The 44,555-nt window shown below is 67.3% G+C and carries 38 protein-coding genes, 1 tRNA gene and 2 pseudogenes; 28 read left to right on the top strand and 13 right to left on the bottom strand.

Annotated features, from left to right (window positions below; translation table 11 throughout):
- The 8 genes and pseudogenes from K9U41_RS05125 to K9U41_RS05160 all read left to right on the top strand — a co-directional run.
- The coding region (locus K9U41_RS05125; RefSeq protein ID WP_282639782.1) for a transposase at window positions 1–350 on the top strand (350 nt) is incomplete at its 5' end.
- Between the two features lie 472 nt (window positions 351–822).
- Window positions 823–2,754, top strand: a complete 1,932-nt coding sequence (locus K9U41_RS05130; protein ID WP_282639783.1) for a hydantoinase/oxoprolinase family protein — start codon at window positions 823–825, stop codon at window positions 2,752–2,754.
- Window positions 2,755–2,771: 17 nt separating this feature from the next.
- Window positions 2,772–3,158, top strand: coding sequence for an acetone carboxylase subunit gamma (locus K9U41_RS05135; RefSeq protein WP_282639784.1), 387 nt, complete (start codon window positions 2,772–2,774; stop codon window positions 3,156–3,158).
- Between the two features lie 99 nt (window positions 3,159–3,257).
- Window positions 3,258–5,414 (top strand): hydantoinase/oxoprolinase family protein, encoded by a 2,157-nt coding sequence (locus K9U41_RS05140; protein ID WP_282639785.1) that lies wholly within the window; start codon window positions 3,258–3,260, stop codon window positions 5,412–5,414.
- Window positions 5,415–5,498: 84 nt separating this feature from the next.
- The gene (locus K9U41_RS05145) at window positions 5,499–7,775 is read left to right on the top strand and encodes a hydantoinase B/oxoprolinase family protein (RefSeq protein WP_282639786.1); all 2,277 of its coding nucleotides are present in this window, start codon (window positions 5,499–5,501) and stop codon (window positions 7,773–7,775) included.
- The gene (locus K9U41_RS05150; RefSeq protein WP_282639787.1) at window positions 7,772–8,614 is read left to right on the top strand and encodes a hypothetical protein; all 843 of its coding nucleotides are present in this window, start codon (window positions 7,772–7,774) and stop codon (window positions 8,612–8,614) included. Before K9U41_RS05145 ends, K9U41_RS05150 begins: the two co-directional genes overlap by 4 nt.
- A gap of 143 nt (window positions 8,615–8,757) precedes the next feature.
- Complete coding sequence (locus K9U41_RS05155) at window positions 8,758–9,642, top strand: transporter (protein ID WP_282639788.1); 885 nt, start codon at window positions 8,758–8,760, stop codon at window positions 9,640–9,642.
- 67 nt (window positions 9,643–9,709) lie between these two features.
- Window positions 9,710–9,828 (top strand): annotated as a pseudogene (locus K9U41_RS05160) (enoyl-CoA hydratase); the annotation flags it as partial.
- A 73-nt stretch (window positions 9,829–9,901) separates the two neighbouring features.
- On the opposite strand, the gene K9U41_RS05165 reads toward K9U41_RS05160, so the two are convergent.
- Window positions 9,902–10,780 carry a LysR substrate-binding domain-containing protein gene (locus K9U41_RS05165; RefSeq protein ID WP_282639789.1) on the bottom strand — a complete coding sequence of 293 codons (879 nt, stop codon included), beginning with the start codon at window positions 10,778–10,780 and terminating at the stop codon, window positions 9,902–9,904.
- A 152-nt stretch (window positions 10,781–10,932) separates the two neighbouring features.
- Here K9U41_RS05165 and K9U41_RS05170 point away from each other — a divergent pair, with 152 nt between their 5' ends.
- Window positions 10,933–11,946, top strand: coding sequence for a zinc-binding alcohol dehydrogenase family protein (locus K9U41_RS05170; protein WP_282639790.1), 1,014 nt, complete (start codon window positions 10,933–10,935; stop codon window positions 11,944–11,946).
- A gap of 337 nt (window positions 11,947–12,283) precedes the next feature.
- Here the strand turns inward: K9U41_RS05170 and K9U41_RS05175 are convergent, their stop codons facing one another.
- Together K9U41_RS05175 and K9U41_RS05180 are read right to left on the bottom strand one after the other, a co-directional pair.
- On the bottom strand, window positions 12,284–14,509 hold the full coding sequence (locus K9U41_RS05175) for a xanthine dehydrogenase family protein molybdopterin-binding subunit (RefSeq protein ID WP_282639791.1): 2,226 nt from the start codon (window positions 14,507–14,509) through the stop codon (window positions 12,284–12,286).
- A gap of 3 nt (window positions 14,510–14,512) precedes the next feature.
- On the bottom strand, window positions 14,513–14,974 hold the full coding sequence (locus K9U41_RS05180; RefSeq protein ID WP_282639792.1) for a (2Fe-2S)-binding protein: 462 nt from the start codon (window positions 14,972–14,974) through the stop codon (window positions 14,513–14,515).
- Between the two features lie 427 nt (window positions 14,975–15,401).
- Here K9U41_RS05180 and K9U41_RS05185 point away from each other — a divergent pair, with 427 nt between their 5' ends.
- The 4 genes from K9U41_RS05185 to K9U41_RS05200 all read left to right on the top strand — a co-directional run bounded on the left by K9U41_RS05185 (window position 15,402) and on the right by K9U41_RS05200 (window position 19,536).
- Window positions 15,402–16,583 (top strand): 8-amino-7-oxononanoate synthase, encoded by a 1,182-nt coding sequence (locus tag K9U41_RS05185; RefSeq protein WP_282639793.1) that lies wholly within the window; start codon window positions 15,402–15,404, stop codon window positions 16,581–16,583.
- On the top strand, window positions 16,580–17,206 hold the full coding sequence (bioD, locus tag K9U41_RS05190; RefSeq protein ID WP_282639794.1) for a dethiobiotin synthase: 627 nt from the start codon (window positions 16,580–16,582) through the stop codon (window positions 17,204–17,206). Before K9U41_RS05185 ends, bioD begins: the two co-directional genes overlap by 4 nt.
- 72 nt (window positions 17,207–17,278) lie before the next feature.
- Window positions 17,279–18,544, top strand: coding sequence for an adenosylmethionine--8-amino-7-oxononanoate transaminase (locus K9U41_RS05195; protein ID WP_282639795.1), 1,266 nt, complete (start codon window positions 17,279–17,281; stop codon window positions 18,542–18,544).
- A gap of 2 nt (window positions 18,545–18,546) precedes the next feature.
- Complete coding sequence (locus K9U41_RS05200; RefSeq protein WP_282639796.1) at window positions 18,547–19,536, top strand: beta-ketoacyl-ACP synthase III; 990 nt, start codon at window positions 18,547–18,549, stop codon at window positions 19,534–19,536.
- A 22-nt stretch (window positions 19,537–19,558) separates the two neighbouring features.
- Here K9U41_RS05200 and K9U41_RS05205 read toward each other — a convergent pair whose 3' ends face one another.
- Both K9U41_RS05205 and K9U41_RS05210 read right to left on the bottom strand, forming a co-directional pair.
- Window positions 19,559–20,107 (bottom strand): superoxide dismutase family protein, encoded by a 549-nt coding sequence (locus tag K9U41_RS05205; RefSeq protein WP_282639797.1) that lies wholly within the window; start codon window positions 20,105–20,107, stop codon window positions 19,559–19,561.
- Between the two features lie 220 nt (window positions 20,108–20,327).
- The gene (locus K9U41_RS05210) at window positions 20,328–21,110 is read right to left on the bottom strand and encodes a DUF4394 domain-containing protein (protein ID WP_282639798.1); all 783 of its coding nucleotides are present in this window, start codon (window positions 21,108–21,110) and stop codon (window positions 20,328–20,330) included.
- Between the two features lie 168 nt (window positions 21,111–21,278).
- Here K9U41_RS05210 and K9U41_RS05215 point away from each other — a divergent pair, with 168 nt between their 5' ends.
- From K9U41_RS05215 to K9U41_RS05225, 3 genes are all read left to right on the top strand, one after another.
- Complete coding sequence (locus tag K9U41_RS05215; RefSeq protein ID WP_282639799.1) at window positions 21,279–21,848, top strand: sigma-70 family RNA polymerase sigma factor; 570 nt, start codon at window positions 21,279–21,281, stop codon at window positions 21,846–21,848.
- Complete coding sequence (locus K9U41_RS05220) at window positions 21,845–22,573, top strand: anti-sigma factor (RefSeq protein ID WP_282639800.1); 729 nt, start codon at window positions 21,845–21,847, stop codon at window positions 22,571–22,573. The genes K9U41_RS05215 and K9U41_RS05220 overlap by 4 nt, the downstream gene beginning before the upstream one ends.
- A 267-nt stretch (window positions 22,574–22,840) precedes the next feature.
- Window positions 22,841–24,151, top strand: coding sequence for an RsmB/NOP family class I SAM-dependent RNA methyltransferase (locus K9U41_RS05225; protein ID WP_282639801.1), 1,311 nt, complete (start codon window positions 22,841–22,843; stop codon window positions 24,149–24,151).
- A gap of 63 nt (window positions 24,152–24,214) precedes the next feature.
- Here K9U41_RS05225 and K9U41_RS05230 read toward each other — a convergent pair whose 3' ends face one another.
- A complete protein-coding gene (locus K9U41_RS05230; RefSeq protein ID WP_282639818.1) occupies window positions 24,215–26,245 on the bottom strand; it encodes a YgiQ family radical SAM protein in 2,031 nt (676 codons plus the stop codon).
- 200 nt (window positions 26,246–26,445) lie between these two features.
- Window positions 26,446–27,156 carry a L,D-transpeptidase gene (locus K9U41_RS05235; protein ID WP_282639802.1) on the bottom strand — a complete coding sequence of 237 codons (711 nt, stop codon included), beginning with the start codon at window positions 27,154–27,156 and terminating at the stop codon, window positions 26,446–26,448.
- Between the two features lie 385 nt (window positions 27,157–27,541).
- On the opposite strand from K9U41_RS05235, the gene K9U41_RS05240 reads away from it, so the two are divergent.
- Window positions 27,542–27,721 carry a hypothetical protein gene (locus tag K9U41_RS05240; RefSeq protein ID WP_282639803.1) on the top strand — a complete coding sequence of 60 codons (180 nt, stop codon included), beginning with the start codon at window positions 27,542–27,544 and terminating at the stop codon, window positions 27,719–27,721.
- Between the two features lie 69 nt (window positions 27,722–27,790).
- On the opposite strand, the gene K9U41_RS05245 is transcribed toward K9U41_RS05240, so the two are convergent.
- Window positions 27,791–28,117, bottom strand: coding sequence for a hypothetical protein (locus tag K9U41_RS05245; protein WP_282639804.1), 327 nt, complete (start codon window positions 28,115–28,117; stop codon window positions 27,791–27,793).
- 151 nt (window positions 28,118–28,268) lie between these two features.
- Between K9U41_RS05245 and K9U41_RS05250 the strand changes: the two genes are divergently transcribed.
- From K9U41_RS05250 to greA, 8 genes and pseudogenes are all read left to right on the top strand, one after another.
- On the top strand, window positions 28,269–28,553 hold the full coding sequence (locus K9U41_RS05250; protein WP_282639805.1) for a hypothetical protein: 285 nt from the start codon (window positions 28,269–28,271) through the stop codon (window positions 28,551–28,553).
- Between the two features lie 285 nt (window positions 28,554–28,838).
- Window positions 28,839–29,990, top strand: a complete 1,152-nt coding sequence (locus K9U41_RS05255; RefSeq protein ID WP_282639806.1) for an FIST signal transduction protein — start codon at window positions 28,839–28,841, stop codon at window positions 29,988–29,990.
- 19 nt (window positions 29,991–30,009) lie between these two features.
- Window positions 30,010–30,903 (top strand): aldo/keto reductase family protein, encoded by an 894-nt coding sequence (locus K9U41_RS05260; protein ID WP_282639807.1) that lies wholly within the window; start codon window positions 30,010–30,012, stop codon window positions 30,901–30,903.
- Window positions 30,904–31,221: 318 nt separating this feature from the next.
- Window positions 31,222–31,470 (top strand): annotated as a pseudogene (locus K9U41_RS05265) (response regulator); the annotation flags it as partial.
- Between the two features lie 76 nt (window positions 31,471–31,546).
- Window positions 31,547–33,280 carry an arylsulfatase gene (locus K9U41_RS05270; protein WP_282639808.1) on the top strand — a complete coding sequence of 578 codons (1,734 nt, stop codon included), beginning with the start codon at window positions 31,547–31,549 and terminating at the stop codon, window positions 33,278–33,280.
- A gap of 59 nt (window positions 33,281–33,339) precedes the next feature.
- Window positions 33,340–34,389 (top strand): HAD family hydrolase, encoded by a 1,050-nt coding sequence (locus K9U41_RS05275; protein WP_282639809.1) that lies wholly within the window; start codon window positions 33,340–33,342, stop codon window positions 34,387–34,389.
- Between the two features lie 75 nt (window positions 34,390–34,464).
- On the top strand, window positions 34,465–35,415 hold the full coding sequence (locus K9U41_RS05280) for a formylglycine-generating enzyme family protein (RefSeq protein ID WP_282639810.1): 951 nt from the start codon (window positions 34,465–34,467) through the stop codon (window positions 35,413–35,415).
- A 424-nt stretch (window positions 35,416–35,839) separates the two neighbouring features.
- Window positions 35,840–36,316, top strand: coding sequence for a transcription elongation factor GreA (greA, locus tag K9U41_RS05285; protein WP_282639811.1), 477 nt, complete (start codon window positions 35,840–35,842; stop codon window positions 36,314–36,316).
- Between the two features lie 62 nt (window positions 36,317–36,378).
- On the opposite strand, the gene K9U41_RS05290 is transcribed toward greA, so the two are convergent.
- Window positions 36,379–36,678 carry a hypothetical protein gene (locus K9U41_RS05290; RefSeq protein ID WP_282639812.1) on the bottom strand — a complete coding sequence of 100 codons (300 nt, stop codon included), beginning with the start codon at window positions 36,676–36,678 and terminating at the stop codon, window positions 36,379–36,381.
- A 118-nt stretch (window positions 36,679–36,796) separates the two neighbouring features.
- A tRNA-Thr gene (locus tag K9U41_RS05295) sits at window positions 36,797–36,871 on the bottom strand.
- 274 nt (window positions 36,872–37,145) lie between these two features.
- Here K9U41_RS05295 and K9U41_RS05300 point away from each other — a divergent pair.
- The 3 genes from K9U41_RS05300 to K9U41_RS05310 all read left to right on the top strand — a co-directional run bounded on the left by K9U41_RS05300 (window position 37,146) and on the right by K9U41_RS05310 (window position 40,150).
- On the top strand, window positions 37,146–38,309 hold the full coding sequence (locus K9U41_RS05300; RefSeq protein ID WP_282639819.1) for an ABC transporter ATP-binding protein: 1,164 nt from the start codon (window positions 37,146–37,148) through the stop codon (window positions 38,307–38,309).
- Between the two features lie 85 nt (window positions 38,310–38,394).
- A complete protein-coding gene (locus K9U41_RS05305; RefSeq protein WP_282639813.1) occupies window positions 38,395–39,312 on the top strand; it encodes an ABC transporter permease subunit in 918 nt (305 codons plus the stop codon).
- Between the two features lie 22 nt (window positions 39,313–39,334).
- A complete protein-coding gene (locus K9U41_RS05310) occupies window positions 39,335–40,150 on the top strand; it encodes an ABC transporter permease (RefSeq protein WP_282639814.1) in 816 nt (271 codons plus the stop codon).
- Between the two features lie 131 nt (window positions 40,151–40,281).
- Here the strand turns inward: K9U41_RS05310 and K9U41_RS05315 are convergent, their stop codons facing one another.
- From K9U41_RS05315 to K9U41_RS05325, 3 genes are all read right to left on the bottom strand, one after another.
- Entirely contained in the window at window positions 40,282–40,623 is a 342-nt protein-coding gene (locus tag K9U41_RS05315) for an META domain-containing protein (protein WP_282639815.1), read from the bottom strand.
- Window positions 40,624–40,772: 149 nt separating this feature from the next.
- Window positions 40,773–42,839: a hypothetical protein gene (locus tag K9U41_RS05320; RefSeq protein ID WP_282639816.1), complete on the bottom strand. Its 2,067-nt coding sequence runs from the start codon at window positions 42,837–42,839 to the stop codon at window positions 40,773–40,775.
- A 31-nt stretch (window positions 42,840–42,870) separates the two neighbouring features.
- On the bottom strand, window positions 42,871–44,555 hold a 1,685-nt coding region (locus K9U41_RS05325; RefSeq protein ID WP_282639817.1), incomplete at its 5' end, for a DUF4159 domain-containing protein.

The following is a 44,555-nucleotide window of genomic DNA, read 5'->3' on the forward strand; positions in this document are numbered from 1 at the left end:
GTGGTGAGACCGGCGACAGCCCACTCTTCAAGCTGCTGCTGGATCTTGGTCCCGATGTGAAGCCGCGCGCCGCCCTCGCCGACAAGGGCTATGACGCCAAGGCCAACCGGGCCTTGGCCCGGGCTCGGGGCATCGCGCCCGCCATCCCGTTCAAATCCAATGCGAAAGACCGCCCGGCCTTCTTCCCGAAGGCGCTCTACCGGGGCCGTGCCCGCATCGAGCAGTGCTTCGGAAAGCTGAAGCGATTCAAGCGCGTCGCCCTGCGCTGCGAGAAGACCGAAACCGGCTTCGCCGCCATCGTCGCCCTCGCCCTGAGCTTCATCCTCATCAAATCCGTCCACACCGCCTAGGCTGTTTTCGAGCGAAGTGGATTGCGCTTCGCATAAAGAAAAAACTCTGGACGTCCATGCCTCCCGCCTCTTCGGCACGCCGATTGCTAGAAAACGGCGGCTTTCGCATCCCTCCCGAAAGCTTCCTCTACACCGCCGGTCTCGATCGGCGGTGTTTTTTTGTCTGCGCGGGCATGGTGCGGCGCACGCCCCGCACTCGTCGCGTCGCACAATAAAGACCGATTTTCGAACAGGCATTCGTAAAGAAGTCGATGGTTCATCGACCAGATAAAGCTCGGCGGTCAAAAGCCAACGCAAATAAACAATAGTCGAGACCCCGCCTGCCTTCCTCCCCTTGGCACGGCCCTTGCGATCCGGTTCGGGAGCCTCGCGGACCGTGTGTCGAGCTGGCCGCGAGCGCTGCCACGCCGCGGTCCAGGCTGGCCGACGCATGCGGCCGCGGCCGGAAAAGAAGTGGGAGGAGAAAGAGCGTATGTCCCTGCAGATCAACATCGACAACGGCGGCACGCTGACGGACATCTGCATTCTGTCAGACGACGCGGTGAGAAAGACCAAGGTCCTCACCACGCCGTATGATCTCAGCAAGTGCTTCTTCGAGGGCCTGACCAAGGCTTCCGGCGTGCTCTACGGCGCTCCGGATGTGAAGCGGCTGCTGGAGGAGGTGGACCTCATCCGCTATTCCACCACCCAGGGCACCAACGCCATCTGCGAGCGCAAGGGCCCGCGTCTCGGCCTCATCCTCGACGCCTCCGCGCACGACCTGCCGAGCCGCCTTGCGGCCCACGACCAGGATGTGTTCGAGGCCCTGGTGGGCGACCGCATCGCCTTCCTCGCTGCCGCCACCATCAGCGGCGACGAAGCGGACGTGGAGGTGGCGAAGGCCATCAACAAGCTCACCGCCGCCGGTGCCAACCGGCTGGTGGTGAGCTTCGGCGGCGCCGATTTCCAGGCGCTGGAGGACCGCTTCCGACTCGTCGCCCTGCGCAAGTATCCGCGCCACCTGCTCGGCGCCGTGCCGATCCTCTACGGCTCCGACCTCACCACCGACGCGGACGGCGAGCGGCGCACCTGGACGGCGCTCATCAACTCGTTCCTCCACCCCTCCATGGAGGCGTTCCTCTACAATGCGGAGAACCGGCTGCGGGCCTATCGCACCAAGAACCCGCTGCTCATCTTCCGCAATGACGGCGACGCCTCGCGCGTGGCCAAGACCATCGCCATCAAGACCTATTCGTCCGGCCCGCGCGGCGGCATGGAGGGCGTGAAATCCTTCTCGCGCCGCTATGGCTTCGCCGACACCGTCTCCATCGACGTGGGCGGCACCACCACGGATATCGGCCAGTACATCGACGGCACCGTGGCCGAGGTGCGGCGCGGCCACGTGGAAGGCATCTCCGTCTCCTTCCCCCTGTGCGAAATCCTGAGCGCGGGGGCGGGCGGCTCCTCCATCTTCAAGGTGGTGGACGGGCGCATCGTCATCGGGCCGGAGAGCGTCGGCGCGGTGCCGGGGCCGGCCTGCTTCGGGCGCGGCGGGCGCGAGGCCACCATCACCGACGCCAGCCTGCTCATCGGCCTGTTCGATCCCACCTCCTATTTCGGCGGCGGCATGGGGCTCGACGCGGACCGCGCGGCGGCGGCGGTGACCGCCAATGTGGCCACCCGACTGGGGCTCGGCCTCGACGATGCGCTGCTGCGCATGGAATTCGCCTACGAGGAGAAGATCGCGGCGGAGATTCACCGCTTCACCCGGATCTCCGACGAGACGGTGATGCTCGCCTTTGGCGGCGCAGGCCCCCTCAACGCCTGCGGCGTCGCCGAGAAGGCGGGCATTCGCCGGGTGGCGATCCCGCAGATGGCGGCGGTGTTCTCGGCCTACGGCATCGGCTCCTGCGACATCTCCCAGCGCTACGCGGTGACGCTCTCCGATGCCTCGGAGCTGGCCGCCACCATGGCGTCGCTGAAGGTGAAGGCGGCGCGCGACATGTTCGCGGAAGGCTGCGCCGAAGGCACCTATACGCTCGAGGCACGCCTCGTCGCCGACTTCGGTGACGGGCGCACGCTGGTCCACGTGCTGGGTGACCAGCTGGAGGTCCCCGCTGCCTTCGCGGGGGCCCGCGCGGTGGAGGTGGAGCTGAAGGCGCTCCGGAGCCTGCGCGAAGGCGCGGAGCGGTCGGCCCGCTTCGACCCGCGCTCGTCGGCCGCGGCCCATGGCAAGCGCAACGTGCTGATCCGCGATCGCGGGCGCATCGACGTGCCGGTCTACCGCCTCGCCGACCTCGCGGACGGCGCTTTCGCGTCCGGCCCCGCCATTCTCGAGGAAGATTATTTCACCTGCCGGGTCCCTGAAGGCTGGCAGTTCGTCATCAGCGACGCAGGCGACATCCTGCTGAGCCGGGAGGATTGAAAAAGATGAAAGTCGCAATGACCGAATATCTCCGCATCGACCTGAAGTCGGAGAAGTGGGAATGCCGCGTGTGCGATCACGAGATCGCGCCGGCGCGGGGCAACTACAAGGAAGGTCTTCTGGTCCACGATCGTGACCCGCGCGAGATCCATCCGCCGATCATCGATCCGGACAAGTATCGCTTCACCTTCAGTCCCGACCCGGAATGGGTGCGCATCCTCGAATATTGCTGCCCCAGCTGCGGCACGCAGGTCGAGACCGAATATGCCGTGCCCGGCCATCCGCCGCTCTACGACATGGAAGTCGATCTCGAGGCGCTCAAGGCCCAATGGGCCGCCCGCGGCGAGGCGGCGGCCCCCTATGCCGGCCCGGCCGTGGTGCGTGACGAAGGTCACGGACACTGAAACCCTGACGGTGCCGCCCATCCCCCCGCGGAACGCGGCGGCACCCCCAGCATACCGAATGCGGCGCCGTGCGCCTGCCAGCATCCTCAGGGAGGGGACATGAAACGCGTTTCCGTGGACATCGGTGGCACCTTCACCGACTGCTTCGTGGTCTGGGACAAGCAGTATATCGAGGCCAAGGCCCTCACCACCCACCACAACCTCGCCATGGGTTTCAACGAGGCCCTGGGCAAGGCCTGCAACGTGCTGGGGCTCCAGCTTGAGGAGATCCTGAGCGCCGTGGACAGCGTGCGCTATGCCACCACGCTTGGCACCAATGCCCTCATCGAGCACAAGGGCCCCCGGATCGGCATGCTGGTGACCGCCGGCTACGAGGCCACCGTGCCGCTCAGCCGCGCCCGCGGCTATGGCGAGGGGCTCGACAATCTCGGCCAGCAGGACATGCCCAACGCCCAGCGCCCAAACCCGCTGGTGGAGGCGCACATGATCCGCGGCGTGCGCGAGCGGCTCGATTTCCAGGGCAAGCGCGTCATGCCCCTCGACGAGGAGGACGTGCGCACCCAGATCCGCGAACTGGTGAACCGCGGCGCCCAGATCATCGTGGTGGCGCTGGTGAATGCGGTGGTGAACCCCGCCCACGAGCAGCGCATCGAGGAGATCATCCTCGAGGAGTATCCCTCCCACCTGCTCGGCGCCATCCCGGTCATCCTGTCCCACCAGGTGGCGGGGCGCAAAGGCGAATATGTCCGCGCCACCTCGGCCATCGTGGACGGCTATCTGCACTCCACCATGTACCACGCGCTCTCGGCGCTGGAGCAGAACCTGCGGGCCCATCGCTACGAGAAGCCCATGCTGGTGATCCACAATTCCGGCGGCATGGCGCAGCTCAACTCCACCGATGCGCTGCAGACCATCCATTCCGGCCCGGTCTCCGGCATTGGCGCCTCCGAGCACCTCGCCATGCTCACCGGGCTCGGCAATGTGGTGGCCACCGACATGGGCGGCACCAGCTACGACATCGGCATCGTGGTGGACGGCGGCGTGAAGCACTACGACTTCAACCCGGTCATCGACCGCTGGCTGGTCTCGGTGCCCATGGTGCACCTGGTGACGCTGGGCGCCGGCGGCGGCTCCATCGCCTCCTATGACCGCATGTACAAGACCGTGAAGTGCGGCCCCGAGAGCGCCGGTTCGGACCCCGGCCCCGCCTGCTACGACCGGGGCGGCATGCGGCCCACCGTGACCGACGCCGACCTCTTGCTCGGCTATCTCGACCCGTCGAACTATGCGGGCGGCTCCATTCCGCTCAACCCGCGCCGGGCCAAGTCGGCCATCGAGGATAGCCTGTGCGACGAGCTTGACTGCTCGGTGGTCGAGGCGGCGCTGCTGATCCGCGAGAAGGTGGACGACAACATGGCCAACGGCCTGTTCACCGAGCTGCGGGCCCGGGGCTACGACCCCAAGGACTTCACCATGCTCGCCTATGGCGGCAACGGCCCGCTGCACTGCTGCGGCATCGCCCAGAACCTCAACATCGACCGCATCCTGGCGCCGCCGCTCTCCTCCGTGTTCTCCGCGGTGGGCGCCGGCAACATGCACCAGCTCCATATCCATGAGCAGTCGCTCTACATGGTGCTCTACGACAGCAACACCCGCGCCCTGTTCGACGATTACGACCGCTTCAACGCCATCGTCGCCGACCTGAAGGAGCGCGGCACCCAGGACCTGCTGCGCCAGGGCGTTCCGCCCACGGATATCCGCCACAACCTCGAACTGGACATGCGCTACGGCAACCAGCTGGTGCAGACCACGGCGGTGATCGACAAGCACGGGGTGGACGGCCCGGCGGACGTGCTCGCCATCATCTCCCAGTTCTCGGCGGACTACGGCAAGCGCTTCGGCGAGGGCTCGCAGGCGCCGGAGGCGGGCATCCGCATCAATACCATCCGCATCGCCGCCTATGTCCAGCACGAGACCGTGCAGTTCGAGGACATCAAGCCGGTGCCGGAGCGTGAGCGCAAGGCGCCGCCGCCGCCCGCCGCCACCCGCGTGTGCCACTTCGTGGGCCAGGACGGCCCGCTGGAGACGCCGGTGTGGAGCCGCTCCGACATCGGTCCCGGGGTGCAGATCGAGGGGCCGGCCATCATCGCCTCGGAGGTGACCACCTTCCTGGTCAATCCGGGCTGGAGCTTCGTGGCGGCCAAGCAGGGCGCCTCCTGGTTCCTGCGCGCCAAGATCCCCGCCACCACGTACTGACGCCATTTTCTCTCCCCGCCCCGCGCGGGGAGAGCGCGCCTCATGGCGCTGCGATCACTTCAGATATTCCGGGAGGATAACCCCATGAACGACATGAGCATCGCCGGCCGTGGCAAGCTGCCCAGCGCCGAAGAGGCCGCCCTCGTCAAGAAGTTCCTGAACGACACCACGCTGTTCCTCGGACCCGACCCCGAGATCATGCAGAACCACGACCTCATGCCGCGCACGGCGGACGAGGACGAGGCCATCGCCAAGGTGGCCGACAGCCACATCATCGCCAAGATTCGCGACCGCATCCAGGCCGGCTGCGACGAAGGCTATGAGATGGTGGAGCAGATGGGCGCCGCCCCCGGCGCCAAGTGGGGCGACGTCATCACCGGCGTCTATTCGGCCTCCGGTGACCTGGCCATCGCCTCCGCCGGCGGCGTGCTGATCTTCTCGGCGCTGGTGCACCACCCCATCAAGTTCATCATCAAGAACTGGATCAACGACCCCACCGTCGGCGTGCGCGAGGGCGACGGCTTCATCCACAACGACAGCCGCTACGGCAACGTCCACAACACCGACCAGTCCATGATCCTGCCCATCTTCCACAAGGGCCGGCTCGTGTGCTGGGTGGCCTCCACCGTGCACGAGGGCGAGAACGGCGCCATTGAGCCGGGCGGCATGCCCTCCATGGCGGAAAGCCCCTCGGACGAAGGGCTCAAGATGTCGCCCTTCAAGGTGGTGGAAAACTACCAGATCAAGCGCGATATCCTCACCTTCCTGCAGAATTCGGTGCGCGAGCCGAAGCTGCAATATGAAGACATGAAGGTGAAGCTGTTCGCCTGCCTGCGCATCAAGCAGCGCATCGAGGAGACGCTGAACACCGACGGGCCGGAGGCCCTCGTCTCCACCCTGCGCCTCACCATGGAGAATGTGCGCGCCGAGGTGAAGCGGCGCATCTCCGAATGGCCGGACATGACGGTGCGCACCTACATCATCCAGGACTCGACCCTGCGCGAGAATTGCGTGGTGAAGATCAACTGCAAGCTCACCAAGACCGGCGACCGGCTGATCTTCGATTTCCGCGGCTCTGCGCCCGAGTTCACCAACCGCGCCACCAACACCATCGTTGCCGGCCTCAAGGGCATGCTGGCGCAGGTTTTCCTGTGTTATGTGTGGCCGGACCTGCCGCGCGGGCAGGCGGCCTTCGCCCCCATCGAGGTCATCACCGACCCCCATTCCATCGTCAACTGCTCCTATGACGCGCCCAATTCGCAGAGCCTGATGTCCATCTTCACGGGCTTTACGGCGGGCCAGCACGCGGTGGCGAAGTTCCTCTATTCCTGTCCCGAGAAATTCACCAAGGTGCACGCGCCCACCTTCAACATGATCAATACCTTCGTGTGGGGCGGCGTGTCCCAGCACGGCGAGACCCTGGGCAACCTCTGCGCCGACCTCAACGGCATGGGCGCCGGCGCCACCGTGGACCGCGACGGCGAGCACGCCCTCGCCCCCATCTTCGCCACCATGGCCGACATCGGCGAGCAGGAGCTGAACGAGGAGGAGGTGCCCTTCCTCCAGCTGGTGTCCAAGAAGATGACGCGGGACGCCATCGCTCCCGGCAAGTATCGCGGCGGCCAGGGCTACACCATGATGGTGGCCACCAAGGACAGTGAGCAGTGGGGCTTCATGACCGTGTGTCAGGGCGCCAAGATCCCGCCGCTCCAGGGCCTGTTCGGCGGCTATGCCTGCGGCTGCTATCCTTTGTCCAAGGTGAAGGGCGTGGATGTCTACGACGTGCTGCTCAACACGCCGGAGAAGTTCAAGCACTCCATCGAGGAGATCATGAACGAGCAGCCCTTCGAGGGCGCCAGCTACACCACCCACCACATGGGCATGGGCTTCGAGATATCGAAGCGCGGCGAGCTGTTCATGATCTCGCAGGGGGCGGGAGCCGGCTACGGCGATCTTCTGGAGCGCGACCCCAGGGGGGTCATCAAGGACATCGAGGAGGGCCTCATCTCCCCCGCGGTCGCCGCCCGCACCTACAAGGTGGCATTCGACCCCGAGACCCTCGCCATCGACGAGAAGGCGACCGAAGAGGCGCGCGCCGCCGAGCGCAAGGCGCGCATCGCCCGCTCCAGGCCCTATTCGGAGTTCGTGAAGGACTGGAGCAAGCCCACGCCGCCGACCCACCTTCAGTATTTCGGTGCGTGGGGCGATGATGTCGAAACCCTCTACATGGGCAGCCCGGAAAAGACCCGCGACGCTGAAGTCCCGCGCCCCAACTACATGCCGCACCCCAAGGATGTGCGCATCGCCGAGCTTGAGGCACGTCTTGCCGCCGTCGGCGCCATGGGGGGTGAGAAGCAATGAGCCCACGGCTGGTGGATGCCCTGCCGCGTCCGTCCGGCGCGCCCGGGCTCAGGGTCTGGCTGAAGTCGTCGGGCTATGCCCGGCGCCTTCTGCTCGGGGAAGGGGGAGACCCGTGGGAGAGCGCGCCGCGCTATCTCTCCTTCTTCACCCAGGCCCATAGCCTGCTGCGACCGGATGTGGGCGTGGTGGATGCGGGCGATCTCTACCGCTCCTGGGTGGCGCGGCATCCTGCCCTGAAGACGCAGATGGCGGCGAAATCCCGCGCCGCCTTTCCCCTCAAGCGCATGCTGGAGGAGGAGGGCCCCCGCCGGCTGCTCGCGGAGGTGGTGGAGGCGGTGGCGGCGAGCCTGCGCGGGCAGGCGCCGTTGGTGCTCGCCTTGCCCGCCCCGCGGCGCTGGCTCGCCGAGGCCGCCGCCTTCGCCGGGCGGGAGGGCATCCCGATCGACGCCGACATGGTCGAGAGTGCCGCCATGTACATGGCCGACCTCGTACGCGTGGTCTCGGCCCTGCCTATCGGCGGGCTGTTGCTGGAGGAGGACCAGGCGGCCGAAGACGGCGACATGGAAGCGGGCCGGCCGCTGGTGAACGTCGCGCGGCATTATCGCTGGGGCCTTGCCTTGCGCGGGCGTGACGGGGGCGCCACGGAGGAACTCGACACCCTCATCAGCGCCGTGCCGGTTGAGGGTGGGGATTTCGCCCTCGGCCTCGACGTGAGCGGGGAATTGTGGAGCGGCGGCGCCCTCGCCGCGCTCGGTCGCGGCCAGTTCTACTTCGCCGAGATCCCCGAGGGGGCGGAGCCGGAAACCGTGCTCCATCAGCTCGCCCGGCTCAGGGCCTGAGCCACCTCGTCCGCCAGCGACCCCGGACCGTGGCCCACGCCCGGCCGGGGCAGGGCGGCACCACGTCCGCGCGCCTGCGGGGCGCGCGGACCAGCGCGGCGCGCCAAGGCCGTCCATCAATCAAAGATCAGTCCGGAGGAAACATGATCCGTTCGTTCAAGACCATTGTTCTCGCCGCCTTCTGCGCACTGCTCGCGGGTGCGCCCGCGGGAGCTGCCGACGTGAATTCCGGCGACTACCTGCCCGCACCTGCCGGCACCAACCTGCTTGTCTTCTATAGCCAGTATGCGACGCGCGATGAATATGTCAGCGCTTCAGGGCAGACCATCTCCAATGACACCGGCCTTGATTCCTACGTCAACATTCTGCGCTACGTGCATTACTTCGACATCGGCGGCTTCACGGTGGCGCCGCAGGTGCTCATCCCGGCCGGCACGCTCTACAACGGCCGGCTTGGCGGCGCCTCGTTCGACGCCGCCGCCGGCCTCGGCGACCCCATCCTCGCGACCACGGTCTGGGTGGTGAACAACAAGGCGACGCAGACCTATATCGGCATCATGCCCTATCTGTTCCTGCCCGTTGGCCAGTACAGCGCAGGTGATGTGCTGAACCTGGGCGAGAACCGCTGGAAACTCGATTTGCAGGCGGGATGGTACCAGGGCCTCACGCATGGCGTCGCACTCCAGCTCACCGGCGACGCCATCTGGTATGGCGACAATACCAAGGCGGGCAACGGCACGCAGACCCTGTCGCAAGACCCCACCTATCAGCTCCAGGCCTGGCTCTCCTACGCCGTTGCTCCCACCTGGTCGGCGGCTGTGGGCTATTCCCAGTTCTGGGGCGGCACCGAATATCTGGCCGGGGTGGCCACCGGCAACGCCACCGAGCGCTCGCAGGTGCGGGTCGAGCTGTCCAAGTTCGTCACGCCGACTTTCCAGGTGCTGGGATTGATCCAGCGCGATGTCGCGGCCTCGGGAGGCTTTCCCGAGGCTTTCCGCGGAACGGTTCGCCTGCTTCAGGTCTTTTAGGGTAATTCCAGAAAAAGTCTGAACGGCAGGATCGTCGGCCGCCACCGCCACCGCCACGGGCGCGAAGGAGACCTCTCTTGCGGAGGGGCTTGCGTTCGAGCGCCGGACCTTCCAAGCGCTGTTTGCAACCCCTGACCAAAAGAGGGGATGGCCGCATTCGTCGAGAAACGGCCGCCTCGGTTTCGCGATCAGGAAAAGCCAAATAGTTTAGAGTTAAACTTGCGAAAACCGATCCATATGAAAGTCTCGATCCGGCGCCTCAGGCGACGGCGGCGGGATAGGGCTGGGCGGCCAGGGTCTCGGTGAGGAAGGTGACGAGGGGGCGCACCAGGTCCGCCTCGGCCCGTTCCTCGCCCACCAGCACGATCTCGGTCACGGGCAAGGCGGGCCAGTGTTCCGGCGCGCGCAGGGCCTGCATGTCGGAGCCGATGAAGGAGCGCCCGAGCACGGTCACGCCGAGGCCGCCGGCCACTGCTGCGCGGATGCCGGTGAGGCTGGACGCCGTGCAGGCGGCGAACCAGGGCTGGCGCACCGCGTCCAGCGCCTGGATCATCACCTCGCGATAGGTGCAGGGCGGCGGCAGCAGGACCAGCGGCGCGGGGCGGCCGAAATCGGGCTGGTAGTCGGCGGAGGCCATCCACACCAATGGCTCGCGCCAGATCACGCGGCCGCGCTGGGCGGTGCCGTCCTTCTTGGCGATGACGGCGTCGAGCTGTCCGGCGTCAAAGGCGCCGAGCAACTCGCAGCTGAGGGCGGTGCGCAATTCCATGTGCAGGCCCGGATACAGCCGCTGGAACCGCGCCAGCATGCCCGGCAGCAGGTTCGGCATGAAATCCTCGGACACCCCGAGGCGCAGGCTGCCGACGGTGGGCTCCAGCAGCGAGCGCACCGTAACGTCATTCAGCTCCAGCATGCGCCGGGCCATCGCCAGCAGCTTGTCCCCCTCGCGGGTGAGGGTGAGAGACCGGCTGGTGCGCTCGAACACGCGACGCCCCAAAAGGTCTTCAAGCTTGAGGATCTTCTGGCTCACCGCCGATTGCGAACGGCCGACCACCTCGGCGGCGGCGGTGAAGCCTCCGGTCTCGGCCACGGCCACGAAGGCGCGCAGCAGGTCCAGTTCAAGATCGGGAAAGCGCATGGCGATCTATTCGCATATCGATTTTCTGCGATCAGAATTATGCGTTTTCCGTCTTGAAGACAATGCGGCATCCTCCCGTCCCATCAACCCACGAGGTCGAGCATGCGTGTCCGAGTGCTCGAAGCCGCCTCTCGCAGCACCGAGGTTTTGCCGTGAAAGCCATTGGATTTTATGCGTCTCTCCCCATCGAGGACGCGTCGTCTCTGGTCGATGTGGATATCCCCGCGCCGGAGCTGCGGCCCCATGACCTGCTGGTGCGGGTGCGTGCCGTCTCGGTCAATCCGGTGGATGTGAAGGTCCGCGCCAGGACGACGCCGTCCGAGGGCACGGCGCACATCCTCGGCTACGACGCGGTCGGCACCGTCGAGGCCGTGGGCCCGCAGGTGACCCTGTTTCGCCCCGGCGACGAGGTGTTCTACGCCGGCAGCATCGACCGTCCCGGCACCAATTCGGAACTCCACGCCGTGGACGAGCGCATCGTCAGCCGCAAGCCGGCGACGCTCAGCGATGCCGAGGCGGCGGCGCTGCCGCTCACCGCCATCACCGCCTGGGAATTGCTGTTCGACCGCCTTCGCGTGCCCTACGGGACCAAGACGCAGGACGGCGCCATCCTCATCGTCAACGGGGCAGGCGGGGTCGGCTCCATCCTCACCCAGCTGGCGCGGCGGCTCACCGGCCTCACGGTGATCGCGACCGCCTCCCGGCCCGAGACCATCGCATGGTGCAAGAGCATGGGCGCACACCATGTGATCGACCATCGCCAGCCCCTCGACGCGGGCCTGAAGGCCATCGGCATTCCTCAGGTGGAATATGTGGCGAGCCTCACCGCCACCGACCAGCATCTGCCGGCCATCGCCAATGCTCTGGCGCCGCAGGGGGCGCTGGCGCTGATCGACGATCCCAAGACGCTCGACATCGTGCCGTTCAAGCGCAAGAGCCTGTCGGTGCATTGGGAACTCATGTTCACCCGCCCGCTCTTCGCCACGCCGGATCTCATCCGCCAGCACCAGTTGCTGAACGAGATTTCGGCGCTGGTGGATGCCGGCCTGCTGCGCACCACCCTGCGCGAGCAACTGGGCGCCATCACCGCCGCCAATTTGCGCAAGGCGCACGCGCTGGTGGAAAGCGGCCGCAGCATCGGCAAGGCCGTTCTGGTGGGCTTCTAGAGCAATTCCAGCAAAAGTGCGAAGCGATTTTGCGTCCGGAATTGCGATGAAACAAAGGTTTAGAGCATGTTCGGCGAACCGGTGTTTGCCGAACATGCTCTAGAGTTTTTTCGAGCGAAATGGATACCGGTTCGCGTCAAGAAAGCGCGCCACAACAAGACGCTAGAACGCCTTCCGTCTCGCATCCACCACGCGGCGACGAACGCGAAGCCGTCGGTTCCGGCCGGGTTGCCGGCGCCGCGGTCTTGGCTATGCCGTACAGCCCGGCATCCGGCAGCAACCGCGGGGGGTGGGCAAGCCCACCCCCCGCGGTCTCCATATGGCGGGCGGTGCGCGATCAGGCCGGCTTGAACGCCTGCCCGGCGAAGGGCAGGCGATGGACCGGCCGGCCGGTGGCGGCGAGCAGGGCATTGGCCACGGCGGGCGCGAGGGGCGGCACGCCCGGTTCGCCCACGCCGGTGGGCGCCACATCCGAGGCGACGAGGTGCACCTCCACCTTCGGCATCTGCGACATGCGCAGGGGCTCGTAGGTGTCGAAGTTGGCCTGCTCCACGGCGCCCTTGTCGAGGGTGATGGCATCATGCAGCGCGGCCCCGAGGCCGAAGCCGACGCCGCCCTCGATCTGGGCCCGCACCACGTCCGGATTGACCACCACGCCGCAATCCACCGCCGCCACCACGCGCTCCACCTTCACGCCGGAATCGGCCAGCGAAATCTCCACCACCTCCGCCACATAGGTGTTGAAGCTCTTGTGGGCGGCGATGCCGCGCGTGCGGCCCGCCGGCAGTGGGGTGCCCCAGCCGGCCTTGTCGGCGGCGAGGCGGATGACGGCCTTCAGCCGTTCGTCCGTGGCGTGGGCGAGGCGGAACGCCACCGGGTCCTGCCCCGCCGCGCGGGCGAGCTGGTCCATCATCACCTCCACCGCATAGGCGGTGTGGGTGTGGCCCACCGAGCGCCACCACAGCACCGGCACGCCCGTCTTCATGGTGGTCAGCTCGACCTTCATGTTGGGGATGTCGTAGGCGCCGTGGGTGCCCTCGATGGAGGTCTCGTCGACGCCGTTCTTCACCATGACCTGCTCGAAGAAGGTCCCGGCGAGGATGGACTGGCCGACCACATGGTGATGCCACGCCACCGGCTTGCCCGAGGCATCCACCGCCGCGCGCACCTTGTGGACGTAGACTGGCCGGTAGTAGCCGGCCTTCATGTCGTCCTCGCGGGTCCACACCAGCTTCACCGGCACGCCCTTGCCGTGGGCCTTGGCGATGGCCACCGCCTCCACCACGAAGTCGGAGCTGGCGAGCGCCCGTCGGCCGAAGCTGCCGCCGGCCCACAACGTGTGGATCTCCACCTTGTCCGGCGCCACGCCCGCGGTGTGGGCCGCGTTCGGCAGGTCGGCGGAGGGGAACTGGCAGCCGGTCCAGATGGTGACCGCCCCGTCCTTCACCTGCGCCGCCGCGTTCATGGGCTCCATGGCGGCGTGGGCGAGGTAGGGGAACTCGAACTCCGCCTCCACCAGCTTCACGCCGGGGGCCTTCAGCGCGGTCTCCACGTCGCCGTGGGCCTCCACCGGCAGGCCGGGCTTGGCGAAGGCCGCCTTGTAGTCGGCGAGGATGTCGGCGGAGCTGCGGGTCTCGGCTTTGCTCTCGTCCCACTCCACCTTCAGGGCATCGCGGCCCTTGATGGCGGCGTGGGTGGTGGTGGCGAGCACGGCGACGCCCTGCGGCACCATCACCACGTCCTTCACGCCATTCACCGCCTTCGCGGCGGTGGCGTCGAAGCTCTTCGGCGTGGCGCCGAAGCGCGGCGGATGGGCGACCACCGCCACCAGCATGTCCGGCAGCTTGAGGTCCTGGGTATAGATGCGGGCGCCCGTGGTCTTGGCGACGTTATCGACCCGGTGGATGCCCTCCTTGCCGATGAGGGTGAAGGCGGACGCCGCCTTCAGCTTCGGCTCGGCGGGCACCTGTTCCTTGGCGGCGGCCTCGGCCAGTGCGCCGAAGCCGGCGCTGCGGCTGCCGGCGCTGACCACGCCGCCGGAGACCTTGACGGTCGCGGGATCGACGCCCCACTGCCGGGCGGCGGCGGCCACCAGCATGGCGCGGGCTGCTGCGCCGGCGGTGCGGTAGACGGTGTAGCTTGCGGCGATGGAGGTGGAGCCGCCCGTGCCCTGGGCGCCGCCGAACAGGGCGTTGCCGTAGGTTTTGGCGTCGGCGGGAGCGAACTGCGTGGTCACCTTGGACCAGTCCGCATCCAGCTCGTCGGCGGCGAGGGTGGCAAGGCCGGTGGCGATGCCCTGGCCCTTGTCCAGATGCTTGACGATGACCGTCACCGTGCCGTCCGGAGCGATCTTGACGAAGGGATTGAAGGCCTGGCCGGCCGCATCCGCGCCGGCCGGAGCGGCGTGCGCCACCTCTGGCCTGAGCCCGAGCACGAGGCCGATGCCCGCCCCACCCATGGCGGCGAGGACGAAGCGGCGGGAGAGCGGCGTCTGCGCGGCGCCGGAGAGCGCGGCGGCAAGGCCGGACACAACGCCCGGCTCCAGCTTCTGTAGCATGTGCATGGATCAGGCCTCCAGCCGGCGGGCCGCGTCATGGATCGCGGCGCGGATGCGGTGGTAGGTGGCGCAGCGGCAGACATTGCCGTCCATCGCCGCGTCGATGTCGGGATCGGTGGGCTTCTTGTTTTCGGCGAGCAGCGCCACCGCGGACATGATCTGCCCGGATTGGCAATAGCCGCACTGGACCACGTCGAGGCTCACCCAGGCGGCGCGGACCGCCTCGGCCTCGCGGCCCTGGAGGCCCTCGATGGTGATGATCTTGGCGTTGCCGACGTCGCCGAGCGTGGTCTGGCAGGACCGCACCGGCGTGCCGTCGAGATGCACGGTGCAGGCGCCGCACAGGGCCTGGCCGCAGCCGAACTTGGTGCCGACGAGATCAAGCTCGTCGCGCAGGACCCAGAGCAGCGGTGTATCGGGATCGGCGTCGACGGTGCGCGCCTGTCCGTTCACTGTGAGTGTGACGGCCATGGGTACCTCGGTATTGCGAGAGGCACAGCCGCATCTGTGCTTGATAAGGCGAGGGGGACGCGCATTCCACGCGCCCCAGGGTCCATGGCGCCGCCCCGACGCAGATGGTCCCGCTCCCAAATGCTAGCCCGCTTTCTCGATGGATTCCAGACTGCGGTGCCATCACGATCCGGGGAGCATGGCGGGCGATCGATCCGGCGTGCGCTTTCGGGTGTGCCACCACAGCAGGAGGAAAGCCCGAAAGGCCACTTGTCGTTTCCAGGAACCTGTGGAACCTACGGGAGATCACATCGGGAAATGTTCCATAATCTGGAGACTGGTATGCTGGCCGCGCGGCGAAATCTGGCAGATCGGCCCCGCGCCGCGGCCAACCGGGGGCCGGACCGGGATGATGCCCGTTTCGCGCGGCCGGGCGTGACGGTGGCGGATGCCGGCGAGGCCATCCGTGGCGGCGCATGAGGCGGCCCTCGCGGCGCTGAGCCGCCGGGGCCGGTTGCGCACGCTGGCTCCCGCGCAGGGCGCCGATTTTGCCTCAAATGATTATCTGGGCCTTGCCCAGTCGGAGGAATTGCGCCAGGCCGCATCCGCCGCGCTGGCCCGCGGCGTGCCGCTGGGCGCCGGCGGATCGCGCCTGCTGCGCGGCAACCACCCGGAGCACGAGGCCCTGGAAGCCGAGGCGGCGGCCTTCTTCGGTGCCGAGGCCGCGCTGTTCTTCGCCGGCGGATTCGCCGCCAACGCCGCGCTGGTTTCCACCCTGCCGCGCCGGGGCGACCTCGTAGTCTATGACGAACTCATCCATGCCAGCGTCCATGAGGGCCTCGCCGGGGCTTCATCGGCGGAGCGCGTCGAGGCGGTGGCGACGCGGCATGCCGATGCCGATGCCGTGGATGATGCCATCCGGGCCTGGCGCACCAGGGGCGGGCGCGGGCGCGCCTGGATCGCGGCGGAAACGCTCTACAGCATGGACGGCGATTTCGCCCCCCTCGACGATCTGTGCGCCGTGGCCGAGCGGCACGACGCCATGCTCCTGCTGGACGAGGCCCACGCCACCGGCGTCTATGGGCCGGCGGGGAGGGGGCTCGCCGCGCATCTGGAAGGGCGCGACACCGTGGTGACGCTGCACACCTGCGGCAAGGCGCTGGGCGTCATGGGCGCGCTGGTGTGCCTGCCGCGCGGGCTCAGGGACTATATGGTGAACCGTTCGCGGCCCTTCATCTACGCCACCGCGCCGTCGCCGCTGCTGGCTGCCACCGTGCGCGCGGCGCTGACCATCGCCGAAGCGGCGCAGGACCGGCGGGACCGCCTCATGGCGCGCATTGCCCATGCCCGGCGGGCGCTGGCCGGGATCGGCCTTCCGGCCACACACTCGCAGATCCAGAAGGTCATTCTGGGGTCCGACCGGCGGGCGACGGCCGTTGCCGGCGCCCTGCAGGCGCAAGGGTTCGATGTGCGGGCGATCCGCCCGCCCACCGTGCCGGAGGGCACCGCGCGCCTGCGTATTGCGCTGACGCTCAACGTGTCCGAGGCCGCTCTGGATGCGCTGGTGGATGCCCTCGCGCAGGCTCTCGCGGCGGGGCCGGGCGCCCAGGCCGAAAGGTCGGCCCAGTGACCGGCTACGTCGTCACCGGCACCGACACCGGCATCGGCAAGACCGTGTTTGCGGCCGCCCTCGCCGGCGCCCTCGACGCCGCCTACTGGAAGCCGGTGCAGGCCGGCCTGGACGGGGAGACGGATTCTCAGGTCGTGCAACGGTTGTCGGGCCTTGGGCCCGATCGCATCCTGCCCGAAGCCTACCGGCTCGTCCTGCCGGCCTCCCCGCACCGCGCGGCGGAGGCGGAGGGCATTGGCATCGATCCCGATGCGCTCGTGCTTCCTTCGACCACGCGGCCGCTGGTGGTCGAAGGGGCCGGCGGACCGCTGGTGCCGCTCACCCGCCGCCGGCTCTTTGCCGATGTGTTCGCCGCATGGGGATTGCCGGTGATCCTGTGCGCCCGCACCAGTCTCGGCACCATCAACCACACCCTGCTCGCCATCGAGGCGCTGTCGCGGCGGGGCATCGCGCTCCATGGCGTCGCCTTCATCGGCGAAGCCAACGAGGACAGCGAGCAGATCATCGCGGACCTCGGCGGCACCCGCCGCCTCGGGCGCCTGCCGCTCCTGCCCGATGTGACGCCCGCCACGCTCAAGGCCGCCTTCGCGGCGGCCTTCACCCTGGATGACTTCCAGCTCTGAACGCTTAGAAAGAGCACGCGCCGATCAAGTTGCACCGCAATCTGATCGGCGCGTGCTGCAGGACCTTCGGCAATGACTTCAAGCCCTTCTCCCGTCTGGCATCCCTTCACCCAGCATGCACTTGCCCCGGAGCCTCCGGTGGTGGTGCGCGGGGAGGGCGCCTGGCTGGAAACCGCCGGCGGCGGGCGCATTCTCGATGCCATTTCATCGTGGTGGGTCATCACCCACGGCCATTGCCATCCGCGCATCGTCGCGGCCATCGCGGAACAGGCCGGGCAACTCGACCAGGTGATCTTCGCCGGCCACACCCATCCGGCTGCCGAAGCGCTCGCGCGCGGCCTCGTGGCCATGACGCCGGCGGGGCTCGATCACGTCTTCTTCTCCGACAGCGGCTCCACCGCGGTCGAAGTCGCGCTCAAGATGGCGGCGGGCTACTGGCGCCACACCGGCGAGCAGCGCACCCGCATCCTCGCGCTGGAGCACGGCTATCACGGCGATACCATCGGCACCATGTCGGTGGGCGCGCGCGGCGTCTACAACGCGACCTACGAGCCGTTCCTGTTCGAGGTGACGCGGCTGCCGTTTCCCCACGCCGGCCGCGAGCAAGCGACCCTGGATGCGCTGGAAGCCGCCTGCCGGGACGCCCCGGCCGCGCTGCTGGTGGAGCCGCTGATCCTCGGCGCCGGCGGCATGTACATCTATGCCCCCGAAGTGCTGGCCGAAATGGCGGCGATCTGCGCGCGCCACGGCGTGCTCCTCATCGCCGACGAGGTGATGACCGGCTTCGGCCGCACCGGAACCCTGTTTGCCTGCGAGCAGGCGGGCGTGGTGCCGGACATTGCCTGCTATGCCAAGGGCCTCACCGGCGGCTCGCTGCCGCTGGCCGTCACCCTGTGCCGGCGCGCCATCTTCGAGGCGCACTATTCCACCGACCGGGCGCGCACCTTCTTCCATTCCAGCTCGTTCACGGCCAATCCCATCGCCTGCGCTGCGGCCGTCGCCAACCTGAAGATCTGGGCGGAAGAGCCGGTCGGCGCGCGCATCGCCGCGCTCGGGGCCGCGCAGGAGGCGCGCCTCGCGCGCTTCGGCGACGACCGGCGCTTTGCCAACGTGCGGCGCCTCGGCACCATCACGGCGCTGGACCTTGCGGCGCCCGATGCCGGCTACCTTGCGGAGGTCGGGCCACGGCTCGCCGCCTTCTTCCGGGAGGAGGGGCTGCTCATCCGCCCGCTGGGCAACACGCTTTATGTGATGCCGCCCTATTGCACCACGGCGGAAGACCTGGACCTTATCTATGGGGCCATCGGAACGGCGGCCGACCGCTTCGGGCGGGCATGAGCATGGCGCGAACAGCTGTGGCGGGAACCCGCATCGCCGGCTTCGGCCATTACGCACCGGAGCAGGTGGTGACCAGCGCGCAGATCGAGCGCGGGCTGGGCCTTGCAGAGGGCTGGATCTTCGGCCGCACCGGCATCCGCGAGCGGCGGGTCGCGGCGCCGCACGAGGCGGTGAGCGACCTTGCGTTCGCGGCCGCCGAAATGGCCCTGGCCGATGCGGGCCTCCCCAAGGCCGCCATCGGCCTCACCCTGCTGGCCACCAGCACCCCCGACCATCTGCTGCCGCCGACCGCGCCGTTGCTCGCCCACCGCCTTGGCCTGTCCGCGAGCGGCGCGGTGGACCTGACCGGGGCCTGCGCCGGCTTCCTCTATGCGCTGGTGCTGGCCGACGGCTTCGTGCGGACCACCGGACGTGCCGTCCTGGTGGTGGCGGCCAACATCCTGTCGCGCCGCATCGATCCCTCAGATCCGGCGACGGCGGCGCTGTTTGCCGATGCGGCGGGCGCTGTGGTGCTCGCCCCCTCGCCTCGGGACGGGACCGGCGTGGTCGGGTCTTGCCTCGCCTCCGACGGTTCGGGCTACGACCTCATCCAGATCCCCGACAGCGGCAGCCGCCTGTCGGCGACGGGTCAGGCCGGGGCCGGGCGAATGGTGATGCGGGAGGGCCGCGCGGTGTTTTCCCGGGCGGTGGCCATGATGGCCTCCTCCTGCCGCATGGCGCTGGAGGAGGCCGGGCTCACCCTCGATGAGGTGACCCATTTCCTGCCGCATCAGGCCAATGCCCGCATCATCACCGCGGTGGCCGAGCGGCTCGCCATCGGCCCGGAGCGGACCCTGTCGAGCGTTGCCGACTATGGCAATTCGTCCGCCGCCACCGTGCCCTTCACCCTGTCGGCGGTGCGCGAAGCCCGCGCCTATGGCGAGGGCGACGTGCTGCTCATCGCCGCCGCCGGCGCCGGCCTCACCGGCGGCGCCGCCGTGTTCCGGTTCTAGAGCGGGCGCTGCTGGCCCATGGTCAGGGCTTGAACGCCGCGCCGGCGATGCGCGCGCCGGCGCCGCCGATGGGCTGGGTGGTGTGGTCGTCCGGCCCGGCATGGACCACCAGCGCGAAGCCGGTCGGCGAAAGCAGGCCGTTGGCGCCGGTGAGAGCCACCGGGCTCGTCACCTCGGCCGACACCGAGCCATCGGCGACGGCGAAGATGTTGGGCAGGTCGCCCTCGTCGGGACCGTTGGGATTGAGCAGGCCGTGGGCCTTGCCGCCGTGGTTCACATGGGCTTTGGAGGCGAGGAACTTCTCGGTGTCGGAGCAGTCGGCCACCGCGTGGAAGTGGATGCCGTGCCAGCCGGGCGGGATGGCGCCCGGCTGAAGGGCGAGGCGCACGATGGTGACGCGGTCGGTCCCGGTGGCGGTGGCGGTGCCGATGGGCTTGCCGCTATTGCCGACCAGGTCCGCCTTGACCACGGTGGGCGCCGGGCCAGCGGGCGCCGCCGGCGTCTGGGCCAGCGCGGCCGGCGCGCCGGCGATCAGGATCGAAGCTGCGAGGAGCCAGTGTTTCGAGCCCATGGGTGCCTTCCTTGTCCTGCGGCGCGCTTGGCGCGCGTTTTATCGAACCGCGGCGTGCTTATACCACCGGCTCGCGTCTTCGGTCTCGGAAATGGGGAGGGCGGGTCACCCGGCCGCGCGCGCCCTACGGGGAAGCGGCACCTCAAGATGTGGATCGCGTCCCCACACCGCCCGGCTCAGGGTGCACCCCGAGCCGGGTCCGCGCCGCCTCAGGTCATCCTCACATGGCGGGGATGATGGCGATGTCGCTGACCGGGCCGTCGAGGCCCGCCACCTTGCCGGCGCTCGTGGCCTTGCCGGTGGCGAGGTCCACCCGGTACAGCATGGTCCCGGCCATCAGCCAGCCCTCGTTGGCGCCGGCGTCCGCCGCCACGATGTCGAAGGCGTAGCTTTTGCCCTCCACGCCGATCATGCCCACGGTGTTGAGGATGCCGTCATTGGGCGGCGCCTGCTTCACCAGCAGGCCGAGCTTGCCGTCGATGTCGTAGAGCGCGGTCTCCTTCGCGCCCTTCACGGAATTGGTGTAGGCGCCCGCCGCGACGGCTGGCGACTTGCCCATGTGCTTGTCGGCATCGGCGAACTTCAGCATGCCGTCGCGCACCACCTTGCCGTCATCCACATTGGCCCGCAGGTTGGTGCCGTCGGCACCGATGACGCGCAGGCGGTCGGCGACGGGGTTGAAGTCCACTGTCGCGGCGGTGCCGGCCGCCAGCATGGTCTCCAGCTTCGCCTTCGGCGTGGCGGTGCCGCTCACCGGGTCGATGGTGGCCACGGTGCCGTCCTCGAACAGGCCATAGAGCTTGCCGTCCGCCGGGCGCACGTCGATGCCCACGAGCTTGCCGGAGACGCCGGACACCTTCAGCGGGGCGGCGGCCTTCAGCGCCTTGGCGTCCACCACCGCGATGCGGTTGCCGTCCACCAGCGCCACCACGGTCTGGGCCGAGGCCGCCGCGGGCACCGCCATCGCGCTGGCGAGGGCGATCATCATGAGCGTGCTCTTCATCTCATTCTCCTGCTGTCGCACCGACCATCGCGGCCGGGTCGAAGCGGCTACACGCCAGCGCGGCGAACGGATGCAGCGGGGGGAGATTTTTTTGATTGCGGCCATCCACCGGTGGATGAGCGCCGTAAGGTCAACAGGACCACCAGAAAGCGGAAGGCGCAGCACGCGATGGCCTCGACGACGCCGGTCACGGCGCGGATCGATCCTGACGCGCTGGCGCGTGCGCTGGAGGGCTGCGCGCGCGGCGACCACGCCTGCCTGCGGGAGATTTATGACAAGATCGCGCCGCAGATGACGGGCGTCGCGCTCCGCCTGCTGCGGCGGCGCGATCTTGCCGAGGACGTGGTGCACGACACCTTCGTGCGCATCTGGGAGAAGGCGGCGACGTTCGATCCCGCCCGCGGCAGCGCCGTCACCTGGATGTTCGCGATCCTGCGCCATCGCGCGCTCAACGTGCTGCGCGCGGAGGGCCGCACCGACCTCACCGACGATTTCGAGCCCCTGGCCCTCGCCAGCGACGCGCCGGACGCCGAGGCGGTGGTGTGCGCCCTGTCGGAGGCGGGGGCCCTGCGGCGCTGCCTGGAGCGGCTGGACCCGCCCCGGCGCGTCGCCATCGTGCTCGCCTATACGCGCGGCCTCAGCCATGGTGAGCTGGCCGGCCGCATGGGCATTCCGCTGGGCACCGCCAAGTCCTGGATCCGCAGGAGCCTGCTTGCGCTCAGGGAGTGCATGGCATGAGCGAGGATCTCCACGCGCTGGCCGGCGAATATGTGCTCGGGCTGCTCGCTGGCGACGAGGCCCAGGCCTGCGCCGGGCGCCTTGCCGCCGATCCCGCCTTCGCCATGGCGGTGGAGCACTGGCGCGCCCGCCTCGCCGAATTCGATCTTTCGGCTCCGGCGCAGGTGCCCTCTGCCGCGGTGTGGGACCGGATTGCTGCCGCAACCGCCGCACCGCCCGCACTGTCATCGCCCGCCCGGGCGCGGCGGCCATCGGCCGGATGGGGGGCGGCCCTTTCCGCCGTGTGGGAGAGCCTGCCGGTGTGGCGCGGCATCGGGCTGGGGGCTGCCGCCGCGACGCTGCTGCTCGCCCTCGGTCTCGGCTTCCAGATGCGCGAGGCGGCGCGCGCGCCGGTGCTCGTCGCCGTGCTGCTGTCCGGAGACAACCGGCCGGCGGCAGTGGTCAACACCTTCAGGGACGGCCGCGCCGAACTGATCCCGCTCGCCGCGCTCCGCGCGCCGGAGGGCAAGTCGCTCCAGGTCTGGACCCTGTGGGACCGCGCGCGCGGTCCGGTCTCGGTCGGCCTGGTCGATGCCCTGCGCAGCCTCGACCTGCAGTTGAAGGGCCTGCCCACGGCGGTGCCGGAACAACTCTTCGAGGTGACCCTCGAACCCGCCGGCGGTTCGCCCACGGGCCGCCCCACCGGCCCCATCCTGATGAAAGGCACCGCCAGCCGCGCGCTGTGAGGGGGCGGCTGGGCTGTTGGCCCACGGGCCGGGCGCCGGAGCAAGGCAGGCCGGTGGCGTTGATTTTCAGGAGAATGGGCTGGTGCTGCGAGAGAGGATGAAGGTCCCGTTTCGTCTCCCGAAATCCATGCAATCAAGGCCCGTGCGGCAGAAATCCGCTGATGGCGACCCCACACGGGACCAGTCCCAGAGACGTGCGAATCAATAGTCAGCGGCAGCACCTTCATCTATGGTGCCGCGCCTTTTTCCAGCCTGATCGTCTCTCCCGTGACTCCCGCCGCCCGTCTGCAAGCTACTCTCGATCTGATGCATGAAGTCGATCGTGTCGCGCGTCCCGCCGATGCTGTCGTCTCGGCGTGGTTTCGGACCCGCCGCCATATCGGCGACAGGGATCGTGGCCATATCTGCGATCTGCTCTATGCGCTACTGCGACATCACGCACGAATAGTCTGGTGGTTGGCGAAGCACGGACGCCCGGACGTGCCCCGCAACCGGCTTTTGGCATGGCTTGCGCTCGATGGAGGCAAGACGCCCGATCAGGTCCATCGCCTGTTCACCGGTGGAAAATGCGCGCCTGCCGTCCTGATGGATCACGAGCGCGCGCTGTTGGTCAAATTGCACGGCTGCCCGATCGACCATCCAGCCATGCCGGACGACGTGCGCTTTGAATGTCCATCCTGGGCGCTCGACCATCTGCGGCGGCGTTTCCATGACTCGTTCGGGCGCGAGATGGCCGCGCTTCTGACAGCAGCCCCGCTCGATCTGCGCGTCAATCCGCTCAAGTCCACCCGCGAGGCCATGCTGCGCGCGCTGCGCGATCTTGGCCTGAAGGCCGAGGCGTCTCGCATGGCGCCTTACGGTCTTCGCGTGAAAGAGCGTCCCTCATTGGCCAGCCTGCCCATGTTGAAAAGCGGCGAGGTGGAGATTCAGGACGAGGGCTCGCAGCTTGTCGCCATGCTGGTCGACGCGCGGCCGGGCGAACGCGTGGTCGATTTCTGCGCCGGGGCTGGCGGCAAGACGCTGGCCATCGCCGCGCAGATGGCAAACAAGGGCCACGTCATGGCCTGCGATGTCTCGGACGGCCGTCTGAAGCGCGCTGCCGAGCGGTTCCGGCGTGCAGGACTCCACAATATCGAGACCAGGCCCCTGACCAGCGAAACGGATCGCTGGGTGAAGCGTCACAAGGGCAGTTTCGATCGGGTGCTGGTCGATGCGCCGTGCAGTGGCACCGGCACGTGGAGGCGGAATCCGGATGCGCGCTGGCGTCCGCTGGGCGCCGGGCTTGAGCATCTCCTGTCGCTACAGGCCAGTATTCTTGCGAGCGCCGCGCGGCTTGTGAAGCCCGGCGGACGGCTCGTCTACGCCACATGTTCCATGCTGCCGCAGGAAAACGAGGAGCAGGCGGCAACCTTCCTGGCGGCGCATCCTGCCTTTCAGGTCGTGCCGTTGCGCGAGGCTGCGCCGCAACTCAACGGTTCGGCGCATCCGGACTACCTGTCGCTGACGCCTGCCCGCCACGATACCGATGGCTTCTTTGCTGCCGTGATGCAGCGCGAGGCCGCTCCGGCGCCAGGGTAGCCATCGTCCAGGACGGTGCCGGCGCCGGGCAAGGCGGGGAACGCCCCCGCCGGTGTGGACCGTTCACTTGTTTATGGGAACGCCCTTCGTGGTGAAGCGCTGCGTCCCGCCCGTGCGGCGCACGGGTCGTCGCGTGCCGGCGGCCTTGCCTGTGCCGGGCGGCTGGTGGGCAGGCACGAGCTGGTCGGGGCGCGAACCGATCAGGTCGGCGCGGCCCATCTGCTTCAGCGCCTCGCGCAGCAGCGGCCAATTGTCGGGATCATGGTAGCGCAGGAACGCCTTGTGCAGCCGGCGCTGCCGAAGCCCCGTGACCGTCACCACCTTGTCGCTCCCTCCATGGCGCACGCCACGCAGTGGATTGACGCCGGTATGGTACATGGCCGTGGCCGTGGCCATGGGAGACGGCAGGAACGTCTGCACCTGATCGGCGCGGTAGCGGTTCTTCTTGAGCCAGAGCGCGAGGTTCATCATGTCCTCGTCGGTCGTGCCCGGATGCGCGGCAATGAAATACGGAATGAGGTAGTATTTCTTGCCGGCCTGCTTCACCGCGGCGTCGAACATCTCCTTGAAGCGATCGTAGGTGCCGATGCCCGGCTTCATCATCTTGTCGAGCGGGCCGCGCTCGGTGTGTTCGGGCGCGATCTTCAGATAGCCGCCGACGTGATGGGTCACCAGCTCCTTGATATATTCGGGGCTCTTCACCGCGAGATCGTAGCGCACGCCGGACGCGACCATCACCCTCTTGACGCCCTCCACCTCGCGGACCTTGCGATACAGCCGGATCAGCTCGTCGTGGGAGGTGTTCAGGTTCGGGCAGATGTCGGGAAAGACGCAGGACGGCAGCCGGCATGCCGCCTCGATCTTGGGATCCTTGCAGGCCATCCGGTACATGTTGGCGGTCGGCCCGCCGATGTCCGAGATCACGCCCGTGAACCCCGGTGTCCGGTCGCGGATCTGCTCGATCTCGCGCAGGATCGAGCCTTCCGAGCGGTTCTGGATGATGCGGCCCTCGTGCTCGGTGATGGAGCAGAAGGTGCAGCCGCCGAAGCAGCCGCGCATGATGGTCACCGAGAACTTGATCATGTCCCAGGCCGGGATCTTCGCATCGCCGTAGGAGGGATGCGGCGCGCGGGCGTAGGGCAGGTCGTAGACCGCGTCCATCTCGGCGGAGGTCAGCGGGATCGGCGGCGGGTTCAGCCACAGGTCGCGGTCGCCATGGCGCTGGACGAGCGGCCGCGCATTGCCGGGATTGCTCTCCCGGTGCAGCACGCGCGAGGCGCGGGCATAGGCCTCCTTGTCCTGCTCCACCTGCTCGCAGGCCGGCAGCCGGATCACCACATCGCCGGGGCGGCGGGCGGCCCCCTCATCGGCGGAGTCGAGATCGTCGGCGTGCAGTTCCGTGTAATGCTCGGGCACGCGGCGGAACAGCGCCACGCCCCGGATGGAATCGAGATCGCGCGGCGCCTCACCGGCGGCGAGGCGGTTCGCCACCTCAACGATGGCGCGCTCGGCATTGCCGTAAACCAGCAGATCCGCCTTGGCGTCCGCCAGGATCGAGCGGCGCACCTTGTCGGACCAGTAGTCGAAATGCGCGATGCGGCGCAGCGACGCCTCGATGCCGCCGAGCACGATCGGCACGTCCTTGAACGCCTCGCGGCAGCGTTGCGTGTAGACGATGGTTGAGCGGTCCGGCCGCCGGCCGCCTTCTCCTCCGGGCGTGTAGGCGTCGTCATGGCGCAGCCGGCGGTCCGCCGTGTAGCGGTTGACCATGGAGTCCATGTTGCCGCCGGTGACGCCGAAGAACAGCTTCGGCTTGCCCAGCGCCTTGAACGGCTCTGCCGACTGCCAGTCGGGCTGCGCGATGATGCCGACCCGGAAGCCCTGGGCTTCGAGCAGCCTGCCGATGATCGCCATGCCGAAGCTCGGATGATCCACATAGGCGTCGCCGGTCACCAGCACGATGTCGCAGGCGTCCCAGCCGAGCGCTGTCATCTCGGCGCGGCTCATGGGCAGAAACGGCGCCGCCGTGCCGGAAGGCGGCCGGTGGCGGGACAAGGAACTCAAGGGTTTTGCGGCGTCGGCGTGGGTGTCCATGGCGTTCACGCATAAGGCTCGACCGCAGCGAATTCAACTCACCCTGTTGTGGCCCTGGACCAATACCCCCGTGCATCGCCGGATGGCGGCGACGAAATCGAAGCTAAGATCGCCACACGCGCAACCGCCGGGATTTCGAGACCGCGCCGGATCTGCGCGCTGCCCGCACCGGCGCCGCCTGGAGCCGGGCCAGACCGTTGCTATGCCGGCAGGACGACCACCTTGGTTTTGACTGGCGTACGCGAGTACAGGTCTATCATGTCCTGACTGAGGAGGCCGACACAGCCGCTTGTAACGCCTGAGCCGATCGATTCGGGGTCGATGGTGGCGTAGATCGTGTAGAGCGTGTAGGTGCCGTTCTGATAGAGATGAAGCGTGCGGGCACCAAGGGGATTGTCGAGGCCGCCCGGCATGCCGCGGGCGTATTTGGCCGCCTCGGGCTGGCGCTGGATCATCTCCTTGGGCGGTGTCCAGGTCGCCCATTCGCTCTTGCGCCCGACATATGCGTCACCGCTCCACAGGAACCCGGCGCGGCCGACATTGGCCCCATAGCGGGTGGCGGTGCCTTCATCCTCGACGCGGTAGACGTAGTAATTGCCGGGATCGACGATAATGGTACCGGGCGCTTCCTTGGTGTCGTAACTCACCGTCCGGCGAAAATATTTCGGATTGACCTTTTTGACATCCACCGCCGGGATCGGGAATTTCTCGGTGGGCACCGGCCCGTAGAGCTTCTCCGCCTCGGCAAGGCTCATGCCATCGGATGACGCGCAGCCGGCGAGCCCGAGCGACCCGAGACCGAGGGCAGAGCCGACCAGAAACGACCGGCGGTTGAGGGACCCCGACCGAAGCCCAGGCAAAGCTGCCTCTTCAATTTCGCCAGCTGCGGCGTTCCCACCGTCCATCATCATGATTTGGCAGTTTCCCATGTCCGATTGCCCGACGAGAACATACGCCGGCATACATCCGCTGAACGTCTCGCGGAGCGGAGATTGCCGTCACGCGGCACGACTGGCAAGCTCGGGCTTCACTGCGCGGGGCTTGCCGTGCGCCAAAGCCGGCAGCGTCCACGCGGTCTCGCAGTCCCACGTCGCGCCGGCCTCGACAAAAACATGCCGATCATGGCATCAGTCAGGCCAGCGGCGCCACGGCTCATCCGCCCGGCCTTCTGGGGCCGAGAGCGGACCGTATGCTTCCGGGAATGTGGTCAACACCTCTCTGCGTCCGGCGCTCGGCTCCATCATTGATACAGATAGTGCGAATGCCGGATCTGTCCCGGCAGAGGAGGAGCAGAGCATGGCCGAGCGATTTGAACGGCACCGCCAACCCTGGACCCACGAGGAACTCGAAAAGCTCAAAGTGCTCGCCAAGAAGGGCATGGCACTCAAGGCGATTTCGAAAGCAATGACGCGCAGCGAGGAATCCATCAAAGACCGCGCCAAAATCGATGGCATCGGGATCACCAAGCTCCGTTAGGTCCTGCCCGCGGCCCTGAGCGCCACGCCAGGACCGCTGCAACCTCGGCCGTCGTCTGGATTGCGGCATCTACCGTCCGCGCTGGTCCCAGGAGCCGCCCATGGTCTTGACCAGATGGATGTAGTCGAACAGGTCGCTCAGCATGAAATGGCGGTTCTCCGCCGTATTCATGTGGGCGACCGTATGGGCGTCGCCTTCCAGATAGCGGAAGGCGGTGGTGCGAAACTGCTCGGGCAGGCCGAGATTGAAGGAGGAGGGCTGCGTGAGCATGCGGCAGATCTTCTGAAACAGCAGCCTGAACCGCTCGTCCTCGGGGCCCATGTAGACGTCCCCGAAATCCTCCTTGTACTGGCCGAAAAGGGCAAGGTAATCGCCGCTGTCGGGCTTGCGCTGCATCTTGCTATCCGTCCCTGTCACGCGTGGCACCGCATTCAAGATCAATGCCATCCCCATGCCGCACTCCGACGATGAGCGTTTTGCCGCATCGCATGGGCAATGAGCGCATCCCGCCCCAGGTTATCCTCATGCGGGAACTGGAGGCAGCACGATGATCGAGGTGCGGCAGAGCGCCGGTGGGGATCCCCTGAAATTCGAGGTCGTGGTGCGCGACACGGCGGGAGAGACCCGTCACGTGGTCACCATGGCACCGGCCACCTACCAGGAGCTGACGGCGGGGAGGTGCACCCCTGCCAAATGCGTCGAGGCCACCTTCCGCTTCCTGCTGGACCGGGAGCCGAAGGAACAGATCCTGGCGCGCTTCGATATGGCGGTCGTCCCGCATTATTATCCGGATTTCGTGGCGAAGCTCCCGAACTATCTGGCCCCCTCCTGATGTGCGCCGTCCCGGTCTGCGGGTGCCGGCAGGATTTCACCCAGCCGGGACGGCAGGGGCGGCATGATCATTGCTTGCGATTGCGCACGGATTGCGATGGCGTCGGTCTGCGACACAGGCCGTCACTTCATGAAGTGTTTGATCCTGTTGCAGCGGATATGCTCCCGCCAGACAGGCCCTGATTGTGTCAGGCCCTGATTGCCTTGATTGTTTCTTGTCCGCCCGCTTGGCGGGCCGCGGTTTCATCCTTGTTAATGCCCACACCTTTCATGCAGATCCTGCCTTATGAACACTTTCATCCACGCCCATGCGGGTGACGCCAACTGGCAGCTGGCCCTCGGCTCCTGCTGGGCGCAGGTGCGTCATCAACTGCCCGAGGGGAGCAAGCCCAATCTGGGCTGGTGCTACCTGACCGACCATTACACCCAGGCCGCGGGAAACATCATGGAGGCGCTCAGGGAGCGCCTGCCGCAGGTGCATTGGGTCGGCACCGTGGGGGTCGGCGTGGCAGCCGAGGCGGTGGAATATTTCGACGAGCCGGGCATGGCGCTGATGCTGGCCGAACTGCCGCCGGGCGCGTTCAAGCTGTTCTCCAGCCCCCAGCCTCTGGAGGCCGGGGCCGACGGCTTCGAGGCCTTCACCGCCCTGGTCCATGCCGATGGCGGCACCGCGGACCTGCCCGCGCAGCTCAAGGCCCTGAGCGACAAGACCACCACCGGCTATCTGTTCGGCGGCCTGTCTTCGGCCCGGAACCAGCCCCTGCTCTTTGCCGACGAAGTGCTGCTGGGCGGGGTTTCCGGCGTGGCCTTCGGCCCCGAAGTGCCCATCCTGTCCCGCGTCACCCAGGGCTGCCAGCCCATCGGCCCCCAGCGCACCATCACCCGCGCCGAGGGCAATTACCTCGTCACCCTGGACAATGGCCGGGCGCTGGACTGTGCGCTGGAGGATCTGGGCCTTGGCGCGGATACGCCCGATGCGGAGCTGGGCCAGGAGCTGGGCCAGACGCTGGCGGGGCTGGTCACCCCCGGCGAGGACGTCTCCACCCAGCCCGGCCAGTTCGGCACCAATACGGAGGTGCGCCATCTGCTCGGCGTCGGGCGCAAGGCCGGCGTGCTGGTGGTGGCAGAGCAGATCAGGGCCGGGATGCAGCTCGCCTTCTGCAAGCGGAACGCCGAGGCGGCCAGAACCGACCTGCTCCGCATCGTCGCCGATGTGCGGGCCAAGGCGGAAGCGGCTGGCGGCATCCGGGGCGCCCTCTACATCAGCTGCTCCGGGCGCGGCGGCCCCCATTTCGGCCAGCGCAACGCGGAATTCCAGATGGTCAGCGAGGGCCTCGGCCCCGTGCCCCTGGTGGGCTTCTTCGCCGGCGGGGAGATCGCGCGCCACCATCTCTATGGCTACACCGGCGTGCTGACGGTTTTCACCGGGCAGACCTGAGACAGGAAAAAGCACCGCGATGACACAGGCCCCCGCCGCGACGGATCAGCTCTCGATCGCCGAAGGCGAGGACCCGCGCCGCATCGTGTCGGCCTTTGGCGTCGCCGTGCCCCGCATCCTCTACGGCACGGCGTGGAAGAAGGAGCGCACCGCGGCGCTGGTGGAGATGGCCCTGCGCGCGGGTTTCCGGGGCATCGATACCGCGTGCCAGCCCAAGCACTATCACGAGCCGGGCGTCGGCGAGGGGCTGGCCGCGCTGCTGAAGGAGGGGCTCGCCCGCTCGGACCTCTATCTCCAGACCAAGTTCACCCCCTTGCAGGGGCAGGATCCGGACAATCTCCCCTACGATCCCAAGGCCAGCCTGAGCGCGCAGGTGCGCCAGTCCCTTCAGGCCTCTTTGTGCAACCTGCGCACGGACTATCTGGACGGCTTCGTCCTCCACTCCCCCTATCCGGAGGACAAGGATACGCTGGAGGTCTGGCGCGCCATGGAAGACCTCCATGCGCAAGGCGTGGTGCGCCAGCTGGGCATCAGCAATTGCTACGAGCCGGGCCGGCTGGAACGCCTCTTCCGCCAAGCCCGCATCAAGCCCGCCGTGGTGCAGAACCGCTTCCACGCCAAGACCCGCTACGACCGGGAAATCCGCGCCTTCTGCAAGGGCAATGGCATGCTCTATCAGAGCTTCTGGACCCTTACCGCCAATCCCGAGGTCCTCGCCCAGCCCGCCCTTGTTGAGATCGCGGACCGCTATGGCCGAACGGCGCCCCAGGTGTTCTTTCGCTTCCTGACCCAGCAGGACATGGTGTGCCTCACCGGCACCTCCTCCCCGGAGCATATGGCCCAGGATCTGGCCATATTCGAATTCCGCCTGAGCCCTGCCGAATGCAAGGCCATCGAGGCCCTGCTGGGCTAGTCCCGCCCGGGGTCCCATTCCAGGCCCTGCCCGAAAGGGCCGGACAAGCCTTCCCTTTCCGTCAGATCACCCGTCTTTGCCGCCAGGTTGCAGTTCTTCGCCGCAGGGGCCTGATCGCCGTCCTTTCGGCACGGCTGAGGTGGTCCCGGTTTGGCGGACAGATTGGCGGCTTTGCTAAGCTTGGTTCTGCTGTCCGTTACGCCGCCATGTCGATGCCTTCGCAGGCCGTATGGACCTCCTCAGGCGGTTTGCCGCCGAGGGCCGAGTGGGACCTCGTGCGATTGTAGGAGGTGAGAGCAAGCAAGTGAAGTCGCCGATTGCATCGTGTGCGACCAGAACCTGCCCATGATGACAGGCATCGAGTTACTCAATTCCATGAACGTCGAGCGCAGCAAAATACCCCTTATTCTCATTACCGCATTCGACATGCCAGGATTGGGTAAGCGAGCTGCCGACGGTGGTGCGTCAGCCTTGTTGATCACGCCTTTCTCGGGAGTTGCCTTACTCGATGCCATCAAGGCCGCCGTTGCCCTTTCGGGCAAGTCCGTCAGCCCGTTAGGCCAATAGTCGTCGTTCATGGGCGGCGCGATTGTGGCGCACATCCCTCGAACGGGCGCGCCAGGCAGCGGCCACGGAGCCCAACATGACTACACGCTCGAAAGCCTGGTGGGCCTGCGCAGCGCTGGTGGGCGGCTTTGCCGTAGCCTCGACTATTAGCGCCGGCCCGGTCGCCGCGCAAGGCACATCAGCGAAGCCAAATATCCTTTTCATCATGGGAGATGACATCGGCTACATGCAGCCCAGCATCTACCATCGTGGCCTCATGGTGGGCGAAACGCCCAATATCGACCGCATAGGCCGCGAAGGGGCGTTGTTCACGGACTACTACGCCGAACAGAGCTGCACGGCCGGGCGCAATGCCTTCTTCACTGGCATGCACCCGCTCCGCACCGGTATGATTCCGCCGCAGCTACCCGGCAGTTCATCCTATTTGAGGCCTGGCACACCGGCTCTCGCCAAGTTCCTTTATGACCTCGGCTATTCGACAGGCGAGTTCGGCAAAAATCATCTCGGTGACCACACCGATGCGCTTCCGACCGCCCATGGCTTCCAGGAGTTCTGGGGCTACCTGTATCATCTCGACGCCATGCAGGGCGTGAGCTTCCCGGACATCAACAAAACACCGACCGAGCAGACGGTGGCGCCGCCTTGCCGCAATACTCCCGTTCCAGGCCTGACAGACCCGCCGGGCGCCGTGGATCAGGCCACAACGCTCTGTCTTATGCCGCCCCGCCCCGTGATCGCCTGTAAATCCTCGGACGGGACGTCTGCCAACCAGACCTGCAAGGACGAAGGTCCCCTGACGCTGGATCGCTCAGAGACGATTGACGAAGAAATCTCGGGCAAGGTCATCGATTTTCTTGGGCGCAACGATCCTGCGAAGACCGGCAAGCCGTTCTTCGTTTGGTACAATCCTGCCCGCATGCACATTACCACCGTGCTTTCAGACAAATATAAGAACATGATCGGCGAGCCCGGCGGCAAGGATTGGGGCGCCAACGAAGCCGGCATGAAGCAGATGGACGATAATATCGGCTACGTCCTCAAGAAGCTTGAGGAGATGGGCCAGCTCGAAAACACCATCATCGTCTTTACCACCGACAACGGCGCAGAGACCATCACATTCCCCGATGGCGGCACCACGCCGTTCAAGGGTGGGAAGCTGAGCACCTGGGAAGGCGGCATGCGCGCGCCTCAGGTGGTACGCTGGCCCAATCACATCGCGCCAGGAACCGTCAAGACCGAGATATTCGCATCTCTTGACTGGTTGCCGACACTCGTGGAGATCGCTGGCGGCGAGAAAGGTAACGACCTCAAGGCGAGGATCGAGAAGGGTGCTTATCCTGGCATCGTCAAGACCACGCTCGATGGCGTCAACCAACTGGCCTACCTCGAAGGTAAATCGGAGAAATCCGCACGCAACACGTTCTTCTATTACTCCGGTAAGGACCCGTCCGCCGTTCGCTACAAGAACTGGAAGATGTATTTCGCGATGGTCTCGGACTCGCCAACCGGATTCCTCACCGGCGTCGTACCTTATCACTGGACCCAGGTCGTCAATATCAAGCGCGATCCGTTCGAGACCTCGATCGGCGCACAGATCAAGACGCTCACCGGCATGGGCGGCGCCCTAACCGCTCCAGCGACGGCCTATGTCTACGACTGGAACATGCTTCCGATCGGCCAGGCACTCTGGCTGAAGGAACTATCAACCTACATCGACTACCCGCCCCTGCAGGACCCGGCGAGCTACAACCTCGATCAAGTCATGCAGCAGGTGAAGCAGATGAAGACGACTAGTCGCGCGGGCGAATAGCTTTTGATCGATGAAGGGGCAGGCGTTCCGCGCCTGTCCCCTATTTTGGGGTGAAGGCCATGCCGCACAAGCGTCTCATCACAATCATCCGTCGGGCAGCGTCAGCCGGATTGATCGTGCTGGCGGTTTTAGGGCCATTGATGTCTCAAGACGCATCGGCGGACGCCGATCCGCTCCCTTCGTGGAACGATGGCCCCCCCGCCAGGCAAGCCATCCTCGACTTCGTAAGGATCACCACGGACAAGACGGGGCCGGATTTTGTCCCTGAAGCCGAGCGTATCGCCGCATTCGATCAGGACGGCACGCTCTGGGTCGAGCACCCCATCTATTCACAGGTCATGTACTGCCTCGATCGTGTGCCGGCCGTGGTGGCAAAAAAGCCTGAGCTGAAATCTGTCGAGCCGTTCAAGACCGTGCTCTCCGGCAATCAGGCAGCCATCGCGAAGCTCTCGATGAAGGACCTCGAGAAAATCCTGGTTGCAACCCTAACCGGGATGTCGGTGACTGACTTCAACGCCGAGGTGTCGGCATGGATCACTACGGCCAAGCATCCGAAATTCGGCCGCCTGTACACCTACCTCGTCTATCAGCCGATGTTGGAGCTACTCAGCTATTTGCGAACCAATGGCTACAAGACCTACATCGCCACAGGCGGCGGGCAGGATTTCGTTCGGGTCTATTCCGAGCGCGTTTACGGCATACCGCCTGAGCAAGTGGTTGGCTCTGTCGGCGGCACGAGCTTTGGCTACACCAAGGACGGAGAGCCTTTCCTCACCAAGGACCCCAGACTGCTGCTGAACGACGATAAGGCCGGCAAACCCGAAGGCATTCATCTGATGATCGGGCGCCGGCCGAATGCGGCATTCGGCAACTCGTCGGGCGACCGGCAGATGCTTGAATATGCCACGGCAGGTGGTGGCTCGCGACTTGGCATGCTCGTGCTCCACGACGATGCTGAGCGGGAGTTCGCCTATGGGCCGGCGCGGGGGCTGCCGCAAACCAAAATCGGAACGTTCCCGCAAACTCTTGCCGACGAAGCGCAGAAGAAGGGCTGGACGGTGATCAGCATGAAGAAAGACTGGAAGCACGTGTTCCCGTTCGAGAAATAGGAACTTCTAACTGTGACCAGATCGACCAGGACGCGGCCTCGACATCAGACCTCGTCGGACCTCGCGGACGACCTGATGGTCTTCATTCCCGGCGGTCGCTTCCGCATGGGCTCCGACCATCATTATGCCGAGGAAAAGCCGGCGCATTGGGTAAAGGTCGACGCCTTCTTCATCGATGCCGCCCCGGTGACCAACGCACAGTTCCGCGCCTTCGTTGATGCCACCGGCTACGTCACCTTGGCCGAGATCGCGCCCAATGCCAAGGATTACCCCGGCGCGCTGCCGAAGATGATGAAGGCCGGTTCGCTCGTCTTCACCCCGCCCGACCATCCGGTCGACCTGCGCGACTGGCGGCAATGGTGGGCGTTCCGTTTTCGCGCCAGTTGGCGCAAGCCCTATGGACCGGGCAGTTCTACCAAGGGGCTCGACGATCATCCCGTGGTCCACATCGCCTATGCGGATGCACTGGCCTATGCGCGCTGGACCGGCAAGGACCTGCCGACCGAGGCCGAATGGGAATTCGCCGCGCGCGGCGGGCTCGACGGTATGGAGTATGCCTGGGGCGACGAGTTCACCCCCGATGGCCGCCAGATGGCCAATACTTGGCAGGGCGAGTTTCCGTTCCAGAACCTCGCGCTCGACGGGTTTGAACGCACCTCGCCGGTGAAGACCTACCCGCCGAATGGCTACGGCCTCTACGACATGATCGGCAATGTCTGGGAATGGACCGCCGACTTCTGGTCGACCCGTCATCCCGAGGCGGCGCAGAACGCCTGCTGCGTTCCACAGAACCCGCGCGGCGGGCCGGAGGAAGCGAGCCTCGATCCCTCCCAGCCGATGATCCGCATCCCGCGCAAGGTCGTGAAGGGTGGCTCGCATCTGTGTGCGCCGAACTATTGCCGGCGCTACCGGCCAGCCGCGCGCCACGCCGAGCCGATCGACAGTGCGATGAGCCACATCGGCTTTCGCTGCGTGCGCCGTCCCGCGACCGCTGAAGAGAGGTACGATGCCGGATCCGCACCCTAGCGGTGTGGACGCATTTGATGAGGATGAAGCTCAGGGCGAGGGCGACGCGCTTGAATCGCTTCAGCTTGCGTTGGGACGCCGTCATCGGGTGCCGTGCAGGCGCACGGCGAGACACATCATCACCCCGGCGCTCGGGGCGCGGAGGCCGAGCGCGGGGCTACTGTCCTGCGATGGGGCAGGGGCGGCGGAGGGTTTGGGTCGTCGCGCTCATGGGCGGATCACAGCCTGTCTGCTTACGTTATGTCAAGTGCTGTGGACGGCGGCCGCTCGGCACCGGTGCAACCGGTTGCACTGAAACGGACTGGGAGGCACGGGTCCCCACGCCCCATCATCGAGCGGCGGGATCACCCTGGGGCAAACGGGCGACTTTGCGGGTGCCGCATTGTATGCTCGCCGGTCTTGGTCAACCTGGATCCCGTTCAGCATGTCCGTCGCCTTCACGCGCGAAAACGACCTCGAAGCGACCGCCGCCGACCTGCCCGACCGGCCGATCTCGCCGCATCCAAATCTGGTGACACCCACGGGGATGGCGGCGCTGGATGCGGCCTTGGGCGAGGCGCGGGCCGCCTATGCGCAGGCGCAGACCGGCGATGTGCAGGCCGACCGGATGGCCATGGCGCGGGCGACCCGCGACCTGCGCTATTACAGCGCCCGGCGGGCCAGCGCCCAATTGGTCGAAGCTGTTGCCCATCCCAGGTCGGTCCAGTTCGGGACCACCGTCACCATCGACCGCGAGGATGGCCGCCGCCAGGTCTTTCGCATCGTCGGCGAGGATGAGGCCGACCCGGCCAAGGGCTCGGTGTCCTATGTCTCGCCGCTGGCGAAAGCCCTGATGAGCAAGGGCGTGGGGGATGTGGCGCTGGTGGCCGGCGGCGAGGTGGAGGTGCTGGAGATCGCTTGATGGAGCACGTTCAGCGGTGCACCGTTCATTTCCCGTCCACCCCGTTCCATCGGCCACTGTCCTCAAGTCCCGATGACGCAATAACGGTCAGCGATCGCGGAGGCTGGTGTGGCGAGCCACTGTTTGTTGCAACCGGTTGCAACGAGGCTCAAAGGTCCACAAGGCAAAAGGCGACCGGGACACGAGACGGGCATCTGAAATAGAAGATCTGCGTAGTCCTCCAGGTGCTCAGGGACCTCCCCGCTGTGACAGCCGAAAATCTTGCCGGAGCAGTAGAAGGTCCGCGGCATGAACGGCCGTATGCCGAGCGTGATGGCCAAGGCGTCGCCTGAGCCGTGATCGTCCACCTCGATGTCGGTCACGTTCTCCACATCGAGCTGGTAGGGGGGATCTCGTCTCCGACTGTAGCAGGAGACTGTAGCAAGTGCCGCTTCAAGCCCTTGATCTTGCCCATCGTTTAGGATTTGCAATGGGTTGGAATGGTGCTGCGAGAGAGGATTGAACTCTCGACCTCTCCCTTACCAAGGGAGTGCTCTACCACTGAGCTACCGCAGCGCACCGGGTGGACCTTGGAACATCCGAAGAGGGACTATTCCAACGGCCCGGAAGGCGACGGCATTGCCGTCGTCAGGCGGCTTCCTCTGCCACATGCAGGGGGCAGGTGCAAGGGGGCGATGCATCTTGGCAGGTGAAGATGCGACTTCTCCCCAGGCGTGGCCGGCCGAACGCCTGAGCAGACGCAGCGATGCATTTTTGCGCGTGCACACGGCTTGAGCGTTTCCGCTTCCCCGGCTAGCCTCCAGTTCACGAGGCCAGTTCGGGGGACATGATGGCTGCGGATAAGGCGCGGAAGGAAACCATCGGTGCCGTCCGGCGATCGTTCGCTCCCTGGACCGACCCGACCAAGACCCCCCTCATTCGATTCGAGAATGTGGTGAAGCGCTTCGGCGACTTCACCGCGGTCGATCATGTGAGCCTCGACATCTACGAGCGCGAGTTCTTCGCCCTGCTCGGTCCTTCCGGCTGCGGCAAGACGACCCTCATGCGCATGCTCGCCGGCTTCGAGGAGCCCTCCGAAGGCCGCCTCACCCTGGCGGGGGAGGACCTGGCCGGCGTGCCGCCCTACCGGCGGCCGGTGAACATGATGTTCCAGTCCTACGCCCTGTTCCCGCACATGAATGTTCAGGACAACATCGCCTTCGGCCTCAAGCAGGACAAGATGAGCAAGGGCGAGATCGACGCCCGCGTCGAGGAGATGCTGAAGCTCGTCAAGCTGGAGAAGTTCGCCAAGCGCAAGCCGCACCAGCTTTCCGGCGGCCAGCGCCAGCGCGTGGCCCTGGCCCGGTCGCTGGCCAAGCGGCCCAAGGTGCTGCTGCTCGATGAGCCGCTGGGCGCCCTCGACAAGAAGCTGCGGGAGGAAACCCAGTTCGAGCTGATGGACCTGCAGATGGACCTCGGCATGACCTTCCTGATCGTGACCCACGACCAGGAAGAGGCCATGACGGTGGCCGACCGAATCGCGGTCATGAACCAGGGCGTGCTGGTGCAGGTGGCGCCGCCCTCGGTGATCTACGAGCAGCCGGCCACCCGCTACGTGGCCGACTTCATCGGCGAGGTGAACCTCATCGAGGGCACGATCACAACCGCCGGGCATGACGAGACCCACATCTCCTCGCCGGTGACGCGCTTTCCCCTGGTGGTGGCGCAGGGCGTGGATTGCAAGGCCGGGGACAAGGCCTGCATCGCCATCCGACCCGAGAAACTGCGCATCGCGCTGGAACCGCCGGCTGACCAGACCGAAAATCTCTTCGAGGGCGAGATCTGGGACATCGGCTATCTGGGCGATCTCTCCATCTACCATGTGGAATTGGCCTGCGGGCAGCGAATCAAGGTCTCGCAGCCGAACCTGTCGCGCATGGTGGCGCGGCCGATCTCGTGGGACGACAAGGTCTGGGTGACCTTCGCGCCCCACGCCGGCGTGGTGCTGACCTGATGGGATCTCGCGCATTTCATCGCGCGACGGGCTGAGTTGAGTGTTGTGACGCGTTTTCATCTGGTGGAGCCGCCGGGAGGCAATCATGGCGATGGCGGGGGAGAAGGGGCGCGGCCGCTGGTTCGTGATCGCGGTGCCCTATCTGTGGCTCCTGGCGCTGTTCCTCGCGCCCTTTCTCATCGTGTTCAAGATCTCGCTGTCGCAGGACGTGGTGGCCCAGCCGCCCTACGCGCCGATCCTCGATTTGTCGCAGGGGTGGGCCGGATTCACCGAGTTCCTGTCCGGCCTCTCCTTCGCCAATTACGGCTATGTGCTGGATTTCTCGAATGAGTTCCTGGAGGCATACGGCTCCAGCCTGGTGATCGCCTCGATCTCCACCGTGCTTCTGCTGCTGGCGGGCTACCCCATCGCCTATGCCATGGCGCGGGCGCCGCGCTCCATCCAGCCGACGCTGCTGATGCTGGTGATCCTGCCGTTCTGGACCTCCTTCCTCATCCGCGTCTATGCGTGGATTGGCATCCTGTCGCAGGAAGGGCTGCTCAATCAGGGGTTGAGGGCGCTGGGTATCATCGACCAGCCGCTGGAGATCCTCAACACCAACCTCGCCGTCTATATCGGCATCGTCTATTCCTATCTGCCCTTCATGGTGCTGCCGCTTTATGCGGCGCTGGAAAAGCTCGACCTGACGCTGCTCGAAGCCGCCGCCGATCTCGGGTGCCCTCCGGCCAAGGCATTCTGGACCATCACTTTTCCGCTCTCCCTGCCCGGCGTGGCCGCCGGCGCGCTGCTCTGCTTCATCCCGGCGGTGGGCGAGTTCGTCATTCCCGACCTGCTGGGTGGCTCGGACACGCTGATGATCGGCAAGTCGCTGTGGACGGAGTTCACCGTGAACCGGTCCTGGACGGTCTCGTCCGCGGTGGCGGTGCTGCTGCTGCTCGTGCTGGTGATCCCCATCGTGATCTACCAGAACATCCAGCAGCGCGAGCTGGAGGCGGGGAAATGAAACACGAGCCGGAGGCGGGGAAATGAAAAAAGGCCTGACCTGGTTCAACATCACGTCCATCGTGCTCGGCTTTGCCTTCCTCTACATCCCCATCCTGCTGCTGGTGATCTACTCGTTCAACGATTCGCGGCTCGTCACCGTGTGGGGCGGCTTTTCCACCCGGTGGTACTGGTCGCTGCTGCAGAACGAGCAGCTCATGGATGCCGCCTGGGTGACGGTGCGCATCGCCTTCTTCTCGTCGCTGGTCGCCACCGTGCTCGGCACCATGGCGGCGCTGACCCTCACCCGCTACGGGCGCTTTCCGGGGCGCACCCTGTTCTCCGGCATGATCTACGCCCCCCTCGTCATGCCCGAGGTGATCACCGGCCTGTCGCTGCTGCTGCTGTTCGTGGCGGTGAATTTCGATCGCGGCTTCTGGACCGTTCTGCTCGCCCACATCACCTTCACCATGTGCTTCGTGGCGGTGGTGGTGCAGTCGCGCCTCGTCACCTTCGACCGCGCGCTGGAAGAGGCGGCCCTCGATCTCGGCTGCCCGCCGTTCAAGACCTTCTTCAAGATCACCCTGCCGCTGATCCTGCCGGCGGTGGTGTCCGGCTTCATGCTGGCCTTCACCCTGTCGCTGGACGACCTGGTCATCGCCAGCTTCACCACCGGGCCGGGGGCCACCACGCTGCCCATGCGCATCTATTCGCAGGTGCGCCTGGGGGTGACGCCGGAGATCAACGCGGTCTGTTCCATCCTCATCGCCATCGTGACGGTGGTGGTCATCATCGCGTCGGTCATGACCAAGCGGGCGGAGAACATCCGGCAGGCGGAAGAGCGCGCGGCCATGCAGTAGCCTTGCCGGCAGGGCTGCTGCCGGCAAGCCGGGCCGCAAGGAGGCCCTGGCATTCTGACGCGCGCGGCGGGCTCCGTGCTTTGGGGCTCTGTGCTTCGGGGCACCATGCTTCGGTCCCGCAGGCGGCCCCCTTACCTGGTGGAGAAGCGAACCAGCTCGGTGCCGGTGAGGTCGACCAGCGTCAGCTTGCGCCGCAGCGGATCGATCCGCCAGGCCCGCGTCCGCTCCAGCGCCAGCAGGAATTTCTGCTCCTGCGCCATCACCGCTGGCGCGCAGGCCATGCGGTTGTCGGAAAGGGGGCCGAAAAGCAGGGCAGCGCCCGACAGTTTGGCCTTTCCGCTGTAGCGGTTGCAGCCGCCGGAACCGGATACGGCGCCGTCGGCGCCGAGCACGAGTGTGGTCTGGATCCGATCCAGAACCCCGCCGCTGCCGATCGTCTCCGCCAGCCATTCGCCCACGGGCGTGAGCGGCATGTCCTGCGCCCCCGCCGGCACGGCCCAGAGGCCGGCAAGCCCACCAACTCCTGCACCCACAAGTCCTGCACCCGCAACAAGTCCTGCACCCATCAGGCGACGGCGCGTGAGCAGGGGAGAAGAGAGCAGGGGAAATTGGCCCATGGTCATCACCGCCCCTCCCGCACCCAGGCGGCGGTGAGTGCGCCGAGCAGCAGCAGGAGGCCGGAAAGTCCGGCGAACAGCGGGAACAGGCCGATGCCCCGCACCACGGAGACGTCGCGGGTGCGCAGGCCCATCCAGTCCTCGCCGGCGAGGCGGTCGGATGCGGAAACCTGCACCAGGCGCGGTACCGAGCCGGCGAGGTCCGCGAGCCGCCACACGCCGCCACCGGTGGCCGCCGCCACGGGCGCGAGAACATCGCGGGTGCTGGTCACCTCGGCAAATTCCTTCGGATTGAGCGGGCCGATATTGGCGAGCGCCGTCAGGGTGCCATTGGCGGCGCGCCACAGGCCCAGCTCGTCGGCCGGGGTTGCCGCCCGCCACAGGCCGGGCTCGGCCTGGGTGAGGGTGAGGGTGCGCCGCGCACCCGATGGCGTGGTGACGGTGGCGGCGGGCACGCTGTCGGCCATGGTCTGGCGCTCCACCACGAGATCGCGCCCGGCGACGGTGAGCTTCAGCCGCTCTTCCTCCAGGTCAGGCTCCTTCATGAGCCAGTGGGAGAGGCGGCGCAGCAGATCGATGTGGGGGCCGCCGCCCTCATAGCCGCGCGCCCACAGCCAGATGTGGTCGGACAGCAGCAGGGCCACGCGGCCCTCGCCCACCCGGTCCACCAGCAGCACCGGCTTGTCGCCGGGGGCGCTCATGAGGCTGGTGCCGGAGCGCGCCTGGGCGTCGATGACGCGGAAGAAGCGGCTCCAGTGGGGCGGCTCGCTCTCCGAGCCCGGCAGGGCGCGGGTGACGGGATGGCGCTTGCCCGGATCGGTGAGGCGGGCGTAGTAGGGCGCGTCGGTGGCCTCGCCCCTTGGCACGCCGGGCAGGATCTCTTCCAGCGGGGTGTTGTAGAGCGAGCCGGTGTCGATGAAGTCCGTGCCCGCAGCCACCAGCACCGCGCCGCCGGCACGCACATAGCGCACGATATTGTCGAAATAGACCTGCGGCAGCACGCCCTGCTGGGCGTAGCGGTCGAAGATGATCAGGTCGAAATCCTTGATCTTGGTCTGGAACAACTCGCGCGTCGGGAAGGCGATGAGCGAGAGTTCGTTGATGGGCGTGCCGTCCTGCTTTTCCGGCGGGCGCAGGATGGTGAAATGGACGAGGTCCACATTGGCGTCGCTCTTGAGCAGGTTGCGCCAGGTGCGTTCGCCCACGTTCGGCTCGCCGGACACGAGCAGCACGCGCAGCTTGTCGCGCACGCCATCGATGGCGACGGCGGTGCGGTTGTTCACCAGCGTCAGTTCGCCGTCCAGCGCGGGCACCTCGAACTCGACGATGTTGGGCCCGGCATGGGTGATGTCCACGTCCACGGACGCGCTGCGCCCGGCGGTGACCGTGGGCCGGGCAATGACCTCGCCGTCGCGGCGGATGGTGACCACCACGCGGGCGCCGGCGGGGGCGCCCTCGTCGGTCACCTTGAAGGTCACGGCCTGCTTCTGGCCGACGATGCCGAAGCGCGGCGTCTTCTCCAGCGCCACGCGGCGGTCGCGCTCGCCGGCGCGGCCGGTGACGAGGGCATGCACCGGCGCCGAAAAGCCCAGCGCCTGCGGGTTCTCCGGCGCGTCATGCACGCGGCCGTCGGTGATCATGATGGCGCCCGCCACCCGCTCCGGCGGCACGTCGGCAAGGCCCGCGGACAAGGCGGAGAACAGGCGCGTGCCGTCGGCCGAGCCGTCACCGGCATCGGCCTCGATGGTGCGCACCTCGATGCCGGAGAGCTTGCCCAGCCGCTCGGCCAGGGCGGCGCGGGCGGCCTCCGTCTGCTGCGTGCGCTCGCCGAACGACTGGCTGGCGCTCTTGTCCACCACCACCGCCACCACGGAGGTGAGCGGCTCGCGTTCCTCCCGCGTGAAGGAGGGGTTGGCGAGGGCGAGCAGGCCCACCGCCAGCGCCAGCGCGCGGAACACGGCGCCCCGGGTGCGCGAGGCCAGCAGCAGTCCCGCGAGCACCAGCGCGAGCACGCCTACGGCGAGCAGCAGCGGCAGCGACAGGAAGGGGGAGAAGGTGATGCCGTAATTCATGCGTCGGCATCCGCTGCGCGTGCGTCAGTGCTCATTGCCCCAGCCTTTCCAGCAGGGCCGGCACATGCACCTGGTCCGCCTTGTAGTTTCCCGTCAGCACATACATCACCATGTTGGCGCCGGCGCGGAAGGCGATCTCCCGCTGGCGCGGCTCGCCCGGCGTCAGCGGCAGCATCGGCTCGCCGTTGCGGGTCACTGCCCAGGCGCCGGCGAGGTCGTTGGACGAGATGATCACCGGGGAGACGCCGTCGCCGGCCCGCGCCGGACGGTCCGCATCGGCGTCGGCGGCCGGCAGGGCCTCCACCCAGGTGGTGCCGCCGGTGAAGCGGCCCGGAAAGTCCTTCAGCAAATAGAAGGCCTTGGTGAGCACGTGGTCGCGCGGCACCGGCTCCAGCTCGGGGATGTCGAGGCGCGACAGGATATCCTTCAGCCGTGCCCCGGCGGCCGAGAGCGGCGCGCCGGGGGCGCCGGAGGCCTCGATGGCGTCGCGGGTGTCGAAGATAACCGTGCCGCCCTGCTTCATATAGGCGTCGATGCGCGCCAGCACGGCGGGCGGCGGCGCGCTCGTATCGGGCAGGATGGGCCAGTAGAGCAGGGGGAAGAAGGCGAGTTCGTCCCTGGCGATGTCCACGCCCATGGCCTCGCCGGCCTGCAGGGCGGTGCGCTGGCCGAGGAAGGTGGCGAGCCCGTCGAGCCCGGCGCGGGAAATCTCGTCCACCTCGCTGTCGCCGGTCACCACATAGGCGAAGCGGGTCTGGAGCGTGGCCTTGAGGGCGAAGGCATCATCGGCGCGGACGGGTGCGGGAGCGCCGGCAAGGCCGGCCGCGCCGAGCGCGATGGCGGCGAGGAGCGCCGCGGCCGCGCCGCGCCGCACCTTCGGCCCGCCCATCCGGCTGAAGCCGCCGGCCAGGAACAGCACCGCCAGCGCATCCAGCAGCAGCAGTCCCATGGCCGCCACCAGCACCGGCCCGCGCAGGTCGCGCGGGGCGCTTTCCTGCAGCGGTTCCACGCGGCCGCCGAGGGCGGAGAGGTCCAGCGCCTTCGGCCGGTCGGCCGGCAGCAGCGTGTTCACCGCCACCAGCCCGTCCGGCGGGCCGTAGAAGCCGGGGGGATGGTCGGCGGTGGCGCGGCCCGCATAGTCGGCTGGAACCGCGTGGGCGGTGGGGCCGGCGGGCCGGAAGGCGCCGAAGCCGTCCAGCACCCGGGCCGGCGGCAGCACCGCCACGTCCGGTCGGCTGGCGGCGTGGACGGGCGTTTCCGCGGGCGCGGTCTCGGCGGGGGGCGGGGCATCGGACAAGGCGATCACGCGGCGGAGCATTTCCACAAAGGTGCCGGACAGCGGCAGGTTGGACCAGGAGGTGTCGCCGGTCACATGGAACAGCACCAGCGCGCCCTTGCCCCGGCGCACGCCGGTGACGAGGGGGGTGCCGTCGGCCAATGTCGCCCAGGCGCGTTCGGCCAGCATGCCATCCGGCTCGGCCAGAACCTGCCGCGTCACCGTCACGTCGTCCGGCAGGTGCAGGTCGCGGAACGGGCCGTCCGCCGCCAGCGCGCCAAGCTTCTGCGGCGTCTCCCACGAGAGCGAGCCGCCGAGCACGCGGCCGCCGCGCCGCAGCTTCACCGGCAGCAGGTCATCCTGCGCATTGGCGAGGCGGGGGCCGGCGAAGCGCACCAGGACGCCGCCTTCCTCCACGAAGCGGGCGAGGCGGGCGCGGG

The sequence above is a fragment of the Xanthobacter autotrophicus genome (assembly GCF_029991245.1).
Lineage (GTDB): Bacteria > Pseudomonadota > Alphaproteobacteria > Rhizobiales > Xanthobacteraceae > Xanthobacter > Xanthobacter autotrophicus_C.

Excerpts from the sequence above, each read along its gene's own strand:
- K9U41_RS05130 (WP_282639783.1), top strand. The coding sequence starts at position 823 with ATGTCCCTGCAGATCAACATCGACAACGGCGGCACGCTGACGGACATC.
- K9U41_RS05135 (WP_282639784.1), top strand. The coding sequence starts at position 2,772 with ATGACCGAATATCTCCGCATCGACCTGAAGTCGGAGAAGTGGGAATGC.
- K9U41_RS05140 (WP_282639785.1), top strand. The coding sequence starts at position 3,258 with ATGAAACGCGTTTCCGTGGACATCGGTGGCACCTTCACCGACTGCTTC.
- K9U41_RS05145 (WP_282639786.1), top strand. The coding sequence starts at position 5,499 with ATGAACGACATGAGCATCGCCGGCCGTGGCAAGCTGCCCAGCGCCGAA.
- K9U41_RS05150 (WP_282639787.1), top strand. The coding sequence starts at position 7,772 with ATGAGCCCACGGCTGGTGGATGCCCTGCCGCGTCCGTCCGGCGCGCCC.
- K9U41_RS05155 (WP_282639788.1), top strand. The coding sequence starts at position 8,758 with ATGATCCGTTCGTTCAAGACCATTGTTCTCGCCGCCTTCTGCGCACTG.
- K9U41_RS05165 (WP_282639789.1), bottom strand. The coding sequence starts at position 10,780 with ATGCGCTTTCCCGATCTTGAACTGGACCTGCTGCGCGCCTTCGTGGCC.
- K9U41_RS05175 (WP_282639791.1), bottom strand. The coding sequence starts at position 14,509 with ATGCACATGCTACAGAAGCTGGAGCCGGGCGTTGTGTCCGGCCTTGCC.
- K9U41_RS05180 (WP_282639792.1), bottom strand. The coding sequence starts at position 14,974 with ATGGCCGTCACACTCACAGTGAACGGACAGGCGCGCACCGTCGACGCC.
- K9U41_RS05185 (WP_282639793.1), top strand. The coding sequence starts at position 15,402 with ATGCCGGCGAGGCCATCCGTGGCGGCGCATGAGGCGGCCCTCGCGGCG.
- K9U41_RS05195 (WP_282639795.1), top strand. The coding sequence starts at position 17,279 with ATGACTTCAAGCCCTTCTCCCGTCTGGCATCCCTTCACCCAGCATGCA.
- K9U41_RS05200 (WP_282639796.1), top strand. The coding sequence starts at position 18,547 with ATGGCGCGAACAGCTGTGGCGGGAACCCGCATCGCCGGCTTCGGCCAT.
- K9U41_RS05205 (WP_282639797.1), bottom strand. The coding sequence starts at position 20,107 with ATGGGCTCGAAACACTGGCTCCTCGCAGCTTCGATCCTGATCGCCGGC.
- K9U41_RS05210 (WP_282639798.1), bottom strand. The coding sequence starts at position 21,110 with ATGAAGAGCACGCTCATGATGATCGCCCTCGCCAGCGCGATGGCGGTG.
- K9U41_RS05215 (WP_282639799.1), top strand. The coding sequence starts at position 21,279 with ATGGCCTCGACGACGCCGGTCACGGCGCGGATCGATCCTGACGCGCTG.
- K9U41_RS05220 (WP_282639800.1), top strand. The coding sequence starts at position 21,845 with ATGAGCGAGGATCTCCACGCGCTGGCCGGCGAATATGTGCTCGGGCTG.
- K9U41_RS05230 (WP_282639818.1), bottom strand. The coding sequence starts at position 26,245 with ATGGACACCCACGCCGACGCCGCAAAACCCTTGAGTTCCTTGTCCCGC.
- K9U41_RS05235 (WP_282639802.1), bottom strand. The coding sequence starts at position 27,156 with ATGATGATGGACGGTGGGAACGCCGCAGCTGGCGAAATTGAAGAGGCA.
- K9U41_RS05240 (WP_282639803.1), top strand. The coding sequence starts at position 27,542 with ATGGCCGAGCGATTTGAACGGCACCGCCAACCCTGGACCCACGAGGAA.
- K9U41_RS05245 (WP_282639804.1), bottom strand. The coding sequence starts at position 28,117 with ATGCAGCGCAAGCCCGACAGCGGCGATTACCTTGCCCTTTTCGGCCAG.
- K9U41_RS05250 (WP_282639805.1), top strand. The coding sequence starts at position 28,269 with ATGATCGAGGTGCGGCAGAGCGCCGGTGGGGATCCCCTGAAATTCGAG.
- K9U41_RS05255 (WP_282639806.1), top strand. The coding sequence starts at position 28,839 with ATGAACACTTTCATCCACGCCCATGCGGGTGACGCCAACTGGCAGCTG.
- K9U41_RS05260 (WP_282639807.1), top strand. The coding sequence starts at position 30,010 with ATGACACAGGCCCCCGCCGCGACGGATCAGCTCTCGATCGCCGAAGGC.
- K9U41_RS05270 (WP_282639808.1), top strand. The coding sequence starts at position 31,547 with ATGACTACACGCTCGAAAGCCTGGTGGGCCTGCGCAGCGCTGGTGGGC.
- K9U41_RS05275 (WP_282639809.1), top strand. The coding sequence starts at position 33,340 with ATGCCGCACAAGCGTCTCATCACAATCATCCGTCGGGCAGCGTCAGCC.
- K9U41_RS05280 (WP_282639810.1), top strand. The coding sequence starts at position 34,465 with ATGGTCTTCATTCCCGGCGGTCGCTTCCGCATGGGCTCCGACCATCAT.
- greA (WP_282639811.1), top strand. The coding sequence starts at position 35,840 with ATGTCCGTCGCCTTCACGCGCGAAAACGACCTCGAAGCGACCGCCGCC.
- K9U41_RS05300 (WP_282639819.1), top strand. The coding sequence starts at position 37,146 with ATGGCTGCGGATAAGGCGCGGAAGGAAACCATCGGTGCCGTCCGGCGA.
- K9U41_RS05305 (WP_282639813.1), top strand. The coding sequence starts at position 38,395 with ATGGCGATGGCGGGGGAGAAGGGGCGCGGCCGCTGGTTCGTGATCGCG.
- K9U41_RS05310 (WP_282639814.1), top strand. The coding sequence starts at position 39,335 with ATGAAAAAAGGCCTGACCTGGTTCAACATCACGTCCATCGTGCTCGGC.
- K9U41_RS05315 (WP_282639815.1), bottom strand. The coding sequence starts at position 40,623 with ATGCCGCTCACGCCCGTGGGCGAATGGCTGGCGGAGACGATCGGCAGC.
- K9U41_RS05320 (WP_282639816.1), bottom strand. The coding sequence starts at position 42,839 with ATGAATTACGGCATCACCTTCTCCCCCTTCCTGTCGCTGCCGCTGCTG.